56 protein-coding genes (1 of these 56 running past the window's edge) are annotated in these 56,060 nt (G+C 65.6%); 44 read left to right on the forward strand and 12 right to left on the reverse strand.

Annotation, left to right across the window (positions count from 1 at the left end; translation table 11 throughout):
- Positions 1 to 154, forward strand: a 154-nt coding sequence (locus AAHM38_RS04900) for a DUF736 family protein (RefSeq protein ID WP_342234281.1), incomplete at its 5' end; no start/stop codon positions are given.
- Positions 155 to 217: 63 nt separating this feature from the next.
- On the opposite strand, the gene AAHM38_RS04905 is transcribed toward AAHM38_RS04900, so the two are convergent.
- Entirely contained in the window at positions 218 to 523 is a 306-nt protein-coding gene (locus tag AAHM38_RS04905) for a helix-turn-helix domain-containing protein (RefSeq protein WP_023103963.1), read from the reverse strand.
- Between the two features lie 240 nt (positions 524 to 763).
- Between AAHM38_RS04905 and AAHM38_RS04910 the strand changes: the two genes are divergently transcribed.
- The 9 genes from AAHM38_RS04910 to AAHM38_RS04950 all read left to right on the forward strand — a co-directional run bounded on the left by AAHM38_RS04910 (position 764) and on the right by AAHM38_RS04950 (position 8,176).
- Entirely contained in the window at positions 764 to 1,114 is a 351-nt protein-coding gene (locus AAHM38_RS04910; protein WP_023103962.1) for a DUF2958 domain-containing protein, read from the forward strand.
- 309 nt (positions 1,115 to 1,423) lie between these two features.
- A complete protein-coding gene (locus AAHM38_RS04915) occupies positions 1,424 to 2,194 on the forward strand; it encodes a DUF2285 domain-containing protein (RefSeq protein ID WP_033878703.1) in 771 nt (256 codons plus the stop codon).
- Between the two features lie 83 nt (positions 2,195 to 2,277).
- Positions 2,278 to 2,559, forward strand: coding sequence for a helix-turn-helix transcriptional regulator (locus AAHM38_RS04920; RefSeq protein ID WP_003107109.1), 282 nt, complete (start codon positions 2,278 to 2,280; stop codon positions 2,557 to 2,559).
- A gap of 26 nt (positions 2,560 to 2,585) precedes the next feature.
- On the forward strand, positions 2,586 to 3,443 hold the full coding sequence (locus AAHM38_RS04925; RefSeq protein ID WP_023103960.1) for a replication initiator protein A: 858 nt from the start codon (positions 2,586 to 2,588) through the stop codon (positions 3,441 to 3,443).
- A gap of 253 nt (positions 3,444 to 3,696) precedes the next feature.
- Complete coding sequence (gene parA / locus AAHM38_RS04930; protein WP_031636931.1) at positions 3,697 to 4,335, forward strand: ParA family partition ATPase; 639 nt, start codon at positions 3,697 to 3,699, stop codon at positions 4,333 to 4,335.
- Complete coding sequence (locus tag AAHM38_RS04935) at positions 4,332 to 4,616, forward strand: hypothetical protein (protein ID WP_023114175.1); 285 nt, start codon at positions 4,332 to 4,334, stop codon at positions 4,614 to 4,616. The genes parA and AAHM38_RS04935 overlap by 4 nt, the downstream gene beginning before the upstream one ends.
- The gene (locus tag AAHM38_RS04940) at positions 4,613 to 5,137 is read left to right on the forward strand and encodes a DUF2840 domain-containing protein (protein WP_023103957.1); all 525 of its coding nucleotides are present in this window, start codon (positions 4,613 to 4,615) and stop codon (positions 5,135 to 5,137) included. The genes AAHM38_RS04935 and AAHM38_RS04940 overlap by 4 nt, the downstream gene beginning before the upstream one ends.
- A complete protein-coding gene (locus AAHM38_RS04945) occupies positions 5,134 to 5,733 on the forward strand; it encodes a S26 family signal peptidase (RefSeq protein WP_023114176.1) in 600 nt (199 codons plus the stop codon). The genes AAHM38_RS04940 and AAHM38_RS04945 overlap by 4 nt, the downstream gene beginning before the upstream one ends.
- A 448-nt stretch (positions 5,734 to 6,181) precedes the next feature.
- A complete protein-coding gene (locus AAHM38_RS04950; RefSeq protein WP_146049736.1) occupies positions 6,182 to 8,176 on the forward strand; it encodes a relaxase/mobilization nuclease domain-containing protein in 1,995 nt (664 codons plus the stop codon).
- On the opposite strand, the gene cadR is transcribed toward AAHM38_RS04950, so the two are convergent.
- Positions 8,177 to 8,632 carry a Cd(II)/Pb(II)-responsive transcriptional regulator gene (gene cadR / locus AAHM38_RS04955; protein ID WP_103519493.1) on the reverse strand — a complete coding sequence of 152 codons (456 nt, stop codon included), beginning with the start codon at positions 8,630 to 8,632 and terminating at the stop codon, positions 8,177 to 8,179.
- Between the two features lie 103 nt (positions 8,633 to 8,735).
- Between cadR and AAHM38_RS04960 the strand changes: the two genes are divergently transcribed.
- From AAHM38_RS04960 to AAHM38_RS05065, 22 genes are all read left to right on the forward strand, one after another.
- Positions 8,736 to 11,174 (forward strand): heavy metal translocating P-type ATPase, encoded by a 2,439-nt coding sequence (locus AAHM38_RS04960; protein ID WP_027477924.1) that lies wholly within the window; start codon positions 8,736 to 8,738, stop codon positions 11,172 to 11,174.
- A 22-nt stretch (positions 11,175 to 11,196) separates the two neighbouring features.
- Positions 11,197 to 11,499 (forward strand): double zinc ribbon domain-containing protein, encoded by a 303-nt coding sequence (locus AAHM38_RS04965; protein ID WP_082136747.1) that lies wholly within the window; start codon positions 11,197 to 11,199, stop codon positions 11,497 to 11,499.
- A gap of 3 nt (positions 11,500 to 11,502) precedes the next feature.
- On the forward strand, positions 11,503 to 12,195 hold the full coding sequence (locus AAHM38_RS04970) for a ZIP family metal transporter (RefSeq protein ID WP_103519353.1): 693 nt from the start codon (positions 11,503 to 11,505) through the stop codon (positions 12,193 to 12,195).
- 59 nt (positions 12,196 to 12,254) lie between these two features.
- Positions 12,255 to 12,593 (forward strand): hypothetical protein, encoded by a 339-nt coding sequence (locus tag AAHM38_RS04975; RefSeq protein ID WP_103519352.1) that lies wholly within the window; start codon positions 12,255 to 12,257, stop codon positions 12,591 to 12,593.
- 181 nt (positions 12,594 to 12,774) lie between these two features.
- A complete protein-coding gene (locus AAHM38_RS04980; protein ID WP_103519351.1) occupies positions 12,775 to 14,091 on the forward strand; it encodes a TolC family protein in 1,317 nt (438 codons plus the stop codon).
- 2 nt (positions 14,092 to 14,093) lie between these two features.
- On the forward strand, positions 14,094 to 15,686 hold the full coding sequence (locus AAHM38_RS04985; protein ID WP_103519492.1) for an efflux RND transporter periplasmic adaptor subunit: 1,593 nt from the start codon (positions 14,094 to 14,096) through the stop codon (positions 15,684 to 15,686).
- A 16-nt stretch (positions 15,687 to 15,702) separates the two neighbouring features.
- Positions 15,703 to 18,891: a CusA/CzcA family heavy metal efflux RND transporter gene (locus tag AAHM38_RS04990; protein WP_103519350.1), complete on the forward strand. Its 3,189-nt coding sequence runs from the start codon at positions 15,703 to 15,705 to the stop codon at positions 18,889 to 18,891.
- A gap of 69 nt (positions 18,892 to 18,960) precedes the next feature.
- Positions 18,961 to 19,854, forward strand: coding sequence for a LysR substrate-binding domain-containing protein (locus AAHM38_RS04995; protein ID WP_009523286.1), 894 nt, complete (start codon positions 18,961 to 18,963; stop codon positions 19,852 to 19,854).
- Positions 19,855 to 19,889: 35 nt separating this feature from the next.
- On the forward strand, positions 19,890 to 20,162 hold the full coding sequence (locus AAHM38_RS05000; protein WP_009523287.1) for an EexN family lipoprotein: 273 nt from the start codon (positions 19,890 to 19,892) through the stop codon (positions 20,160 to 20,162).
- Positions 20,163 to 20,380: 218 nt separating this feature from the next.
- On the forward strand, positions 20,381 to 22,378 hold the full coding sequence (locus tag AAHM38_RS05005) for a conjugal transfer protein TraG (protein ID WP_024537622.1): 1,998 nt from the start codon (positions 20,381 to 20,383) through the stop codon (positions 22,376 to 22,378).
- Complete coding sequence (locus tag AAHM38_RS05010) at positions 22,375 to 22,821, forward strand: ribbon-helix-helix protein, CopG family (RefSeq protein WP_009523289.1); 447 nt, start codon at positions 22,375 to 22,377, stop codon at positions 22,819 to 22,821. The genes AAHM38_RS05005 and AAHM38_RS05010 overlap by 4 nt, the downstream gene beginning before the upstream one ends.
- Positions 22,818 to 23,852, forward strand: coding sequence for a P-type conjugative transfer ATPase TrbB (trbB, locus tag AAHM38_RS05015; protein WP_103519349.1), 1,035 nt, complete (start codon positions 22,818 to 22,820; stop codon positions 23,850 to 23,852). The genes AAHM38_RS05010 and trbB overlap by 4 nt, the downstream gene beginning before the upstream one ends.
- Positions 23,849 to 24,226: a TrbC/VirB2 family protein gene (locus AAHM38_RS05020; protein ID WP_009523291.1), complete on the forward strand. Its 378-nt coding sequence runs from the start codon at positions 23,849 to 23,851 to the stop codon at positions 24,224 to 24,226. Before trbB ends, AAHM38_RS05020 begins: the two co-directional genes overlap by 4 nt.
- Positions 24,223 to 24,495, forward strand: a complete 273-nt coding sequence (locus AAHM38_RS05025; RefSeq protein ID WP_009523292.1) for a VirB3 family type IV secretion system protein — start codon at positions 24,223 to 24,225, stop codon at positions 24,493 to 24,495. Before AAHM38_RS05020 ends, AAHM38_RS05025 begins: the two co-directional genes overlap by 4 nt.
- Before the next feature lie 10 nt (positions 24,496 to 24,505).
- Positions 24,506 to 26,959: a conjugal transfer protein TrbE gene (trbE, locus tag AAHM38_RS05030; protein WP_009523293.1), complete on the forward strand. Its 2,454-nt coding sequence runs from the start codon at positions 24,506 to 24,508 to the stop codon at positions 26,957 to 26,959.
- On the forward strand, positions 26,956 to 27,681 hold the full coding sequence (gene trbJ / locus AAHM38_RS05035) for a P-type conjugative transfer protein TrbJ (RefSeq protein WP_009523294.1): 726 nt from the start codon (positions 26,956 to 26,958) through the stop codon (positions 27,679 to 27,681). The genes trbE and trbJ overlap by 4 nt, the downstream gene beginning before the upstream one ends.
- 11 nt (positions 27,682 to 27,692) lie before the next feature.
- Complete coding sequence (locus tag AAHM38_RS05040) at positions 27,693 to 28,016, forward strand: EexN family lipoprotein (RefSeq protein ID WP_009523295.1); 324 nt, start codon at positions 27,693 to 27,695, stop codon at positions 28,014 to 28,016.
- A complete protein-coding gene (gene trbL, locus AAHM38_RS05045; protein WP_024537619.1) occupies positions 28,013 to 29,377 on the forward strand; it encodes a P-type conjugative transfer protein TrbL in 1,365 nt (454 codons plus the stop codon). The genes AAHM38_RS05040 and trbL overlap by 4 nt, the downstream gene beginning before the upstream one ends.
- 18 nt (positions 29,378 to 29,395) lie before the next feature.
- The gene (gene trbF / locus AAHM38_RS05050; protein ID WP_024537618.1) at positions 29,396 to 30,100 is read left to right on the forward strand and encodes a conjugal transfer protein TrbF; all 705 of its coding nucleotides are present in this window, start codon (positions 29,396 to 29,398) and stop codon (positions 30,098 to 30,100) included.
- On the forward strand, positions 30,097 to 31,077 hold the full coding sequence (gene trbG, locus AAHM38_RS05055) for a P-type conjugative transfer protein TrbG (RefSeq protein ID WP_103519348.1): 981 nt from the start codon (positions 30,097 to 30,099) through the stop codon (positions 31,075 to 31,077). The genes trbF and trbG overlap by 4 nt, the downstream gene beginning before the upstream one ends.
- A 2-nt stretch (positions 31,078 to 31,079) precedes the next feature.
- Positions 31,080 to 32,339 carry a TrbI/VirB10 family protein gene (locus AAHM38_RS05060; protein WP_038212420.1) on the forward strand — a complete coding sequence of 420 codons (1,260 nt, stop codon included), beginning with the start codon at positions 31,080 to 31,082 and terminating at the stop codon, positions 32,337 to 32,339.
- The gene (locus AAHM38_RS05065) at positions 32,336 to 32,581 is read left to right on the forward strand and encodes a DUF2274 domain-containing protein (protein WP_038212423.1); all 246 of its coding nucleotides are present in this window, start codon (positions 32,336 to 32,338) and stop codon (positions 32,579 to 32,581) included. Before AAHM38_RS05060 ends, AAHM38_RS05065 begins: the two co-directional genes overlap by 4 nt.
- Positions 32,582 to 32,902: 321 nt before the next feature.
- On the opposite strand, the gene araH (AAHM38_RS05070) is transcribed toward AAHM38_RS05065, so the two are convergent.
- The 6 genes from araH (AAHM38_RS05070) to AAHM38_RS05095 all read right to left on the reverse strand — a co-directional run bounded on the left by araH (AAHM38_RS05070) (position 32,903) and on the right by AAHM38_RS05095 (position 40,332).
- On the reverse strand, positions 32,903 to 33,913 hold the full coding sequence (gene araH / locus AAHM38_RS05070; RefSeq protein ID WP_012762914.1) for an L-arabinose ABC transporter permease AraH: 1,011 nt from the start codon (positions 33,911 to 33,913) through the stop codon (positions 32,903 to 32,905).
- Between the two features lie 33 nt (positions 33,914 to 33,946).
- Positions 33,947 to 35,476 carry an L-arabinose ABC transporter ATP-binding protein AraG gene (gene araG / locus AAHM38_RS05075; protein WP_012762913.1) on the reverse strand — a complete coding sequence of 510 codons (1,530 nt, stop codon included), beginning with the start codon at positions 35,474 to 35,476 and terminating at the stop codon, positions 33,947 to 33,949.
- 152 nt (positions 35,477 to 35,628) lie between these two features.
- Positions 35,629 to 36,633 carry an arabinose ABC transporter substrate-binding protein gene (locus AAHM38_RS05080; protein WP_012762912.1) on the reverse strand — a complete coding sequence of 335 codons (1,005 nt, stop codon included), beginning with the start codon at positions 36,631 to 36,633 and terminating at the stop codon, positions 35,629 to 35,631.
- A gap of 53 nt (positions 36,634 to 36,686) precedes the next feature.
- Positions 36,687 to 37,625: a Gfo/Idh/MocA family protein gene (locus AAHM38_RS05085; protein WP_012762911.1), complete on the reverse strand. Its 939-nt coding sequence runs from the start codon at positions 37,623 to 37,625 to the stop codon at positions 36,687 to 36,689.
- Positions 37,626 to 37,627: 2 nt separating this feature from the next.
- On the reverse strand, positions 37,628 to 38,569 hold the full coding sequence (locus AAHM38_RS05090; protein WP_012762910.1) for a dihydrodipicolinate synthase family protein: 942 nt from the start codon (positions 38,567 to 38,569) through the stop codon (positions 37,628 to 37,630).
- Between the two features lie 26 nt (positions 38,570 to 38,595).
- The gene (locus tag AAHM38_RS05095; RefSeq protein ID WP_012762909.1) at positions 38,596 to 40,332 is read right to left on the reverse strand and encodes an IlvD/Edd family dehydratase; all 1,737 of its coding nucleotides are present in this window, start codon (positions 40,330 to 40,332) and stop codon (positions 38,596 to 38,598) included.
- Positions 40,333 to 40,532: 200 nt separating this feature from the next.
- Between AAHM38_RS05095 and AAHM38_RS05100 the strand changes: the two genes are divergently transcribed.
- Complete coding sequence (locus AAHM38_RS05100) at positions 40,533 to 41,477, forward strand: LysR family transcriptional regulator (RefSeq protein ID WP_012762908.1); 945 nt, start codon at positions 40,533 to 40,535, stop codon at positions 41,475 to 41,477.
- A 55-nt stretch (positions 41,478 to 41,532) separates the two neighbouring features.
- Here the strand turns inward: AAHM38_RS05100 and AAHM38_RS05105 are convergent, their stop codons facing one another.
- The 4 genes from AAHM38_RS05105 to gcvA form a co-directional block, all read right to left on the reverse strand.
- The gene (locus AAHM38_RS05105; protein WP_012762907.1) at positions 41,533 to 42,132 is read right to left on the reverse strand and encodes a YidB family protein; all 600 of its coding nucleotides are present in this window, start codon (positions 42,130 to 42,132) and stop codon (positions 41,533 to 41,535) included.
- Positions 42,133 to 42,225: 93 nt separating this feature from the next.
- Positions 42,226 to 42,975, reverse strand: a complete 750-nt coding sequence (locus AAHM38_RS05110) for a 16S rRNA (uracil(1498)-N(3))-methyltransferase (protein ID WP_012762906.1) — start codon at positions 42,973 to 42,975, stop codon at positions 42,226 to 42,228.
- A 50-nt stretch (positions 42,976 to 43,025) separates the two neighbouring features.
- Positions 43,026 to 43,445, reverse strand: coding sequence for a VOC family protein (locus tag AAHM38_RS05115; RefSeq protein WP_012762905.1), 420 nt, complete (start codon positions 43,443 to 43,445; stop codon positions 43,026 to 43,028).
- 77 nt (positions 43,446 to 43,522) lie between these two features.
- Positions 43,523 to 44,449 (reverse strand): transcriptional regulator GcvA, encoded by a 927-nt coding sequence (gene gcvA, locus AAHM38_RS05120; protein ID WP_009241523.1) that lies wholly within the window; start codon positions 44,447 to 44,449, stop codon positions 43,523 to 43,525.
- Positions 44,450 to 44,624: 175 nt separating this feature from the next.
- Here gcvA and AAHM38_RS05125 point away from each other — a divergent pair, with 175 nt between their 5' ends.
- From AAHM38_RS05125 to tkt, 11 genes are all read left to right on the forward strand, one after another.
- On the forward strand, positions 44,625 to 45,701 hold the full coding sequence (locus AAHM38_RS05125; protein WP_012762904.1) for a porin: 1,077 nt from the start codon (positions 44,625 to 44,627) through the stop codon (positions 45,699 to 45,701).
- Positions 45,702 to 45,875: 174 nt separating this feature from the next.
- Positions 45,876 to 46,889 (forward strand): 2-dehydro-3-deoxygalactonokinase, encoded by a 1,014-nt coding sequence (locus tag AAHM38_RS05130; protein ID WP_012762903.1) that lies wholly within the window; start codon positions 45,876 to 45,878, stop codon positions 46,887 to 46,889.
- Between the two features lie 76 nt (positions 46,890 to 46,965).
- Positions 46,966 to 47,970 (forward strand): arabinose ABC transporter substrate-binding protein, encoded by a 1,005-nt coding sequence (locus AAHM38_RS05135; protein WP_012762902.1) that lies wholly within the window; start codon positions 46,966 to 46,968, stop codon positions 47,968 to 47,970.
- Between the two features lie 33 nt (positions 47,971 to 48,003).
- Positions 48,004 to 49,539, forward strand: coding sequence for an L-arabinose ABC transporter ATP-binding protein AraG (gene araG, locus AAHM38_RS05140; RefSeq protein WP_012762901.1), 1,536 nt, complete (start codon positions 48,004 to 48,006; stop codon positions 49,537 to 49,539).
- Between the two features lie 17 nt (positions 49,540 to 49,556).
- Positions 49,557 to 50,564, forward strand: a complete 1,008-nt coding sequence (araH, locus tag AAHM38_RS05145; RefSeq protein WP_012762900.1) for an L-arabinose ABC transporter permease AraH — start codon at positions 49,557 to 49,559, stop codon at positions 50,562 to 50,564.
- An 11-nt stretch (positions 50,565 to 50,575) separates the two neighbouring features.
- A complete protein-coding gene (locus AAHM38_RS05150; RefSeq protein ID WP_012762899.1) occupies positions 50,576 to 51,490 on the forward strand; it encodes an SMP-30/gluconolactonase/LRE family protein in 915 nt (304 codons plus the stop codon).
- Positions 51,471 to 52,355 (forward strand): aldose 1-epimerase, encoded by an 885-nt coding sequence (locus tag AAHM38_RS05155; RefSeq protein WP_012762898.1) that lies wholly within the window; start codon positions 51,471 to 51,473, stop codon positions 52,353 to 52,355. The genes AAHM38_RS05150 and AAHM38_RS05155 overlap by 20 nt, the downstream gene beginning before the upstream one ends.
- Positions 52,352 to 53,161, forward strand: a complete 810-nt coding sequence (locus tag AAHM38_RS05160) for an SDR family oxidoreductase (protein ID WP_012762897.1) — start codon at positions 52,352 to 52,354, stop codon at positions 53,159 to 53,161. Before AAHM38_RS05155 ends, AAHM38_RS05160 begins: the two co-directional genes overlap by 4 nt.
- Positions 53,158 to 53,784, forward strand: a complete 627-nt coding sequence (locus AAHM38_RS05165) for a 2-dehydro-3-deoxy-6-phosphogalactonate aldolase (RefSeq protein WP_012762896.1) — start codon at positions 53,158 to 53,160, stop codon at positions 53,782 to 53,784. Before AAHM38_RS05160 ends, AAHM38_RS05165 begins: the two co-directional genes overlap by 4 nt.
- Positions 53,785 to 53,804: 20 nt before the next feature.
- Entirely contained in the window at positions 53,805 to 54,953 is a 1,149-nt protein-coding gene (gene dgoD, locus AAHM38_RS05170) for a galactonate dehydratase (protein WP_012762895.1), read from the forward strand.
- A gap of 115 nt (positions 54,954 to 55,068) precedes the next feature.
- Positions 55,069 to 56,060: the start of a transketolase gene (tkt, locus tag AAHM38_RS05175; RefSeq protein WP_012762894.1), read on the forward strand. It continues 1,024 nt past the right edge of the window; 992 of the gene's 2,016 nt are visible here — the first part of the coding sequence; its start codon is at positions 55,069 to 55,071; its stop codon lies off the right edge, out of view.

Here is a 56,060-nt window from a genome sequence, read left to right on the forward strand (position 1 = left end):
GGCGTGGAACAAGACCAGCGAGGCCGGGCGGGAATACAAGTCCGTGACCCTCGACGATCCTTCGTTCCCGGCTCCGGTCTATGCCCGCCTGATCGAAGGCGAGGACGGTACGCACGACCTGATCTGGTCGCGCAGCAAGCCCCAGGCGGCGTGACCGCCGCAGCGCCCCGCCCATCGCGGCGGGGCGCTGTGCTGCTGTTCGCAGCACATCACCACGTCACGCGCGCGGCTTCGCCGCGCCGCGCTCCTTCAGCACCGCCTCCAGCTCCCGGCGCACCTGCGCCAGCAGCTCGTCGGCCTTGTGCGGGCTGTCGCCCGCGTAGGCCAGCGTCAGCAGCGTGAGCGGGTGGATCTCCATCACCTCGCACAGCTCGGCCAGCTTATGCAGGGTCGGGCTTTTCAGGTCGCGTTCGAGGGTGCTCATATAGGTGCGGCTGGACACGTCAGAGAAGGCTTCCTGGCTCAAGCCACGCGCCTTCCTGACTGTCTTCAACGCCTTCGCCAATGAGTTCCCAGCCGCCACCTATGGTTTCCCTCGAAAAACCAAGATGACAGCCCATTGCGCCCTATAGGGCTACAATCTATAGTGTTCATTTGGTGTTCTACGTTTTCGTGCCTTTACGGAAATCCGCATTTGCTGGTTCCAGCAAAGCCACGCAAGCGCATCCGTGCTTGCACACGAAGGCGTAAATCCGGTTTGGCGGTTCTGCGCTTGGGCGTGAAACCGCATCCGTGCATCATTGGATTTGTGGGATTGCCAACCATGCCCCAGCCACTCGCCACCGTCCCGGAGCGCGCGCAACTGCTCGCCAACGGCGAGGCTCGTGCCGCTGGCCAGGCCATCGACCCGGTGCCCGTGGTGCGGCTGTTCACGCCGGACGCGCATGTGACCTGGCTGCTGGCCGCACTCGATCCCGCCGATGGCGACACCGCCTGGGGCCTCATCGACCTGGGAATCGGAATGCCGGCGCAAGGAACCGTCAAGCTGTCCGAGCTGGCTGGCATCGTCGGGCCGCATCAGCAGCCCGTGATGCGCGACCGCTACTTCCGGCCCACGCGCACGCTGTCGGAATACACCCGGCTGGCCGAGCGCGACGGGGCTATCCCGGACTGAACACAGCCTACTGTGACTTTTTCAGTCTGGTGTCATACCGGGCAGGTCTCAATCGAGATTCTTGCGGCGTAGCCGCGCCAGTCTGATCCAAACGGACATGATGCCTGACGCGGACTGCGGCAGGCTGGCCTGTACGGCGTCCCACGGGAGGGACGCTGCCGCCGCAGCATTGAGACGAATACCGCAACGCATCGGAGCCAGTCGGACTTGACAGCCCAACTATTCCCTTAACCCATTTCGTTCTGATGACACCGATGTAGCACGTAGTTCTTCTGTCGCGGCCAGTCCTGTTCGCAGGGAGGTTGCGTCATGGTCGATCGCAGCGCCGAGCACTGGTATCCGACTGCCGCGTATCTGTACGTGCTGCACTTGGACGACCTTGGGACGGCCTGGGAATATCTGCGCAGAAACCCCGATTACCGGCTCGACTGGCTGCGCCATCATCGCCGGCCGAAAGCCGCGCAGCAGGCGGCGCATCGCTGGGGCTTGCGCCTGCTGGAAGATCCGGCGTTGGATGCGCGCGACGCTCATCCAGCCTGGTTGCCCGGCCATGTGGCCGTGGTGCAGCTCTATCCCGACGCCGATCCGCCGCAGTATGCTCCCGCGTTCACGTTTTGGCGCATTGCCGGGCACAAGCAACTGCTCCATGACGGCAAAGGGCTGGCGCTGATGGCGCACAGCCCAGGTCATTGCCTGCGCTTCGCGCTGGCGCCCGGCCTGGAAGACGGGATGGCTGTCGCCTATGCCCGCCGCGGCGGCGCCGCCGCACCTGCGCGCAACCGTGCGCTCGGCGCGGCCCTGGCTTCTGCGAAGCCCAGGCCGGCACCCGCCGCGCTGCTTGAGCTACACACCTTGCAGGCGCTCGACGCAACCCTAGCGGGTGCGTCCTTGCGCGAGGTGGCCGAAGGCTTGTTCGGCGGCGATGCCGCAGCCGATTGGTACAGCGACGGCGGCCTGCGCTCCAAGGTACGCCGCTTGGTACGGCGCGGCGATGCGCTGATGCGCGGCGGCTATCGCCGCCTAGCACAGCTTCCGCCGCTTGAGAAGGGTCGTTTTGAGGACGACGCAAAACGGCCCTGAGCAGGACAGCTTGGTTTTCTGAGACTGCCTCCATCCGGTTGCGCTGTGTGGCCGGAGCTTTGAAAGCTATGGAGGTTCACACCATGCGTCCCGCTCCTTTGCGGCCTGCCGCCACTGTCTCGACCGCTGCCGCGCAGCCCCAACGCTATCTCACCAACGACGAAGCCGCCGAGTACCTGCGGCTGTCGCCGCGCACGCTGGAAAAGCAGCGCGTGATCGGTGGTGGTCCGCGCTTTCGCAAGTTCGGCCGGCGCGTCATGTACGCCGTGGCCGACCTCGATGCCTGGGCCGCCGACCGCAGCTTCGAGACGACTTCCGATCCCGAGTACGCCGAGCACCACTCGGCCGACAGCCGTGCGCGCTGATCGGCGGCGCGCGGCAGGCCATCACCATGTCCAGCTCCGCGCTGCCGTTCCGGCAGCGGTCGTTGCAGGAGCGCGAACAGCTCGACCTGTTCCGCGCCTTGCCCGGCGACATGGCGCCGCGCGACAGCCAGGACTTGATGGCCTATCCGTTCTTCTCGCTCGGCAAGTCCAAGCGGGTCAAACCCATCGACTTCCGCGCGGGCAACGTGACGATCCGCGTAGAGGGCACGCAGGAGCACGGCATCGCCACGATTTGGGATGCGGACGTGCTGATATGGGCGGCCTCGCAGATCGTGGAAGCGAAGGACGCGGGCCTGCGCCCGTCGCGGCTGATGCGCGCGACGCCCTACGAGATCCTGCGCTTCATCGGACGCGGCAAGTCGCTGCGCGACTACCAGCGCCTCAAGGCCGCGCTGGATCGCCTGCAATCGACCACGGTGGCCACGTCCATCCGCGAGACAACAGGCCGGCGCCTGCACCGCTTTTCGTGGATCAACGAATGGAAGGAACTGGCCGATGCCAGCGGCACGCCGCTGGGCATCGAGCTGATCCTGCCGGACTGGTTCTTTGCCGGCGTGCTCGACGCTGCGCTGGTGCTGACCATCGACCCGGCGTATTTCCGGCTCACCGGCGGCATCGAGCGGTGGCTGTACCGCCTGGTGCGCAAGCACGGCGGCAAGCAGGCATACGGCTGGCAGTTCGACTTTCGCTATCTGCACCAGAAGTCCGGCAGCACCGCGAAGCCCTACGACTTCGCCTGCGATCTGCGCGCGCTCGTCGCGCGGCAGTCGCTGCCCGGTTACGTCCTGGGCATCGAGCGGATGCCCGACAACGGCATGGAACTGCTGACGTTCCGGCCCGTGCCGCAGACGGCACGGGGATAACTCCGGGAAAGCCTGTGAATGGTGTCGTGCTATCAGGCGTGCGGGGTATCGTGCTATCAGGCGTGGGACTATCGTGCTATCAGGCGTGCCGATCGGCCGCAAACCCGCGCCAGCACTGGGCTTGCGCGTCCTCTAACTTCCCTAACTTAGTTTCTCTAACTTTTAGTAGGGAAACGCCGCTGCGGTGGACAACCACCCCGCGGCCACAAACGCAGCAGCAAAAGCCCGGCTTTCCAGCATGGAGGGCCAGGCCATGATCGTCGCACTGCTCAACCAGAAAGGCGGCGTCGGCAAGACCACGCTCGCCACGCACATCGCCGGCGAGTTGGCGATGCGCGGCCAGCACGTCGTCCTGCTGGACGCTGACCCGCAGGGCTCATCGCTGGACTGGACGCAGCGCAGAAGCCAGCAAGGCTTGCCACGGCTGTTCAGCGCCGTGGGCCTCGCACGCGAAACGCTGCACCAAGAGGCGCCGGAACTCGCCAGGCGGGCCGATCACGTCATCATCGACGGCCCGCCGCGCATCGCCGCCTTGGCGCGCTCCGCGCTGCTGGCGGCCGAGCGCGTGCTGATCCCGGTGCAGCCCAGCCCCTACGACTTGTGGGCCAGCGCCGAGATGGTGGCGGTGATCCGCGAGGCGCAGGTATTTCGGCCTGCGCTGCGCGCGGCCTTCGTCATCAATCGGCGCGTCAGTACCACCGTGATCGGGCGCGAAGCACGCCAGGCACTCGCCGACCAGCCGCTTCCTGCGCTGCGCGCGGAAGTGCATCAGCGCATCGTGTTCGCCGATAGCGTGGCCGCTGGCCGGCTTGCACGCGAGACGGCACCCGACAGCGCCGCCGCACGCGAAATCACTGCGCTGGTGGACGAATTGCTGCGGTGGCCGACATGACCGCGAAGCCGCCATCGAACAGCAAGCGCACGGCAAAGCGCGTCGGCATCGGCGCGCGTCCGCCCGCGAATCCGCACGCCGAGGCGTGGATTCGCCAGGGCGACGCCGATGCGCTGGGCAAGGGCGACCTCTACACCGCCCGTCTGACTCTCGACATCACGCCCGCGATGCGGGCACGCATCAAGGTGTCGGCCTTCACGCAAGGCGTGACCGTGGCCGACCTGCTGCGTGGCCTGTTGGAGCGGGAGTTTCCAGAGCACCGCAGGGAGAACGCACCATGACTGCATCCGCTTCGCCTGCCGCTGGCGCGGCTACGGCTGCACTTGCCGGCCAGCCTGCCAGCGCGCCGCTGACGCGCGTGGCGCTGGCCTACATCGAACCACGCTTCAAGCTCTACCTGCGCTTCGGCGAACCTGCGCGCACGCACCAGCTCGACCGCTGGCGCCGTTGCGCGGTGTTCCTGCCGGGCGCCATGTTGTGCCGTATCCGCTGGCAGGCCAACGACTACGGCACTGTGCGTTGGCAGCTCATGGTGATGCAGGCTTGCACGCCGCTGGATGCCGCGCAGCGCATCCCCGGCGTGCAGCCGGGGGCGCGCTTGCTGCTCCACGCCGAAGGGGAGAACCAGGTGCGCGCGGTGCTGGAGTGCATCGACGCCATCGAGGCGCTGGGCATCGCGCCCGCCGCTGTCTCGCCCGCGTACTGGCGCACGCTCGCCAACCGGCTCGCTGCACGCCTGCCGCTGCCCGAATACACCGCCGAGCGGCACGCTGCCTGGCTAACCGGGAGGACGCTGCCATGACGCTTCCATCCGCCGTTGCCAGCGCAACCGGCATCCCGCCGCATCCTCGCTCGCGCCTGCGCGCTCGCCTCGTGTTGGCGGGCCTGTCCGCCTGCGGCCTCGCTGCGCTCGCCTGGGCGTCCTTCGTGCATCCGCTGCCGCGCCTGATCTACAACCCGTCCGACAGCGTGGCGGTCGGCTGGTATCGCGTCGATCCGCAAGGCCACGGCACCGACTCGCCGCCACGTCCCTTGTCCGTGGGCAGCATCGTCCTGACCACGCTGCCGCCAGACGCCGCCGCGCTGGCCGCGCAGCGCGGCTACCTGCCGGCGCGCGTGCCGCTGCTCAAGCGCGTGGGCGCCGTCGCGCCGCAGGAGGTGTGCAGCACTGGCCGCGTCGTCCGCATCGACGGCGTGCCTTCGGCCGCCGTGCTGCCTGCCGACCGCTGGGGCCGGCCGCTGCCATCCTGGCAGCAATGCCGCCGCCTCGAATCCGGCGAACTGTTCCTCTTGAGTGTGACCAACCCGGCGTCGTTCGACAGCCGGTATTTCGGGCCGGTCAGCGCATCCGCCGTGATCGGGGTCGCGCATCCAGTCTGGCTGGAATCCCGCCCATGATGGCCGCCGACTCGCTGCACGTTGCCGTGCATCTTGTCGTGCCATCGGGCGTGTCGCTCTGCTGGCCGTCGCCGTGTCGTCGCGCGTGCAGTGCGGGTGCATTCGCACCGCACTTCGCGCTGCCTTCGGCGCAGCCGTCCAACGTGCAGGCGTCTTGCCTCGAACGCGCCCGGCCTATGGCCGTCGCCGCGTTCGCCGGCGCGCTGGCTGCTCGCGCAGCAGCACCGCCGGGCCGCCGCTGCCCGGAGCGCCAGCGAGGGGCAAAGGCGGAAGGCAAGACAAAAGGGGGCGGCACCTGTCGGCCCGCAAAGCCAGTCTGCACGTGGGGGTGGCGCGGCACGGCGCGGCTTCGCCTCCGTGCCGCGTGGGGCGCGAGGCCCGCGCCGATGCGGGCATGTCCGCGTGCTTCGCACGACCGGACACGCCAGAGCTTGCAGGGAGCGCGGCCATGACCGACCGCCGCGACGATGATTTCCGCATCCGTCCCAGCGCTCCGAAGAACCGGGGCAAGAGCCAGGGCCAGAGCTTCGTTTCCAAGGTGCTCAAGCAGGCGGGCAAAGCCAGCAGCGGCAAGTCCTCGGTGCGCCGTCCGGCATCGACTGGTGGCAGCAAGACCACTGGCCAGCGACCCGGCTCGCGCCTGGGGCGTGGGCATACGGCGGCGCGCTTCGCGGGGGCGAAGCTCACGCCCATGTCGCGGCGCGTGACCATCAAGACCTTGCTGGTGAACCAGCAGCGGGCCAGTCCGCAGTCGCTCGCCAAGCACCTGCGCTACATCGAGCGCGACGGCGTGGGCCGGGACGGTGAACCGGGCCGGGCTTACGGGCCGCAGACCGACGAAGCCGATCTTGATGCCTTCAAGGAACGCTGTGCCGATGATCGGCACCACTTCCGCTTCATCGTTTCGCCAGAGGATGGCACGGAACTGGAAGACCTGCGCACCTACACGCGGCATCTGATGGGCCGCATGGAAGCCGACCTGGGCACGCGGCTGGAATGGGTGGCGGTCGATCACTGGAACACCGACAACCCGCACACCCATCTGATCGTGCGCGGACGCGACGACACGGGCAAAGACCTCATCATCGCGGGCGACTACATCGCCGATGGCTTCCGCCATCGAGCATCCGAGCTGGCAACCGAATGGCTGGGGCCACGCACCGAATTGGAGATCCAGCAGACCTTGCAGCGCGAGGTGGAGCAGGAGCGGTGGACGAGTCTGGATCGGACGCTGCAACGAGAGGCCGGCGAAGACGGCAGAGTGCAGATCGAACGCTTCAACGAACCGAAGCTGCAACGCCAACGCCTGCTGTTGATCGGCCGACTGCAACGCTTGCAGCGCCTGGGCCTGGCCGACGAGATGCAGCCGGGCACCTGGGCCGTCCATGCCGACGCGGAAAAGACCCTGTGCGCCCTGGGCGAGCGTGGCGACATCATCCGCACCATGCGGCGGGCCATGCGCGGCGAGCCGCGCGAGCTGGCGGTGTTCGAGCCGGGAGACGATGGCCGAACCATTCTCGGCCGCGTGGCAGCGAAGGGGCTGGCCGACGAGCTGCGCGACCGGGGCTATCTGGTCATCGACGGCGTGGACGGCAAGGCCCACTACGTCGCGCTCAACGCACACGATGAACTGGCGAACTATCCGGCCGGCGCCGTAGTGGAGGTGAAGGGATCGGCCGACGTGCGCGCAGCCGACAAGAACATCACCGCACTGGCGAGCGGCGGCCTATACCGCACCGACCATCACCTGGCCGTCGCGCAGGGTCAGGCCGTGCCGGGCCGTGATCCGCAGGAAGTCGTCGCGGCCCACATCCGCCGACTCGAAGCCCTGCGCCGCGCCGGCATCGTGGAGCGCGTGGCCGAAGGGCTATGGAAGGTGCCGGACGATCTGCCCGAGCGTGGCCATCAGTACGACGCGCAGCGCCTGGGCGGCGTGGCCGTGGAACTGAAATCGCACCTGCCCATCGAGCGGCAGGCCCGCGTCATCGGGGCTACCTGGCTCGAACAGCAACTGATCGGCGGCGGCTCGGGCCTGGGCGACCTCGGCTTTGGCGGCGAGGCCAAGCAGGCGATGCAGCAGCGCGCCGACTTCCTGGCCGAACAGGGACTGGCCGAGCGGCGCGGGCAGCGCGTGATCCTCGCCCGAAACCTGCTGGGCACGCTGCGCAGCCGCGAGCTGGCGCAGGCCGCCAAGGACATCGCCGCCGAAACCGGCCTGGAGCACCGCCCGGTGGCCGACGGCCAGCGCGTGGCCGGCATCTACCGCCGCAGCCTCATGCTCGCCAGCGGTCGGTATGCGATGCTGGACGACGGCATGGGCTTCAGCCTGGTACCGTGGAGGCCAGTGATCGAGCAGCGGTTGGGGCAGCCGCTTGCGGCGACAGTGCGTGGCGGAACGACCTCATGGGAAATCGGGCGTCGGCTTGGGGTTTCTTTGGGCTAGTCACTTGAGGCTATGTGCCCCATGAACATGGCCCCTGCGCGTTGCTGGCTCGTGCACCTGGCGCGATGCTGAGGACAGCTCGGTCAAGATGCCGCACTGGCTGGCCTGCTGGGATTCACGGCAGCGTTCCCGCAAGGTCTTGAGCTGTCGTTCCAACGCTTTCAATTCCTTGATGCGGGTAGCCACATGGTCGATGTGCTCGTCGAGCAGGTCGTTCACCTGGGCGCAGTTCTCGTGCGGTGCATCCTTGAAGCGCAACAGAACCCGGATTTCATCCAGCGTCATGTCCAACCCCCGGCAGTGCCGGATGAAGGACAGCCGGTCAACGTGTTCTTCTGCGTACATGCGGTAGTTGCCATCCGTACGGGCCGTTTCGGGTAGCAAGCCTTCACGCTCGTAGTACCGGATCGTCTCTACCTGGGTATGTGCGGCCTTAGCCAGTTCGCCGATTTTCATGAGTTCATCTTCAGCGGTCGCGGGTTTTTCTCCAAGGCTCATTGTAGGCGCTTGACTCTGTAGTGGGTACAGGGTTTCCAATCTGACTGAAAAGGAGAATTTCATGAACTCTGCCCACCAACGCCAACACGCCGACGCTGCCTGCTGCGGGAGTGGCTGTGCAACAGTGCCTGTGGCGCCCGAGCCAACAGCGTCTGATGCAACGACTATTGGGCCGCAACGCTTTCGCATAGAAAACATGGACTGTGCCTCAGAGGAGTCGGAAATCCGCCGGGCGCTGGAAGGCATGGCGGGGATTCGCAGCCTGCGATTCAACCTGGGGGATCGAGAGCTTGCCATTGCCGCCGATGACCACGCGCTGCCCGAGGCCCTAGAAGCGATCCGCAAAGCGGGTTTCAAGCCAGAACCCCTCGGCGCGAAGAATGTCCAGCGCTTCCGCATTGCGAATATGGACTGTGCCTCGGAGGAGTCGGAAATCCGCCGGGCGTTGGACGGCATGGCGGGAATTCGTAGCCTGCAATTCAATCTGGGCGAACGCGAGTTGGCCATTGCCGCCGATGATCCTGTCTTGCAGCAGGCGCTAGACGCAATCCGCAAGGCAGGCTTCAAGCCGGAACCTCTTGGCGACACAGGCTCGTCGGCTGCTGCGGTTGCCTCGCCAACGGGCTTCTGGACGACATGGGGCAAGTCGCTGGGCGCCCTGGGGTTGGCTGTGGCGGCCGAGGGCTTGGCATTCGCCTTTCCAGACAGCGTACCTGTCAAGGCGCTGGGAATGGCGCTGGCCGCGGCGGCCATCGCGCTGTCGGGTTTCTCGGTTTACGGCAAGGGGCTGGCTGCACTGCGGCAGGGCCGCTTGAACATCAATGCCCTGATGACCGTGGCCGTGACCGGCGCTTTCCTGATCGGCCAGTGGCCCGAAGCGGCGATGGTGATGGCCCTATATGCGATTGCGGAAGCCATCGAGGCCCGCGCCGTGGATCGGGCGCGCGGCGCCATCAAGAGCCTGCTGGCGCTCGCGCCGGAGCAAGCTGAAGTGCGTCAAGACGATGGCAATTGGGTGCGCATGGGAGTCAAGGAAGTCACTGTGGGCATGACCGTGCGTATTCGCCCTGGCGAGCGCGTTCCGCTGGATGGCATCGTGAGCCTAGGTCAGAGCGCTATTGACCAGTCCCCCGTGACCGGCGAAAGCTTGCCGGTGGACAAGAGCCCCGGCGATGAAGTCTTCGCCGGCACCATCAATCAGGCTGCGGCGTTGGAAATCCGTGTCACGGCCCCCGCGTCCGACAGCACGCTGGCGCGCATCATCCACGCCGTTGAGCAGGCCCAGTCTTCCCGTGCGCCCACGCAGCGTTTCGTGGATCGCTTTGCCGCCGTCTACACGCCTGCGGTGTTCGTCCTGGCCGTTGCCGTTGCGTTGTTGGCGCCCTGGCTCATGGGGCTGACCTGGATGCAGGCCGCCTACAAGGCCCTGGTGCTGCTGGTCATCGCCTGCCCTTGCGCCTTGGTGATTTCCACGCCCGTCACCGTCGTCAGCGGTTTGGCCGCTGGGGCGCGGCGAGGCATCCTGATCAAAGGTGGTGTGTACCTGGAAGAGGCGCGCAAGATCAAGGCCGTGGCGCTGGACAAGACCGGCACCATCACCGAAGGCAAGCCCAAGCTGGTGGCCTTCGAGCCCGTGGACACAGGACTCGGCCAACAAGCCCTGGAGGGGCTGGCCAAGAGCCTCGCAGCGCGGTCGGATCATCCAGTGTCCAAGGCCATCGCAGATGGCGTGTCGTCCGCCACGCAAGAAGTGGATGAGTTTCAGGCTGTTGCCGGGCGCGGCGTGCAGGGGGTGATCGACGGCCATACCTATGTGCTGGCTAACCACCGCTGGATTGAAGAGCGCGGGCAGTGTTCGGCTGACCTCGAAGCCCGCCTTGCAGTGCATGAGCAAGCTGGCCGCACCGTCACGTTGTTGGCCAGCAGCGAACGGGTCATGGCCATCTGTGCAGTAGCCGACACCATCAAATCCTCATCCGCGCAGGCCGTGGCCGACCTGAAGGCATTGGGCGTGACGCCGGTGATGTTGACGGGCGATAACCTGGCGACGGCGCAAACCGTCGGCACCCAGGCGGGCATCGCCGAGGTGCGTGGCAACCTGCTGCCCGAGGACAAGTTGCAGGCCATCGGCGAGCTTCAGCAGCGCATGGGCGTCACGGCGATGACCGGCGACGGCATCAACGACGCCCCCGCGCTGGCGAAGGCTGACATCGGCTTCGCTATGGGCGGCGCGGGCACCCACACCGCGATGGAGGCCGCCGACGTGGTGGTCATGAACGACGACCTACGCCGCCTGCCCGAAACGATCCGGCTGTCCAGGCGCACCCACGCCGTGCTATGGCAGAACATCGCGCTCGCGCTGGGCATCAAGCTAGTGTTCCTGCTGCTGGCGATCTTCGACGATGCCTCCATGTGGATGGCCGTGTTCGCCGACATGGGGGCGAGCTTGCTGGTGGTCTTCAACGGGCTGAGGCTGCTCAGGCAGCAGGCGGGTCAGTAAAACCGAATATGGAGTGTTGAAAATGGGAATCCTGGATCGAATTTTTGGTGGGCATGGCGGCGGCCACGGCGGGGGGCATGGCGGCTCCCACGGGCATGGCAGTAGCCATGGCCACGGTGGCCCCAGCAGTCACGACTGGGGGCGCAATCCGGCGCCTTCGGCCAGCGGCATCACTTGCCCGCAATGCAAAGCGATCAATCCGAACGGCGCTCGCTTTTGCGGCCAGTGCGGGACATCGCTGGTGCCAGCGTCGTGCACGAAGTGCAGTAGCGTCATTCCGATCGGCGCGAAATTCTGTGCTCAGTGCGGCAACGCGGTAACTTAAGTCATGGTGATCTCGGCCTGGATCTACACCTTGATCCCGGCAGCGGCCGCCATCATCGGAGCTGCGGTCGCGGTGAACGTGCGGCCGGGGCCAACACTGGTCAGCGCGATTCAGCATTTCGCCGCTGGCGTCGTGTTCGCGGCGGCGGCCGGCGAAATCCTGCCCGACATCATGCATCGGGGCTCGCCTTGGGCAACGTTGATCGGCGGCGGAATCGGCGTCGCCACCATGCTGCTGGTAAAGCACTTGGAGGCATTGGCGAAAGGGCCAGCCGGTCTATTGACAGTGATCGGCATCGACATCCTGATTGACGGCCTGGTGCTCGGCATCGGGTTTGCGGTCGGCCCGAAGGTCGGCCTGCTGCTGACCATCGCCCTAACCATCGAGGTGCTGTTTCTTGGCTTGACGGTGGCGACGGAACTCGGCGAGAGCGTTCGCTCCCGTGCCAGGGTCGTCTGGATCACGGCTGCGCTCGTGCTTTTACTGCCAATCGGAGCTTTACTCGGAGCGCCGGTGGCGTTGTTACCCAGCCCCATCGTGACCGGCTTCTTCGCCTTTGGTCTGATTGCGCTGCTCTACCTTGTGACCGAAGAATTGTTGGTTGAAGCGCACGAAACACCGGATCGTCCCTGGGTAACGGCCATGTTCTTTGCCGGCTTTCTGGCCCTGCTTCTGCTTGAGGAAGGCATCGGCTAGTCGTCCAAGTGCCTGTAAAACTGTGAATTCAAGTCTGTAGCTGCTACACTGTTGACCTTATGCGCAAATGGCTGGCCATCGTTCTGTTGGTGCTCATGCCGCTCCAATTCAGTTGGGCGGCAGCGGCCAGCTATTGCCAGCATGAAACCGGGGCTGCGGCCAAGCACTTCGGCCACCACGCGCATCAGCACAAGGCCGCCGACGGCAAGGACGCATCGTCCGATCCGGCCAAGACTCTGAGCGGCGATCCTGATTGCGCGTCCTGTCATGCCGGGTGCTTCTCGGTCTTGTCTGGGGAGGTCAAGCAGGCGTCGCCGATCAGTCCGTCCCCGGATACGGCGTACCACCCGGAGCGCCTTGCCGCGCCTCCACCCGACCGTTTAGAGCGCCCTCAGTAGCGTGTCCTCGCCTGATCGGCGGGGAGCGCACTCCTTTCCCTTCGTCCTCACCCCTGCCGTCGTGCATGGCGCACGGCGGTATGCAGTCGGCTTCGTGCGGCTGATGTGACGACGTTGCTGGCGATCATCTGGATCGCCCCCCGCCGATTTCCTCGTGTGTTTCAAGTCACTGGAGAATCGGATGTCGAAGGGTATTCACAATCACAATGCAAGGGCAACGGCGGCAGGCTTTCTCCTTGCGTTCACGGCAGGGCTGGCTTTCGCCCAGCCGCTGCCAGCGCCGCCGGGCTATTCCCCAAGCGGTGCGCAAACTGAAGCAACGGCGTCCCTGAGCTTGTCAAAAGCCATCGCGCTGGCTTTGGAGGCCAATCTTGACCTGACCGTCGCCCAGCGGGAAGTCGAGGCCGTGCAAGGCCAGGTGCTTCAGGCGCAAACGCGCCGCAACCCCGAGTTGGCGTATTTGCTCGAAGACCAGCGCACGCCGACCCGCACCCAAAGCGCGCAGATCAACCTGCCCATTGAGCTGGGAGGCAAGCGCGCCGCCCGCATCGCGGCGGCAGAGCGAGGGCGTGATGTTGCGGTCGAGGAGTTGAATGCGCGTCGCGTCGAGATTCGCGCTGCCGTGGTGGCCGCCTTCTTCGATGCGCTGGCCGCCCAGGATCGCACGGCCCTGGCCCAGGACAGCGTTGACCTGGCCAGGAAAGCGACGGACGCCGTTGCCAAGCGCGTGACGGCGGGCAAGGTTTCCCCGGTCGAAGAAACCAAGGCGCGGGTGGCCGAAGCCGGCGTGCGGGTTGAACTGGTGCAGGCCCAAAGCGAACAGCGCAGCGCCCGCGCACGGCTGGCCAGTTTGCTGGGGGCCAGCCCGCTGCAATTCACTCAGGTGGCGGGCAATGTGGACGATCTTCCCAACGTCCCTTCGCTGGATGACCTCCAGCAGCGCCTGTCTGCCTCGTCGGCACTGCGCCGGGCGCAGTTGGAGGTCGAACGCCGCCAATCGCTGGCCGACGTGGAGCGCAGCAAGCAGACGCCCGACGTCACGGTCAGCCTGGGCGTGAAGCGCCCGTACGAGCTTGCACGCAATCAGTTGATGCTTGGTGTTTCCGTGCCGCTGCCTTTGTTCGACCGCAATCAGGGCAACTTGCTGGAAGCGTTGAAGCGCGAAGACAAGGCGCGGGACGAACTCCAGGCGCTGAACGTGCGCCTGAGCACGGAGGTGCTGCAAGCCCGCGAACGGCTGGCGTCGGTTCGCGGCGAGATCGACATATTGCAGCGAGAGGTGCTGCCAGGGGCCAAGAGCGCCTATGACGCGGCCACCGTGGGCTTTGGTTACGGCAAGTTCAACTACCTGGAAGTGCTGGACGCGCAACGCACCTACTTTGCCGCCAAGTCCCAGTACCTCAAGGCGCTCGCCGATGCGCACCGCGCGGCGGCGGACATGGATCGCGTGATCGGCGCATCCGAATCCACGACCACCCTGCCTGCAAACAAGGAATGAACATGAAACCCGAAACGAACAAACTGAACGTCGGCAAGAAGCAGTGGTTTGCCATCGCCGTGATCGCCGCAGTGGGCATAGGACTGGGCAGCGCCATTCTCGGCGGCAAGACGGATAAGAGCGCCGAGGGCGAGGGTCACGGCAGCCACGTTGAAGCCAAGGCCCACAGTGATGGTGAGCATCACGACAAGGCAAGTGGTGACCAGCACGACCACGACAAGGGCCATGCGGACGGTGAGCACCACGAAGGGCCGAGCAAGGGGGTGCATGGCGGCAAACTGTTCAATGAAGGGGATTTCGGATTGGAGGCGTTGCTCGCGGAGGAAGGCGGTGAGCCTCGTTTGCGAATCTGGCTCTATGACAAGGGCAAACCACTTGCCAGCAACACTGCAAAGGTCAGCGCCACCGTCACGCGCTTGACCGGCGAGAAGCAGGCGCTCAACTTCGCGCCTGACAAGGACAGCCTGCTGAGCCGCGAGGTCGTGCCGGAGCCGCACGCGTTCGAGATCAGCATCGTTGCCCAGACAGCCAACGAACCCTTCATGTTCGTCCTCAACCAAGAGGAGGGGAAAGTCGAACTCAGTGATGCACAAATCAAAGCGGCATCCATTAGCATCGACACGGCTGGCGCGGCACGAATCAAGTCAGCCTTGCAATTGCCCGGGGAAATTCGCTTGAACGAAGACCGGACTTCGCACGTTGTCCCACGCATTGCAGGAGTGGTCGAGAGCGTTCAGGCCAGTCTGGGTCAAGCAGTCAAGAAGGGACAGGTTCTCGCAGTCATTGCCAGCCCGGCTGCGTCTGAGCAGCGCAGCGAGTTGCAGACAGCACAAAAGCGTCTGGCCTTGGCCAAGACCACGTTCGAGCGTGAAAAGCGGCTCTGGGAGCAGAAAATTTCCGCCGAGCAGGACTACCTACAAGCAGGGCAGGCGTTAAACGAGGCGCAAGTCGCTGTGGCCAATGCTCAGCAGAAGCTGTCGGCCTTGGGGTTGAGCGCGGGATCTTCGGGAGGGCTGAATCGCTTTGAGTTGCGCGCCCCGTTCGATGGCCTGGTGATTGAAAAGCATCTCAGCCTGGGTGAGGCCGTCAAGGAAGACGCCGCCGTGTTCACCGTGTCCGATCTGGGACAGGTCTGGGCTGAAATCAACATACCTGCCAAGGACTTGCCACTGGTCAGGGTCGGCGAAAAGGTCACCATCAAGGCAACGGCATTCGATGCCAGCGCGCAAGGCACCATCACCTTTGTTGGCGCGCTGATTGGCGAACAAACCCGCATGGCCAAGGCCCGCGTGGTCTTGTCCAACCCCCAAGGCGCTTGGCGTCCCGGACTGTTTGTCAACGTGGAAGTGACCTCATCTGAGGCCGACGTGCCCGTGACGGTGGCCGGTGATGCCATTCAGACCGTGGGCGACAAGCCCGTCGTGTTTTTGAAAGTGAATGGTGGCTTCATTGCCCAGCCCGTGCAGTTGGGCCGTAGTGATGGCAAGCGCGTCGAGGTGGTTCAAGGGCTGAAGGCGGGGGCTCCGTATGCGTCGGCTGGCAGTTTTGTCGTGAAGTCAGAGCTTGGCAAAGCCTCTGCCGAACACACCCATTGATGCCGGAGCAACGCACATGTTTGAAAAACTCATTCGCGCAGCCATCGAGCACCGATGGTTGGTGTTGCTGGCAGTCATCGGTATGGCTGCCGTCGGCGTGTTCAACTACCAAAAGCTCCCCATCGATGCCGTACCGGACATCACCAACGTCCAGGTACAGATCAATACCCAAGCGCCAGGATATTCACCGCTGGAGACCGAGCAACGGGTGACCTACCCGATTGAAACCGTGATGGCGGGCCTGCCCAACCTGGAGCAGACCCGTTCCCTGTCGCGCTATGGACTGTCGCAAGTGACCGTGATCTTCAAGGACGGCACCGACATCTACTTCGCGCGCCAGTTGGTCAATGAACGCATCCAGGAGGCGCGGGAAAAACTGCCTTCCGGCATCACGCCTGCGCTGGGGCCAATCTCCACCGGCCTGGGCGAGATTTACCTGTGGACGGTCGAGGCCAAGGACGGCGCCAAGAAACCTGATGGCATGCCCTACACGGCCACCGACCTGCGCGAGATTCAGGACTGGATCATCAAGCCGCAGTTGCGCAACGTGCCCGGCGTGACGGAGATCAACTCGATTGGCGGCTATGCCAAGGAATACCAAATCTCGCCGATACCCGAGCGACTGGCCTCGCTGGGCGTCACCCTGCAAGACATCATGACGGCGCTGGATCGAAACAACGGCAACGTGGGTGCGGGTTACATCGAAAAGCGCGGCGAACAGTACCTGGTCCGGGCACCTGGGCAAGTCAAGACGCTGGAGGACATTGGCAATGTCATCCTCAGCAGCGCGGGCGGCGTGCCAATCCGGGTGCGCGACGTGGCGGACGTGGGGCTGGGGCGCGAACTGCGCACCGGCGCAGCCACAGACAACGGCCGCGAAGTGGTGCTGGGCACGGTCTTCATGCTGATTGGCCAAAACAGCCGAACGGTTTCGCAAGCCGTCGACAAGAAGATGGTGGAGATCAACCGCAGCCTGCCTGAGGGGGTCCATGCGGTGACCGTCTACGACCGTACTGTTTTGGTGGACAAAGCCATCAGCACGGTCAAGAAGAACCTGCTGGAAGGCGCGATTCTGGTGATCGTGATCCTGTTCCTGTTCCTGGGCAACATCCGAGCGGCCATCATCACGGCGACGGTGATTCCCTTGTCGATGCTGTTCACCTTCACGGGCATGGTGCACTACAAGGTGAGCGCCAATCTGATGAGTCTGGGGGCGCTGGACTTCGGCATCATCATCGACGGGGCGGTGGTGATCGTCGAGAACTGCGTGCGCCGACTGGCCCATGCGCAGGCGCACCAGGGCAGGCCCTTGACGCGGGCGGAGCGCTTTCACGAGGTGTTCCTGGCATCCAAGGAATCACGCCGTGCGCTGCTGTTCGGGCAGCTCATCATCATGGTGGTGTACCTGCCCATCTTCGCCCTGACCGGCGTCGAGGGGAAGATGTTCCACCCGATGGCGTTCACGGTGGTAGCCGCGCTCGTGGGGGCCATGATCCTGTCGGTGACTTTCATCCCGGCAGCGGTCGCCCTGTTCATCGGCCAGCGGGTCAGCGAGACGGAAAACTTCCTGGTCGTGCAGGCCAAGCGTTGGTACGGTCCCTTGCTGGATCGCGTGATGGCGGCCAAGGCCGTCGTGCTGACGGCCGCCGGCGTGGCGGTGGTGCTGTGCGGCCTGATCGCCACTCGCATGGGCAGCGAGTTCGTGCCCAGCCTGAACGAAGGCGATTTCGCCATCCAGGCGCTGCGCATTCCGGGCACCAGCCTGTCGCAATCGGTGGCGATGCAGCAGCAACTGGAGGCAACGCTGAAGGCCCAGTTCCCCGAGATCGACCGTGTTTTCGCACGCACCGGCACGGCCGAGATTGCCTCCGACCCCATGCCGCCGAACGCTTCCGACGGCTACGTCATGCTCAAACCCATGTCTGATTGGCCCGAGCCGCGCAAGTCACGCGATGAACTGCTGGCCGCCGTGCAGAAGGCCGTGGACAAGGTGCCGGGCAACAACTACGAGTTCTCGCAGCCGATTCAGATGCGCTTCAACGAACTCATTTCGGGGGTACGCAGTGATGTGGCGGTGAAGATTTTTGGCGACGACATGGATGTCTTGAACAAGACGGGTGAGGAAGTCTCTTCCATGTTGCAGAAGATTCCCGGCGCCTCCGAGGTCAAGGTGGAGCAGACCACCGGCTTGCCGATGCTGACCGTGAACATCGACCGCCAGAAAGCCGCGCGCTATGGACTGAACGTGGCCGACATCCAGGACACCGTGGCCACCGCCATCGGCGGGCGTGAGGCCGGCACGCTGTTCGAGGGCGACCGCCGCTTCGACATCCTGGTTCGCCTGCCGGAGTCCTTGCGCAACGACATGGAAAGCATGAAGCGCCTGCCGATTCCGCTGCCGCGCGCAACGGGCAGCACGGGCGGCGCCGAGGGGCGAACCAACTTCATCCAACTGGCCGAGGTGGCGAGCTTCGAGCTGGCGCCCGGCCCCAACCAAGTCAGCCGCGAGAACGGCAAGCGCCGCATCGTGGTGAGCGCCAACGTGCGCGGCCGTGACGTGGGTTCCTTCGTGGCCGACGCCGAGGCCGCGCTGGCGCAGGTCAAGATTCCCACGGGCTACTGGACGAGCTGGGGCGGCACATTCGAGAACCTTCAATCGGCCACGCAGCGTTTGCAGATCGTCGTGCCGGTGTCGCTGCTGCTGGTCTTCGTGCTGCTGTTCGCCATGTTCGGCAACGTCAAGGACGGCTTGCTGGTCTTCACCGGGATTCCGTTCGCGCTGACCGGCGGCATCCTGGCGCTGTGGCTGCGCGACATTCCTCTGTCGATTTCCGCTGCCGTGGGCTTCATCGCGCTGTCAGGTGTGGCCGTGCTCAATGGCCTGGTGATGATTTCCTACATCCGCAGCCTGCGAGAGGGCGGAACGCCGCTGGACGCAGCCATCCGCGAGGGCGCGCTGACCCGCTTGCGCCCCGTGTTGATGACGGCCTTGGTGGCGTCGCTGGGCTTCATCCCGATGGCCATCGCCACGGGAACGGGCGCGGAAGTCCAACGGCCTCTGGCCACCGTGGTTATCGGCGGCATCTTGTCGTCCACCGTACTGACGCTGCTCGTGTTGCCAATTCTGTATCGGCTGGCTCATCGCCCGGACGAGCAAGAAGAGGATGTCACGGCAGAGCCCGCACATGAGGGCGTAACCGCTTGAAAGGAACAACGATGAACGCCGTTACGGCACCACGACAGACTCCTTCGAGCTTTACAGGGACATCGACTCATGGAATTTCGTCACCTTCGGTACTTTCTGGCCGTTGCCGAGGAGCTGCACTTCGCCCGCGCTGCGGAGCGGCTGCATATCGAACAGTCACCACTGTCGCGCGCCATCAGGGAATTGGAAGAAGAGTTGGGCGCACAACTGTTCGTGCGTACCAGCCGCAGCACGCGCCTGACGCTTGCGGGCAAGCTGCTGATGGAGAACGCGCCTCGCGTGCTGTTGGCGCTGGACCAGGCGCGTGAGAGCGTGAAGGCAGCGGCCAATGGCTTTCACGGCCGGTTGCGCGTGGCGCTGTCCGACGGCATCACCCCCTCGCGCTTGCCGGCGCTGCTGGCGCGCTGCCGCGAGGAAGACCCGGAGATCGAGATCCGCCTGTTCGAGGTGCCGCTGGCCCAGCAGCTCAGCGGCCTGCGTGACGATCTATACGACGTGGGCTTCTCGATGGCCGACGAGGTGGGCGACGGCATCATCATCGAACCCGCCTGGGAGGATGAGCTGATGGTCGCCATGCCCGCGCGCCATGAACTACTGGCCCACAAGCGGGTACCGCTGGATGAAGTGCTGCAACATCCCCTGGTGCTGGGCGACCCGGCAGTTTGCGAAGGCCATGCCAAGCAGATCGACCGCATCCTGCGCAAGCAGGACCGGGAGCCCTTGATCGAACAGTACGTCGCCACGTTCGACGTGATGATGACTTTCGTGTCGGCCGGCTTGGCGCTAGGGCTCGCAGGCGCCGCGCACATCGCTTCCAGCCGCGAGCCGGGCGTGGTGGGCCGACCGCTCGCGGGAAAGTCGCCCATGCTCACTACCTATCTGCTGCGCCGCGACGCCGAGCCGTCGCAGGCGCTAGCCCGCTTTATCGAGCGGGTCGAAGCCCTGGGACCGGGAGACGCTTAGCCATTGGCCCCGTTTCACTTCGGAGGATTCAAGCCATGAACCTATCCAAGATCATCGCTATGTCGTCGCTAGCAGTTCTGCTGGTCGCCTGCGGCAAGTCTGAGCCGTCCAAGCCCGCTGCCGTGCCCAGCGTGGAGGAACTGGCTGCTGACCCCGTGCGTTTGCGAGAACTGCGCCAGCAGTGCAAGACGGATCGTCCGACGATGGGCGACGTGCTGTGCAACCGAGTGGCCGAGGCGACGAACCGACGTTTCCTGGGCGACGGCAAGGTGCCTTATACGCCACCGAAGGAACCGCCGAAGTTCTGATGGTCGGCTTGCCGCAACGCACCTGCGCGTGCCTGCGCCTTTTTGCGCGCTGCGCAGCAGCGCGCTCATTGTGGCGGTCTTTCGCCCCAGTTCTTCCCTGCCGGAAACCATGTTTTTTGCGGCATCAACCTGCCGATAACGGTCTTTGACCGGCACGCCCAGCGGCACTGATCCTCACGAGGGCGGCACATGCCTGTGCTGCGATCGGAGGCTGGATGATGCAGGGAACGAACGTGCTGTTCGGTCAGATTGCCGTGGTGTTCGGCATCGTGATCGCTGGGGTGTGGAGCGCCACGCAATGGACAGCGGCGGCCCTGGGCTACCAACTACGCCTGGGCTCGCCGTGGTTCGATTTCCTGGACACACCGGTCTATCACCCGTGGCGGTTGTTCGAGTGGTGGTTCTTCTTCGATGCCTACGCGCCGCGCGTGTTCGATACCGGCGGCGCCATCGCGGGCGGCAGTGGCCTACTGGCGGTTGTGGTCGCCATCGGCATGTCGATCTGGCGCTCGCGCCAGTCGCGCCTGGTCACGACCTATGGCTCGGCCCGCTGGGCCAATGTGGAGGACATTCACAAGGCGGGCCTTGACCACCCTGCGGGCGTGTTCCTCGGCCTGCATCGCCAACAGTACCTGCGGCATGAAGGCCCGGAACACGTCCTGACCTTCGCGCCTACGCGCTCGGGCAAGGGCGTGGGCCTCGTGGTGCCGACGCTGCTTTCCTGGCCTGCATCCGCCGTCATCCACGACATCAAAGGCGAGAACTGGCAGATCACCGCCGGTTGGCGCTCGCGCTTCTCGCATTGCCTGCTGTTCAACCCCACCGATGCGAAGTCAGCGGCCTACAACCCGCTGCTGGAGGTACGACACGGCGCGCATGAGGTGCGCGACGTGCAGAACATCGCGGACATTCTGGTTGATCCCGAAGGTGCGCTGGAGAAGCGCAATCACTGGGAAAAGACTTCGCACGCGCTGCTGGTCGGGGCCATCCTGCATGTGCTCTACGCGGGCGAAGACAAGACGCTGCGCGGCGTCGCCAACTTCCTCTCCGACCCGGCCAGCCCCTTCGAGTTGACGCTGCACCGGATGATGACCACGCCGCACCTCGGCGATGGGCCTCATCCGGTGGTGGCCTCGGCTGCGCGCGAAGTGCTCAACAAATCGGACAACGAGCGTTCCGGCGTGTTGAGCACCGCCATGTCGTTCCTCGGCCTGTACCGCGATCCCACGGTGGCCCAAGTCACGTCGCGGTGCGATTGGCGCATCGCCGACCTGATCGCGGCCGAGCATCCGGTATCGCTGTATCTGGTGGTGCCGCCTTCGGACATATCGCGGACGAAGCCGCTCATTCGCCTGATCCTCAACCAGATCGGGCGGCGCCTCACCGAGTCGCTCGATGGCTCCGATGGCATCGAGCGCCGCCACAAGCTGCTGCTGATGCTCGATGAGTTCCCTGCGCTGGGGCGCCTGGACTTCTTCGAGACGGCGCTGGCCTTCATGGCGGGCTATGGCATCCGCAGCTTCCTCATCGCGCAGTCGCTCAACCAGATCGACAAGGCGTATGGGCAAAACCACTCCATCCTCGACAACTGCCATGTGCGCGTGACGTTCGCCACGAACGACGAGCGCACCGCCAAACGGATCTCCGAGACGCTGGGCACCGCCACCGAGCTGCGCGCGCAGCGCAACTACGCGGGCCACCGGCTCGCGCCGTGGCTGGGCCACCTCATGGTGTCGCGCCAGGAAACCGCGCGTCCGCTGCTGACGCCGGGCGAAGTCATGCAGCTTCCGCCTGATGAGGCCGTGGTAATGGTGTCCAGCGTGGCGCCCATCAAGGCGAAGAAGCTGCGCTACTACGCGGACGCCAATTTCAAGCGCCGCGTGCTGCCGCCGCCCACGCTGGCGGACGGGCAGTACGCCGACGCGCCGCCGGCCCGCGCCGATGACTGGAGCGGGCTGGCAATTCCTGCGGTGCCGGCACCTCTCGTCGCGGAGACCGTTGGCGACCTTGGCAGCGCCGATGACGGCGGCCCGCGTCGCCAGCCCGAACTCTCCGAAATCGCCGCCTACGACCCCGAGCTGGCCGCGCCTGCGGCCGACCTTGGGTTGCTCGATGACGACGACCTGCCGCTTCCCCTTCCTCGCCAGCTCGACCCTGCCCTGCAACGCACGGCCCGGCTGGCATCCCTCGACCCTGATGACGGAATCGACCTATGACCCAACACCGCCTCAACGTGTTCATCCAGCCGGAGCACGCCAAGCGGCTCGATGAGCTGGCCGCCAAGAAGGGCGTGTCCAAGTCGTCCATCGTCGCGGCGGCGCTCGCATCGTGGCTGTCGCCCGATGCCGCCGACCAGCGCGAGGCGGCCATTGCCAAGCGGCTGGATCGCCTGTCGCGGCAGGCCGAACGCATGGAGCGCGACCAGAACATCCAGATCGAGACGCTGGCACTGTTCATCCGCTACTTCCTCACGGTGAGCACGCCCGTGCCCGAAGCGCATCAGGACGCAGCGCGCGCCCAGGGCAAGGCGCGCTTCGAGCAGTTCGTCGAACAACTCGGGCGGCATTTGCTGCGCGGTCGCAGTCTGGTGCGAGACGTGGTGGAAGAACTGCATCCAGACCCGGCACGCATGGACGACGCGCAGGAGCGCGCGTCATGAGCGCCGTTCCTTCCTTCACCGCCGTTTCACTGGATCGCCGCATCCTGATGCTGCGCACGGCGATGGGGCCGCTGATCGCCGCCGCGCTGGAAGACCCGGACGTGGTGGAAATCATGCTCAACCCGGATCGCACCTTGTGGATCGACCGGCTTTCGTCGGGCCGCGCGCCGATGGGTGTGGAGCTGTCCGAGGCCGACGGCGAACGAATCATCCGGCTGGTCGCGGCCCACGTCGGCGCCGAGGTGCATCGCGGCCAGCCGCTCCTGACGGCGGAGCTGCCCGAGACGGGCGAGCGCTTCGAGGGCATCCTGCCGCCCGCTGCGCCGGGGCCGGCCTTTGCGTTGCGCAAGCGCGCCTTTGGCGTGATCCCGCTGTCGCGCTACATCGAGGACGAAATGATGACCGCCGCGCAGGCGGGCTTGCTGGTGCGCGCCGTGCGCGAACGCCAGAACATCCTGATCGCCGGCGGGACGAGTACCGGCAAGACCACCTTGGCCAATGCGCTATTGGCCGAGATCGCCGCCACGGGCGACCGCGTATTGGTGCTCGAAGACACGGTGGAGCTGCAATGCGCGGCCCGCGACCACGTGCCGCTGCGCACACGCCAGGGCGTGGTGTCCATGACCGAGCTGGTGCGATCTTCGATGCGCCTGCGCCCGGATCGTGTCGTCGTCGGCGAGGTGCGTGGCGCCGAGGCATTGGATCTCATCAAAGTCTGGGGCACTGGCCATCCGGGCGGCATCGCCACCATCCATGCCGGCTCCGCGCTGGGCGCGCTGCTGCGTTTGGAGCAACTGATCCTCGAAGTGGCGGTGAACCCGCCCCGTGCGCTGATCGCGGAAGCGGTCAATGTGGTCATCCACATCGCTGGGCGCGGGCGCAAGCGCCGCATCGAGAGCATCGTCCGCGTCATCGGCTTCGATGGCGTGGGCTACCACCTGGCGGATGCGCTGGAGGCTCCATTCCCGGAGCTGCTGTCGCAGTCCGACCTTTCCTCCCCGTCCCCTGACCACTCTGGAGAACTTCCATGACGCACGCTGATGCTTTCCGTATTTCCGCAAATCCGCTTCCTCGGCCCGCACGGCTGGATGGCCTGGCTCGCCCGGCCATGCAGGGCTTGATGCTCGCTGCCTTCATGCTGCTGCTCGCAGGTACTGCGCAGGCCGCCGGTTCCTCGATGCCCTGGGAAGGGCCGCTGCAATCCATCCTCGAATCCATCCAGGGGCCGGTGGCGCGCATCGTCGCGGTCATCATCATCATCGCTACGGGCTTGGCGCTGGCCTTCGGTGATACCTCGGGCGGGTTCCGCAAGCTGATCCAGATCGTGTTTGGCCTGTCCATCGCGTTCGCCGCTTCGAGCTTCTTCCTGTCGTTCTTCAGCTTCTCCGGTGGGGCCGTCGTATGAACGGCCCACACGATGGAATACCCGGCTTCGAGGTGCCGCTGCATCGGTCGTTGACCGAGCCGATCCTGATGGGCGGTGCGCCGCGCACCGTGGCCATCACTAACGGCACCTTGGCCGCTGCTGTCGGGCTGGGCTTACAGATGTGGATTCCAGGCGTGGTGCTCTGGATCGTCGGCCATTCGCTGGCGGTCTGGGGTGCGCGTGTCGATCCGCAGTTCATGGCCGTGTTCGCGCGCCATATCAAGCACCGGCCGCTGCTGGACGTGTGAGGGGAATGCCATGCTGAACCTTGCCGAATATCGCCAGCGCCCGGCCTTGCTGGCTGACTGGTTGCCCTGGGCCGGGCTGATCGCACCGGGCGTCGTCTTGAACAAGGACGGCAGTTTCCAGCGCACGGCCCGGTTTCGCGGGCCTGACCTCGACAGCGCGACGCAAGGCGAGTTGATCGCCACGTCGGCGCGCTTGAACAACGCGCTGCGCCGCCTGGGTTCGGGCTGGGCACTGTTCATCGAGGCCGAGCGCCGCGCCGCCGCCGACTATCCGCACTCGGCGTTCCCCGAGCCGCTGTCGTGGCTGGTGGACGAGGAACGCCGGGCCACATTCGAGGACTCGGGCAATCACTTCGAGAGCGGCTATCACCTGACGCTGGTGTACCTGCCGCCCGAGGAATCGCACGCCCGCGCGGCGGGGATGCTGTACGAGAACCGGCCTACCGACGGCGTGGACTGGCGCGAGCGGCTGCAAGCTTTCGCCGCAGAAACGGATCGCATCTTTGACCTGCTCGACGGCGTGATGCCGGAAATCGCCTGGCTGGATGACAGCCAGACGCTGACCTACCTGCACGCCACCATTTCGACGCGGCGCTACCGCGTCGGCGTGCCCGAAGTGCCGTTCCACATCGACGCGCTGCTGACCGACTCCGCACTTGTCGGTGGCTTGGCGCCCATGCTGGGCGACCGGCACCTGCGCGTGGTGTCGGTGCGGGGATTTCCGCCCTCGACCTGGCCGGGGATTCTGGACGACCTCAACCGGCTTGGATTTGCCTATCGCTGGTCAACCCGGTTCCTGTGCCTCGACAAAGCCGAAGCGGAAAAGGAACTCGTCCGCCTGCGTCGCCAGTGGTTTGCGAAAAGGAAGAACGTCATCGCGCTGCTGCGCGAAACGATCTTACAGCAAGAAAGCCCGCTGGTCGATACCGACGCGAGCAACAAGGCCACCGACGCCGATGCCGCCTTGCAGGAGCTGGGCAGCGATCAAGTCGCCTTCGGCTATCTCACCGCCACGGTTACAGTGCTCGATGCCGACCCGGCCGTGGCCGACGAGAAGTTGCGGATGGTGGAGCGGGCCATCCAAGGGCGCGGGTTCGTGACGATCCCTGAAACCTTGAACGCCGTGGATGCGTGGCTGTCCTCGCTCCCCGGCAATGCCTACGCCAATGTGCGCCAGCCCATCGTCTCGACGCTGAACCTGGCGCACATGATGCCGGTGTCGGCGGTATGGGCCGGCCCCGAACGCAATGCCCATCTTGACGGCCCGCCGCTGATCGTCACGCGCACCGATGGCGCCACGCCGTTCCGGCTGGTGACGCACATCGGCGACGTGGGCCACACGTTGGTCGCAGGCCCGACCGGCATGGGCAAGTCGGTCTTGCTCGCCACCCTGGCGATGCAATTCCGTCGCTATCGCGGCTCGCGCATCTTCGCCTTCGACATGGGCCGCTCGATGCGCGCCACCATCCTGGGCCTGGGCGGCGAGCACTACGACCTCGGGATGGATGGCGAAATCGCTTTCCAGCCCTTGGCTCGTATCGACCGCGAGGGCTACCGCACCTGGGTGGCAGAGTGGATCGAAGGCCGCTTGCGGCATGAGGGCGTGGTCGTCGGCCCCGAAGAGAAGGCCGCCATCTGGTCGGCGCTCGGCAGCCTCGCCGGTGCGCCGGTGGAGCAGCGCACGATGACGGGGCTGTCCGTGCTGCTGCAATCGAACACGCTGCGGCAGGCGTTGTCGCCTTATGTGCTGGGCGGTGCCCACGGCAAGCTGCTGGACGCCGACCATGACCGGCTCGGCATGGCCGACGTGCAGTGCTTCGAGATGGAGGAGCTGATGCACAGCAAGGCCGCCGTCATGGCGGTGCTGCATTACCTCTTTGCGCGCTTCGATGAACGCTTCGACGGGGCGCCCACGCTGCTGATCCTCGATGAAGCGTGGCTGTTCCTCGATGACCCGGTGTTTGCCGCGCGTATCCGCCAGTGGCTCAAGACGCTCAGGAAAAAGAACGTCAGCGTCATCTTCGCCACGCAGAGCCTTGCCGACATCAAGGATTCGAGCATCGCGCCCGCGATCATCGAGAGCTGCGCGAGTCGCATCTTCCTGCCGAACCCGCAGGCCACCGAGCCGCAGATTCGCACGATCTACGAGGGCTTCGGCCTCAACAGGCGGCAGATCGAGATCGTCGCCACCGCGCAGCCCAAGCGCGACTACTACTACCAATCGCGCCTCGGCAATCGCCTGTTCGACCTCGACCTGGGGCCGGCGGCGCTGGCCTTCGCGGGCGCGTCCACGCCGCAAGACCAGCGCGACATGGACGCGGTGCTGGCCGACGCCGGCGTGCCCGGCTTCGCGGGCGCCTGGCTGCGCCATCGCGGCCTCGATTGGGCGGCCGACCTGCTGCCCTCGTTCCCCGGCCTCGCGCCGGGTTCCCTCGCTGACCAACCCCTGGAGAACCAGCCATGAAGAAACGTCTCATCGCCGCCGCCATCGCGGCCATGCTTTGCACCGCCACCGCCCATGCGCAATGGGTCGTGATCGACCCCACGAACCTCGTGCAGAACACGCTGACCGCGATCCGCACGCTGGAGCAGATCAACAACCAGATCCAGCAGCTCCAGAACGAAGCGCAGATGCTGATGAACCAGGCGCGCAACCTCGCCAGCCTGCCGTCCAGCGTGGTCGGCCAGTTGCGCGCCAATCTGGCGACCACACAGCGGCTGATCGCCCAGGCCAGAGGACTGGCCTACGACGTGACGAATCTGGATCGGGAGTTCCAGCGCCTGTATCCCGAGCAATATGCCGCTACCGTCAGCGGCAACCAGATGTACCGCGACGCGCAGGAGCGCTGGAAGAACACGCTCAACGGCTTGCAGACCACCATGCAGATGCAGGCCCAGGCGTCGCAGAACCTGAGCGACGACGAAGGCGTGCTGGCCGACCTCGTGGGCAAGAGCCAATCGGCCGTGGGCGCCTTGCAGGCCATGCAAGCCACCAATCAGCTTCTGGCTTTGCAGGCCAAGCAGTCCATCCAAACGCAACGCCTGAGCATCACCCAGGATCGCGCCGCGTCGCTGGAGTTGGCGCGGCAGGCTGCCGCCGTGGAGCGAGGCCGCGAGGTGAACCGGCGTTTCCTGGGTGAAGGTACGCCGTACACGCCGCAGACCGTCGATTTCTACGGCCGGTGACAGGTGTTGCCATGACCCGCGCGCCTGCTTTCTGCGGTCTCGTGCTCTTGCTGGCCGGTTGCGGCCAGCAGGAGGTGCCTTCGGTCGATGCACTCTCGGCCCATCCGGCGCGGCTGCGCTTGCTCAAGGAGCAATGCCGCGCGGGTCAGCTCGACGGCGCGTTATGCGCGCAGGTGGTCAAGGCCGACCTGCGCCGCTTTTTCTCCGGCAAGGCCGGGCCTGATGAGTACCGGACGCTGGCCGAATTGCCGCCGATTCCGGCCAGCTTCGATGAACCCACCGAAGACGGCGAGGCGGTGGCAGCGGCCTTGCCGGGGCAGGAGGACTCGCCATGAATGACATTTCGATCATTGATCGCTTCCTCGATGTGTTCTCGCGCTACATCGACTCGGGCTTCGGCCTGCTGCACGGGGAGGTGGCGTTCCTCACAGCCACGCTGATCGTCATCGACATGACGCTCGCCGGGCTGTTCTGGGCCATGAGCCATGCCAGCGGCCAGGGCGAGGACGTGATCGCCAAGCTGATCCGCAAGGTGCTGTACGTCGGTGCCTTCGCCTACATCATCGGCAACTTCAACACCTTGGCGAGCATCGTGTTCCGCTCGTTCGCCGGGCTGGGCCTGACGGCCAGCGGCTCGACCCTGAGCATGGGTAACTTCTTGCAGCCGGGACGGCTCGCCAAAGTGGGCATCGACGCCGGGGCGCCCATTCTTGAGCAGATCAAGGAGATGGCGGGCTTCCCCGAGGTGTTCATTCACATCATGCCCATCGTCGTGCTGTTCTTCGCATGGATGGTGGTCATCGTCAGCTTCTTCGTGCTGGCGGTGCAGCTTTTCGTGACGCTGATCGAGTTCAAGCTGACCACGCTGGCGGGCTTCGTGCTGGTGCCGTTCGCCCTCTGGAACAAGACGGCATTCCTGGCCGAGAAGGTCTTGGGCAACGTGGTGTCGTCGGGCATCAAGGTGCTGGTACTGGCCGTCATCGTCGGTATCGGCTCGGGGCTGTTCTCCGAGTTCAACATCCCGGCAGGTTCGGAGCCTTCGATCGACCGGGCGCTGGTCATCATGCTGGTCTCGCTGTCCATGCTGGCCCTGGGCATCTTCGGGCCGGGCATTGCGACCGGGCTGGTGTCCGGCGGCCCGCAGCTTGGCGCGGGCGCGATGGCCGGTGCTGCCATCGGCGCAGCCGGAACCGCCGTTGCGGTCGGCGCTGCTGCTACGGGTGTCGGCGGCGCCGTGGCGGCCGGAGCGCGTATGGCGCCCGCAGCCGCCAAAGCAGGGGTCAGTGGCGCCCGTTCGATGGCATCGACCGCCAGCAGCGCCAAGTCGGCCTATCAGGCGGGCTCCGCTTCGGCCGGTGGCGGCCTCCAGGGCGCCGCCGCCGGTGTGGGCAATGTCGCCAAGACTGGCGCGCAGGCAGCCGGGCAGAAGGTGGCCCAAGGCGCACGCTCGATGAAGGAGCGCGTCGCCGCCGCCTTCCGGCCTGATGACGCCGGATCGGCGTCGGGGGACAGTGCCGCACGGGCTGCGAGCGAATCTCCCGTCACAGCCCCATCCACCGCACAACCCGCTTGGGCCAAGCGCCTGCACCGCAGGCAGCAGCTCACCCATGCCGCCACGACCGCCGCCCACACGCTGCGCGGCGGCGACGGCGGCAGCTCCAGCCAGGGGCCAAGCCTGCGTGATTCCGATTCCTGATCTTCAAGGAGAACCCTCATGCGATTCAAAAGACCGCAGGTGCGCTACGCCGATACGCCGCAGCCTGCCACCCCCTACCAATCCGCCGCGCAGGTCTGGGACGACCGTATCGGCTCGGCCCGCGTGCAGGCCAAGAACTGGCGCTTCATGGCCTTTGGCTGCCTCACGTTGGCCGTGCTGATGGCGGGCGGGCTGGTCTGGCGCTCGGCGCAGTCCATCGTCACGCCCTACGTTATCGAGGTGGACAACGCGGGCCAGGTGCGCGCGGTCGGTGAAGCCGCTACGCCGTATCGGCCCAGCGATGCCCAGGTGGCCTATCACCTGGGCCGCTTCATCGGCCTGGTGCGCTCGCTGTCCATCGACCCCATCGTGGTGCGGCAGAACTGGCTGGATGCCTACGACTACACCACTGACAAGGGCGCCGTGGTGCTCAACGAGTACGCCCGCGTGAACGATCCGTTCGCGCGCATCGGCAAGGAGTCGGTGACGGTGCAGATCACCAGCGTGACCCGCGCCAGCGACACGTCTTTCAACGTGCGCTGGACGGAGACGCGCTTTGTCAATGGCGCGCTGGATCGCACCGAACGCTGGAACGCCGTGGTTTCCATCGTGCAGCAGACGCCGCGCACCGAGCAGCGCGTGCGCAAGAACCCTCTGGGTATCTACGTCAACGGGCTGTCGTGGAGCCGCGAACTGGAAGGAAACGAAGGAGCAAAGCCATGAATGATCTTTTCCGTAAATCCGCCTTGCCGATCATGTTGCTTGCCCTCGCGGGCTGCGCCACGCAGGGCAAGCCGCCGCCGTCCATTTCGCTCGATGAGCCGGCGCAGGCGCAGCCGCTGCCGGAGCCGCCTGCGCCTGTGGAAGTGGTGGCCGTGCCGCAGGTGCTGCCGATGCCGGCGCAGATGAAACCTGTGCCGGATGCCAAGCCCACGCCGGAACCCGCCGATGAAACCGTGCGTGTGTCCCGCGCCAACGCCGAGGCGCGCATTGCGCCCACGCGCGAGGGCTACGTCAACGCGATCCAGGTCTGGCCCTTCACCGATGGCGCGCTGTATCAGGTCTATGCGGCCGTGGGCCGCGTGACGGTGATCGCGCTCCAGCCCGGCGAGGAACTGGTGACGGTGGCCGCTGGCGATACCGTGCGCTGGATCGTCGGGGACACATCGAGCGGCAGCGCTGACGCGCTGCGCGTCAATGTGATGGTCAAACCGATCCGCTCGGGCCTGAAGACCAATCTCGTCATCACGACCAGCCGGCGCACCTATCTGCTGGAGCTGACCTCTACCGAAAAGACGTGGATGGCGTCGGTGTCCTGGGAGTACCCGAAGGACAAGATGCTGGCCTTGCAGCGCCAGGCGCAGGCGGCCAGCGCCGCCGCGCCGGTCGATGCCGGGCTGTCGTTGGAGAAGATCCGGTTCCGCTATGCGGTCAGCGGCAGCAATCCGCCTTGGAAGCCGCTGCGCGCCTTCGATGACGGCGAGAAGGTCTATATCCAGTTTCCGCCGGGCATCGCCCAAGGCGAACTGCCGCCGCTGTTCGTCATCGGCGCCCAGGGCGATGGGCAACTGGTGAATTACCGCTTCCGCTCGCCGTACTACATCGTGGATCGCCTGTTCGGCGCGGCCGAGTTGCGCCTGGGCGGTGACAAGGGCGATGTGGTTCGGATCGAGCGCACGGACGGAACGCGGAGGAACTGACCATGAGCCAGGACGACTCCCCTGATCTTGCGGCGCAGGCGGGCAAGGTCGCGCCCGAGGCGGTGGCGCTGCGCGCCCAGCCGCGCCCGGTAACGCGCCTGAACCGGCGCACCTTGGCCATGCTCACCGGCGGCCTGTCGGTCGCCGTGCTGGGAGCCACGATCTGGTCATTGCAGTCACATCGGCGCGGCGCAGGCGAGCGGACCGAGCTGTACAACGTCGATCGCGTGTCGAAGTCTGAAGGGCTGGATGGCTTGCCCTCCGACTACTCCAAGCTGCCGAAGGTGCCGGAGCTGGGGCCGCCGCTGCCCGGCGACCTTGGCCCGGCCATCGTGAAGTCGCAGCAGCCGGTGACGCCGACCTATGCGCCACCGGGTCATGACCCGGAGGATGCGCGGCGCAAGGAGGCCGAAGCAGCCGCAGCCTCGTCGGTGTTTTTCCGCTCAGGCACTCCCGGCAAGACCGCAGCGCCAGCGACCGCGCAAGCAGCTGGCCCGGCATCGGCCTTGGCGGGCTTCGACCCGCTGGCCGCTGGCCCGGCCTCGACGGCGGCCCAGCCTGCCGACCCAACCGCCGTGCAGAACCGGCAAAACCAGAAAGAGGCTTTCCTGAAAGGCGCCTCTACGGAAACCCGTAATTCCACCAGTCTGCAAATGCCGTCCTCGCCGTATCAGGTCATGGCGGGAACGGTGATCGCCGGTGCGCTGGTGACGGGCATCAAGTCTGATTTGCCGGGCGACGTGATCGCCACGGTGACGGAGCCGGTCTACGACACGGCGACGGGCAAGTTCCTGCTGATCCCGCAGGGATCGCGCATCCTGGGCAAGTACAACAGCCAGGTGAGCTACGGGCAAAGCCGCGTGCAGGTGGTGTGGAACCGAATCATCCTGCCGGACACGTCTTCGCTGAAGCTCGACAACCTCGCGGGCACCGATCCGGCCGGCTATGCCGGCCTGGAGGATGGTGTCGATTGGCACTGGGATCGCGTCTTTGCCGGTGCGGCGCTGACCACATTGCTGGGCGTGGGTGCCGAGCTGGCCGCGCCGGAGAACCGGCAGAACGGCAACCGCATCGTGATCGCTGGGCGCGACAGCGCACAAGACAGCATCAACCAGGTGGGCCAGGAGATGACCAGGCGCAACATGAACATCCAGCCGACTTTGACGGAGCGGCCGGGCCTGCCGGTGCGGATCATCGTCAACCGCGATCTGGTGCTGCGACCGTACCAGCCAATGTTCTTCAACCGGGGAGCAATGCGATGAACACCACCAAGAAGCTGCGGCTCGGGCCGCTTCCCAAGACTGAGAGCACGAAGCTCACGTTCTCGTGCCCGGCCAGCCTCAAGGCCGACCTCGACTGCTACGCCGCGCTGCACGCTCAAGCGTATGGCGAGGTGGTCGATGCCATGACGCTGATTCCGTACATGCTGGAAGCCTTCATGGCGGGGGACAGGGGATTCAGGAAGGGCTCGGCGATACGGAGCGCGCCAACGAAACCGGCCTGATGGCGTCGCGTGCCATCCAACGGCATTCATCGAACGCGCAGCCTTCGGCTGCGCGTTCTTCGTTCTGGATGCTGCGAAGCCACTTGGGCTATCATGGTGCGACAAGCCCGCCGCCTCCCGGCAATCCAGCACGACCAAGTGCGATCCGGCTTTCTCTCCCGACGCTCTTATGTGGCACCTAGCCCACGACGCAGCAGTCACTTCAAGTGGCCCAAAACAGAGCTAACCTATTGCCCTGCTTATGATTTCAAACCCTGGAAATTCCGGGCCAGGGCTTGACATGAGCAATTTTTTGTTGCCGTGTAAAAGCCGAGTGGCGTGTCAGCTTGCCCGCTTGTTGCGGCGAATCCGGTCAAACCACACCGCCAGCAGAAGAATGCCGCCGCGGATCAGGTACTGATAGAACGTCGGCACGTTCATCAGGCTCATTGCGTTCTGCACCGAGCCCATGATGAGAACGCCGACCAGCACACCGGATACGGTCGCCACCCCGCCCGTGAGCGACACCCCGCCCAGCACGCAGGCCGAGATCACGCCCAGCTCAAGCCCGACCGACGTTTTGGGATCGCCCAGGCTCATGCGTGAGGCCAGCATCACGCCGGCAAAGCCCGTCACCAGGCCCTGCAGGACGAACACGGCGATCTTGATGCGCGTGACGGGCAGGCCGGCAAGCAGCGCGGCCTCTTCATTGCCCCCGACGGCGAGCACGTTCTTGCCGAATACCGTCTTCTTGAGCAGGAAACCGAACGCCGCGAAGCCGACGATGTTGCTCCAGATCGGGTACGAGATGCCGAGGAATGACCCGCCGCCCAGGTCGAAGAAGCGCTCTTCGGAAATCATCACCGCGTCGCCGTTGGAGGTGATGAAGGCGAGGCCGCGTACGACTTCCATCATGGCCAGCGTGACGATCAGCGAGTTGATCTGGTAGCGCGCCACCAGCACGCCGTTGACGAGCCCGACCAGGCCGCCCGCCAATACGCCGGCTCCGACGCCAAGCACCACGCTATGGGTTGCGGTGATGAGGGTCGACGCCACCACGCCGGCGAACGCGACGATGGAGGCGACGGACAAGTCCACTTCGCCGAGTGCGAGCACGAACATCATCGTGACCGAGATGGAGCCGATCAAGGTGACGGAGAGCAGCAGGCCCTGGATGTTGCGGCTGCTGATGAAGCCCGGCACCGTGAACGCCAGCGCGGTGAACAGCAGGACGAACACCATGACGATGCCAGATCGGTTGACCAGTTCCCACGTGAGGGCGGCGCGGCTGGGGATGCCCGGGGCCGCCATTGGGGGGCCGCCCGGCACGGATTCGGTGGATGGCGTTTGCATAGGATCGGTTTCCATGAGGGCGTGATGCGCACGCTAGCGTGGCAGCGCGAGTTTGATGAGGGTGTCGGGCGAGGCGTGCTCTCTGGGCAGGTCGCCGACGATGCGGCCCTGCTTCATGACGAGCACGCGGTCGGAAATGCCGATGACTTCCGCCAGATCGCTCGACACCACGATGACAGTGCGACCGGCCTGGGCGAGCCCATAAAGCAGGCTGTAGATTTCGCTGCGGGCGCCGACGTCGATGCCGCGCGTGGGTTCGTCCATCAGGAAGACGTCGATGTCATCCGCCAGCCAGCGCGAGAGGATCACCTTCTGCTGATTGCCGCCCGAGAGCTTGCCGATCGGCGTTTCACCATTGCGTGTCTTGATGGCAAGCTTGTCGATGAAAGACTGGGTGGTCTGCGTTTCCTGCCGGTTGTTCAACACGCTGAAGCGGCTGAAGTGGCGCCGGCAACTGATATTCAGGTTATCCGAGACCGAGGCGATGGCGACGATGCCTTCCTGCTTGCGGTCTTCCGGGCAGAGCGCGACACCCGCGCGCACCGCATCGCGCGGCGTGTTGAACTGGACGCGCTTGCCGTTGAGGCGAATCTCGCCTGCTGTGGGTTTGATCGCGCCATAGAGCAGCTTCATCAGCTCCGAGCGCCCCGCGCCCACCAGCCCGAAGAAGCCGACGATTTCGCCTGCATGCGCGCGGAACGATGCGGGTTCGCTCAAGCCGGGTCCCATCAGGCCGCGCACGTCGACCTTCACGCTGCCGAGCGGGCGCGGCTTGTAGCCGTACACGTCCTGGATCGAGCGGCCGACCATGCAGCGGATCAGCCGTTCGCGGTCGAGGTTGGCGCCGGCGTTGAACGTGTCGATGTGCCGGCCGTCGCGGAATACGGTTACGCGGTCGCACAGCTCGTACACCTCTTCCATGCGGTGCGTGACGTAGATGACCGCGCGGCCCTCGGCCTTGAGTGCGCGAATGATGCGGAACAACTGCGTCGTCTCGCGCGAGGAGAGCGAACTCGTGGGTTCGTCGAACGCGATCACGCGCGCGTCGCGCATCAGCGCCTTGCCGATCTCGATCATCTGGCGCTGGCCGATCGACAGATGCTTGACGGGCTGGGCCGGATCGAGCCTTTCGCCCAGCCGTTCGAGTTCACGCAGCGCGCGGGCGATCAGCGTCTTCTCGTCGAGCACACCAAAGCGGTTGGGCAGCGCGCCGAGCATCAGGTTTTCTGCCACCGTCAGTTCCGGCACGAGGTGCAGTTCCTGATAGATGATCGCGATGCCCGCCGCAATGGCCGCGCGCGTGTTCGTGAACTGCTGCGGCAAGCCGTCCAGCGACAGCGTGCCGGCCTCCGGCTGGTTGACGCCCGACAACACCTTGAGCAGCGTCGACTTGCCTGCGCCGTTCTCGCCCATCAGGCCGTGAACCTCGCCGCGGCGGATGTCGAGCGATACATGGTCGAGCGCCAGCACGCCAGGAAAGCGCACGGTGATGCCGTCGAGCTTCAGATAGGCGGCAGCGGAAGCGTCGGGCGGACCGCTCGCATCAAGTGATTGGACTGTCATCGATTGCCTTTTTTTCGCTGGCCTTGGCGCTGAACCGGTTCACGGTCCGTAGCGAGCGGCCCGAGGTTGGCCTGAGAAGCGCAGTCGTACATGGGTACGGCGAGCATCGCAAGGTCAAGTTCGAGCCGCGCAGTAGGATCGTGAGCCGGTTCTCAAATGCCCAGTTCCTTGCGCACCTCTTGCCAATTGCCGCGCACCATCAGCTTGCCGGTGGTTTGCGTATCGGCCGGCGGCTGCTTGCCGGTCTTGATCCAATCGACGAGGTTTGCAGCGCTCTCCTTGCCGTGGTTGGTCGAGCTGACGGCAATCGTGCCGAAGAAGCCGGTCTGCTCCTTCTTCTGGAATTCGGCAAACGCCTCGCCGGCACCGTTGATGCCGACGCCGATCACATCGGCTGCCGGAATGTGCAGCTGCTCGGTGGCGCGCACGCCGCCCAGCACGCTCTCTTCATTGAGCGCGAAGATCACCCACTTCTTGATGCCTGCATGCTGTGCCAGCACCGGCGACGCGGCATTGAAGCCACCTGCGTCGTCGGTGGTCTTTTGCGGCGCGTCGAAGATGTTTTCTTTCTTGAAGCCGCCGGCCAGCAGTGTCTGCGTCGCGCCGTCGGTACGCAGCTTGGCGGTCGGCAACTCATAGTTGGTGATGCGCAGCGCGCCCACTTCCTCGGGCTTCCAGCCGCGGCGCTTCATCTCGTCGGAAATCGCCTGGCCGACTTGGTTGCCGATCTTGAAGGCCGACATGCCCAGGTGCGGCACGTTGGCCAGCGGCTTGCCGGACGAGTCGACGAGCTGATCGTCGACCGTGACGAACTTCATGTTGTAGTGCTTGGCGCGTGCCGAGATGGCCGGGCCCAGGCGCACGTCGGGTGCGCAGATAACGAAGCCCTTGGCACCCTGCGCGCCCAGGTTGTCGATGGCGGACAGCACCTTTTCACCGTCGGGCGTGCCGATGTTCACCACCGAAAAGCCGTTCTTCTGACCAAGCTCGGTGGCGGCTTTCTGCTCGTTGATGAACCACGCCTGCTCGGGCATCTTGACCAGGAAGCCGATCTTGAGCGGCTCGTCGGCGTGGGCGGGCAGGCTGGCGGCCAGCGGCGCCAGGCACAGGGTGGCTGCCAGGGCGGACAGGGTCAGCCGGCGAAGTTTGCGTTGCATGGTTGTCTCCTCGTTGGAATGGCTCTTATGGCACTACGTGAGTCGGGCGTGCCTCATGGCACGAAGGGGTCAATCAGATGGCGCCGGCCGAGCAGCATGGCGTCGGCGACGTGCTGCAGCGGGCGGACATCGACATCGCTTCCGCCGCTTGCGATCAGCTCGAGAAAGCGCGCGTAGAGACTCGGGTATTCGCGTTCGGGGCCGACGTCGATCTCCGCGCCGTCGATGGCCAATTGCTTGCCGCCTTGGGCGAGCCGCAGCGTGCCGTCGCGCGTGGTCACGTCGATTTGCCAGAGCTCGCCTGCGTCATGGCGCCAGTCGAATTCAGCGTGGATCGGCGTGCCGGCCGCATCGGTGAATGCCAGGTGGGCGGCAATCGGCGTCTGCTGATTGGCGGGCACCCACAGGTCGGCCCCCGTCAGAAAGAACGCATGCGGCAGGACGCGCGTCAGGATCGACAGCGCGTTGATGCCGGGGTCGAACACGCCCAGGCCGCCCGGTTCCCAGATCCATGCCTGGTTGGGGTGCCAGCGGCGCACATCTTCTTTCCATTGCACGTTGACGGAGACGATGGCCCGGCGTGCAAGCCACTCGCGGGCGGCTTCGACACCGGGCGCGTGGCGCGAATGCCAGGACGCGAACAACGTGCAGCGATGCTCCCGTGCCAGTTCGGCAAGGAGCGCCACTTCCGACACGCTCGCGCCGGGAGGCTTCTCGAGCATCACGTGCTTGCCTGCCGCGAGGGCCGCGCGGGCCTGTGCAAACCGCACCTGTGGCGGCGTGCACAGCGAGACCGCCTGCAGCGCGGGTTCGTCTGCGAGCATGGCGTCGAGCGTCGTGTAGTGCGGCAGGCCGTCGACGCGTGAATGCGGGCTGGCGCAAGCCGCGAGCCTGAACCCGGGCTGTGCGGCAAGCGCCGGCAGATGCTGATCGCGCGCGATCTTGCCAACGCCGACGATCCCGATCGAAACCGGATGGAGTTCACCGTGCATGGCTATCGCCCCCAACGCAAGACGAGCGGGTCAAGCCGCCGGGCAATGTCGACGAGGCCCCGGCGCGTGTCCGGATGCATCGGCGGCAACGGATGGCGCGGCGCCTCGCAGGCGATCACGCCGCCTTCCTTCATCAACGCCTTGGCGGCCAGGATGCCGGCCTGCCGGTTCTCGTGATTGATGAGTGGCAGCCAACGTTGATACAGATCGAACGCGAGATCGTGCTGCCCTTTGGCGTGCGCCTCGATGATCGGCCGGATGCCGTCGGGATACGCGCCGCCGGTCATGCTGCCCGTGGCGCCGGCATCGAGATCCGCCAGCAGCGTGATGGCTTCTTCGCCGTCCCACGGGCCTTCGATGGCGTCGCCCCCAAGGCGGATCAGTTCCCGCAGCTTGGCCGCCGCACCCGGCGTTTCGATCTTGAAGTAGGCCACCTGCTCGATCTCGCGGGCCATGCGCGCGAGAAACGCCGCAGACAGCACCGTGCCGCTGGCCGGCGCATCCTGGATCATGATCGGAATACCGACGGCATCGGACACGCGCGCAAAGAACTCGTAGATCTGCGTTTCGGGCACGCGGAAGGTGGCGCCGTGGTAGGGCGGCATCACCATCAGCATGGCGGCGCCCATGTCCTGCGCACGGCGGCTGCGTTGCGCGCAGACCTGGGTGCTGTAGTGCGATGTGGTGACGATCACCGGCACGCGGCCTGCCACGTGTTCCAGCGCGGTGCGGGTGAGCACTTCGCGCTCGTCGTCGGACAGCGAGAACTGCTCGGAGAAATTCGCCAGGATGCACAGGCCATCGGAGCCTGCATCGATCATGAAATCGATCGCACGCTTCTGGCTGGCAAGGTCGAGTTCGCCAGTTTCCGTGAACGTGGTGGGCACCACCGGGAAGATGCCGCGATAGCGCGGTGCGTGCGCGGTGGGTTGATCAATCGGCAAAGCCAGTCTCCTACGCGTGTGTCGATTCAGTGCGAATGGCGCGGCACGGCGGCGCCACGGCAGCCGACCAGGAAATCGAGGTCGCAGCCCTCGTCCGCCTGCAATACGTGGTTGACGTACAGGCGCTGGTAGCCACCGCCTTCACCATGGGAGCGCGGCGCCTGATAGGCGGCCATGCGGCGCGCAAGTTCGGCGTCGTCGATGTCCAGGTGCAGCGTGCCGGCTTCGCAGTCGAGTTCGATCCAGTCGCCGTCCTGCACCGCGGCCAGCGGGCCGCCGGCCGCCGCTTCGGGCGCGACGTGCAGCACGACTGTTCCGTAGGCCGTGCCGCTCATGCGTGCGTCGGAAATGCGGACCATATCCTTCACGCCCTGGCGCAGCAGCTTGGGCGGCAGGCCCATGTTGCCCACCTCGGCCATGCCCGGGTAGCCCTTCGGCCCGCAGTTCTTCATCACCAGCACGGAGCTCGCATCCACGTCCAGCGCTTCATCGACGATGCGTTCCTTGTAGTGTTCGAGGTTTTCGAACACCACCGCTCGGCCGCGATGACGCAGCAATTCCGGACTGGCGGCCGATGGCTTGAGCACCGCACCGCGCGGCGCGAGGTTGCCGCGCAGCACGCGAATGCCGCCGTCGTTGATCAGCGGTTTGTTGAGCGGGCGGATGACTTCGTCGTCGGTGATAGGCGCGCCTTTGACGTTCTCCCACAGCGTCTTGCCGTTGACCGTCAACGCATCGGGGTGCGGCAGAAGCTTGGCCTCGCCAAGGCGGCGCAGCACGGCGGGCAGGCCGCCGGCGTAATAGAACTCCTCCATCAGGAAGCGTCCCGAGGGCATCAGGTCGACGATGGTCGGGGTGTCCCGGCCGATGCGCGACCAGTCTTCCAGCTCGAGCGGCACGCCGATGCGCCCCGCAATCGCCTTGAGGTGGATCACCGCGTTGGTGGAGCCGCCAATGGCCGCGTTGACGCGGATGGCGTTCTCGAACGCAGCGCGCGTGAGGATCTTGGACAGCGTCAGCCCTTGCAGCGCCATCTCGACGATGCGGATGCCTGACATGTGCGCAAGCACGTAGCGCCGCGCATCCACCGCCGGAATGGCCGCGTTGTGCGGCAGCGAGGTGCCGAGCGCTTCGGCCATGCATGCCATGGTGGACGCCGTGCCCATCGTGTTGCACGTGCCGGCCGAGCGCGACATCCCCGCCTCGGCGGACAGGAAGTGATGCAGGTCGATCTCACCCGCCTTGAGCGATTCGTGCAACTGCCACACCGCCGTGCCCGAGCCGATGTTCTTGCCGTCGAGCTTGCCGTTGAGCATCGGCCCGCCCGTCACGACGATGGCCGGCACGTCGCAGCTGGCCGCGCCCATCAGCAGGGCGGGTGTGGTCTTGTCGCAGCCGGTGAGCAGCACCACCGCGTCGATCGGGTTGCCGCGAATCGCCTCTTCCACATCCATGGCGGCGAGGTTGCGCGTGAGCATGGCGGTCGGGCGCAGGTTCGATTCGCCGTTGGAGAACACCGGAAACTCCACCGGAAAGCCGCCCGCCTCGTAAATGCCGCGCTTGACGTGCTCGGCCAGCTTGCGGAAATGCGCGTTGCACGGCGTCAGTTCCGACCAGGTATTGCAGATGCCGATGATCGGGCGGCCGTCGAATTCGTGGTCGGGGATGCCCTGGTTCTTCATCCAGCTTCGGTACATGAAGCCGTTCTTATCGGCGGTGCCGAACCATTGGGCCGAGCGCAGCTTGGGTTTCGATTCCGACATGGGTGCGTGTGTCACGGACGTGGTTGTCGATGCGCGCGCGTCAACCGGCAGCGCAGCACTTGCAGGGCGCGCGGCACGTCCGTTGTCTCCGGTGTGGTTGTGGTTTTTTGATCGGACCGAGTGTACGGAGCGCCCTGATATCCTTCCAATGAAATATTGGCCGTGACCGATATCCGATTTGATATCTCGAGGAAGACCCGATGTCGAACAGCCCCTGGTATGTCCGTGCGCGCCTGAAGACGCGACAACTGTTGTTGCTGATCGCCCTGGCCGAGGAGGGCAACATCCATCGGGCGGCCGCTGCGCTCAACATGACGCAGCCCGCCGCGTCCAAGCTGCTGCGCGAGCTGGAAGCCATGCTGGATGTGCAGCTGTTCGAACGCATGCCGCGCGGCATGCGGCCCACGCGCTATGGCGATGCGCTGATCCGGCACGCGCGCGCAGTCGTCGGCAGCCTGGATCAGGCGCAGGAGGAAGTACTCGGCCTCAAGGCCGGCCACCTGGGGCACGTGGCGGTGGGCACCATCACCTCGCCGGGCGTGCGGCTGTTGCCGCCGGTGGTGGCGCAGATCACGCGCGAGCATCCGGGGTTGCGGGTATCGCTCGAAATCGAAAGCAGCAACGTGCTGCTCGAACGCCTGGCGCAGGACAAGCTCGACCTGGTGGTCGGCAGGCTGTTTGCCGAGCACGACAAACTGCACCTGCGCTACGAGCCGCTGGCCGACGAGCCGGTGGTTGCGGTGGCGCGGCCGGGGCATCCGCTGCTGTCAGAACCGTCGCTGACGCTGGCCGATGTGCAGACAGCCACCTGGGTGGTGCCGCCTATCGGCAGTGTGCTGCGTCACCGGTTCGATCTGATGTTTCAACGGGAGAGCCTGACAGCGCCGTCCAGCGTGGTGGAAACTTCCGCGTTGCTCTTCCTGACGCGCATCCTGGAGCAGAGCGACATGTTGGCCGTGATCGGCACCGATGTCGCGCAGTACTACGCGTCGTACCGCATGCTGGCGATGCTTCCGTTGCCGATGCCATGCCAGATGGACGATTTTGGCATCATCACGCGCACCGACCGGTTGCTGTCTCCGGCTGCGCTGCATGTGGTGCAGGCCCTGCGCGACGCGGGTCGAACAGCCTACGGCGCGGCTTGATGGCCCTCGTAAAAAAGCCCGCAATTGCGGGCTTTTCTCTGTGCAGCGATGGCGTTCAGGCCGCCGGCACTGCGCCCTGCGGCGTGAGGTGGTTGACCGCTTCGGGCAGGCCTTCAGCGAGGTGGTTGGCGAGGTCGCCTTCGCTGATACCCAGGTGGGCGGCCAGTTTCGACACCTCCTCCAACGCACCTGTGCCGCTCAGTGCCTGCGTGATCTGCTCGCCCGACACCGGCAAGTTCTGACCATTGCCGATCCACGATTTCACCTGTTCGCCCAGACCGGCTTGTTCCAGGATCTGCTGCAGCGGCCCAATGCCACCCACCGCTGCCTGATCTGCATTACCGCTGCCGCCGCCCAGCAAGCCGCCGAGCAGACCGCCAAGGCCACCCGCTCCGCCAGCGCCGCCGAGCAAGCCGCCCAGCGCGCCGGCACCCCCTGCCGCACCCAGCAGGCCACCGAGCGAACCGAACAGGCCGCCGCCCTGTTCTTCCTGCCCCTGGGGCGCGGCCGCATCGCCCGCGCCTTGCGACTTGTGCTTCATCGCCAGATAGGCCAGCACGCCCACGGCCAGCAGCACCTTCTTGTTGCCCAGCAAGGACGATTGCGCGCCGCTGGCGTCGTTGCCGCCGCCGAGAATCGAATCGAGTAGACCCATGATGAAGCTCCTTTGGTCAATGGCGGGTATGGAGGGAAGGGCCCGCCGGTGGGATCAAACGGCCAGTAACGGTCAGTGTTTCGTCGTCAGAACTTAGAACTCGCCGAGCACGGCATGCAGCGCGGAGACGGCCACAAGCGCCGCCGATTCCGTTCTCAGAATACGTCGCCCGAGTGTCAGTGGTAAGAAACCCGCAGATTCGGCAAGCGCTTCTTCGTCGGGCGAAAGACCGCCTTCGGGGCCGATCAGCAGGACGATGCCGCTGCCTTCGATGCGCGTGCGCGACTGCACCGCCCACTGCGTAAGCGATTGCGTGCCACGCGGCGACAGCAACACGCGCGGCGCGTCGGTGGATCGGGCGGCGGCAAGCCATTCGCGCAGCGTGCTCACCGGTGCGACCGCCGGCACGCGGGCGCGGCCGCATTGCTCGCAGGCGGCTTGCACCAGTGCCTGCCAGTGCTGCACGCGCTTGGCGGCGCGCTCGCCAGAGAGGCGCACCACGGCGCGTTCGGTCTGTAGCGGGGTGACGGCATGCACGCCCAGCTCGACGGCCTTCTCGATCAACCAATCCATCTTGTCGCCACCGGCAATGCCTTGTGCCAACGTGATGGCGTAGCGCGCTTCGGTGTCGGGCTGCGTGGCGTCGGCAAGGCTGGCAGTGGCATCGCGCTTGTTGATGGCATCGAGCCGCGCGCGGAATTCGTGGCCCGAGCCATCGAACAGGCAGACGTCATCGCCAACGGCCAAGCGCAGCACGTGGATGTGGCGCGTGACAGCCTCGGGCAGTGTGACAGTGGTGTTGGGAGCGAGCGGCGTATCGACGAAAAAACGGGGAAGCCCCATTACAGCAATCCTTGTGGTGAATCGGGTAAGGCGATCAGGCGATGGCGCGATCAGGCCGCTGCGGGCCGGCAGGCGAGGCCCCAGCGATAGCCGTCGGGATCGCGCACGGCGGCATAGCGCTCGCCCCAGAAGGCATCGTGCGGCGCCATGATCGACGTGGCGCCCTGATCGAGCGCGTGCTGGTACGCGGTGTCGACGTCGTCGCAATACAGATGGAAGCTCTGCGGGCATTCGAAGCCCGCGCCGGCCGGGGCTTTTGCGGTGGAGCCGAAGACACCTTCGGGTGCAAACATCAGCATGAGTTGGCCCTGGTAGGTCATCTCGACGTGGATGGGGCGGCCATGGTCGTGCACCTCATCCTGCACGCCAAAGCCGAACGCGTTGCGATAGAAGGCGATGGCGGCCGATGCGTCACGCACGGTCAGGTACGGGACGAGCCACGGCGTGTTGGCGGGGCGGGGAAAGCTCATGGCGGGCTCCTTCTTCGGCGCAAGGCAACCAGGGACGGGTAGTGTAGAGCGCCGGCCGCACCACAATCAAAAAGAAATCAAAACACCTCGCCTGCCGCCGACTGGTTGCGCGGCCGCCCGCCGCTACGTGCCACTTCATCGACGAGCCATTGGCGGAACGGTGCAAAGCCTGCGTGCTCGGCCGCCTGGTGCGGGTGGATCAGGTAGTACGACAGGCGCAGCGAGGCTTCAGTCGCCAGCGGCCGCATCAGGCGTCCGGCGGCGATGTCGTATTCGACGAGGATGCCCTGGCCGAGCGCCACGCCCTGGCCGTCAATGGCGGCCTGCAGGGCCATCAGCGCCTCGGAAAACGCTGGGCCGCGCGTGGCGTCGATGTGCGCGACGCCGACTTCATCCAGCCATTGCCGCCACGTCGGATGGTGCGCGAGGTGCCGTCCGCCGCGCTCGTGTAGCAGCGTCTGTGCGGCGAGGTCCTGCGGCATCCGAATCGCGGCCTGCAGCGTGGCGTTGCATACCGGAAAGAAATCGGTGGAGGTGAACCACTCGACGCGCAGGTTCGGCGCGTTGACTTGGCGGTCGTCGATGCACAGATCGAACTGGCCGTGGTCCTGCACATCGGCGGTCGATACCTCCACGCGTACGTGGGGGTGCTGGTTGAAGAAGCGATACAGGCGCGGCACCAGCCACTTGGCGCCAAAGGTTGGCGGCACAGCCACGCGCAGGGGCGCATCGGCGGTGTCCATCAACAGGTCGGTGGCTTGTTCGAGCGCACGCAGGGCGTCCCGCACGCGGGGCAGGTAGTTGTCGCCCGCGTCCGTGAGCGTGAGCTGGTTGTTGCGGCGTGCGAAGAGCTTCTTGCCCAGATGGTCTTCGAGCTGCTTGATCTGGTGGCTGACGGCGGCGTTCGTTACGCAAAGCTCGTCTGCGGCCCGGCTGAAGCTCAGGTGTCGGCCCGCGACTTCAAAGACGCGCAATGCATTAAGGGGAGGGAGGCGCCGCGGCATGCGTTCTCGTTAAGAAAAATTTAACGTCCAACGAAGAATTTGTAGTTTGCCACGTTAAGGCGGCCCCGACTACAAATGCGCCTGGGGACGGTGACGATGCCTGGTGTGTGCCTCCAGCGATCTCAAACCGCGCGGCGCACCGGACCCCGCCTACAAAAACATTTCAGGAGACGTCATGAATCGAACCACCGCTGTTCGCGGGATGTCGGCGTGCGCGCTTGGGCTCACCTTCGCGCTCGCTGGCTGGACCGCTCCCGCCCTCGCACAAACCAGCGTCACGCTGTACGGCCGCGTCGCCAGCGGCATCGACTACCAGAACAACGTCGCCCCCACCGCGACCGCGCCGGGCGGCAGCCTCTGGCGCGCCGCCGACAACCAGTGGGGGACCAGCATGTTCGGGTTCATGGGCAAGGAGGATCTGGGCGGTGGTCTGCAGGCAGTATTCCGGCTCGAATCCGGCTTCGGCGCAGCCCAGGGCAAAACCAACGGCGATGCGCTGTTCAACCGCCGTTCGTACGTCGGCCTCTCAAGCCCCACCTGGGGCACGTTGACGGCCGGCAAGAACCTCTTCATCAGCAACGACGTCTGGTTCCTCGACCCGACCGGCCAGCAGTTCATCGGCTCGGCCACGCTCGTGCGCGGGCGCAACTGGCCGGGTGCCAACAACATCGTCGAATATCAAAGCCCGACCTGGGGCGGCTTCCAGATCGGTCTGCAGACCGGGCTGGGCGAGCAGCCGGGCTCCTTCACGAACAGCCGGCGCGATGGCGTATCCGCCGTCTACTCCGCCGGTCCGCTGGAAGTGCGCGCGATTTACGACGTGATCCGCGACGGCAACGGCAAGTTCAGCGACATCTTCAACTTCTCGAAGGAAGCGACCTTCGGCGGTACGTACACGATCGGCAAGGCGAAGCTGTTTGCGGTGTATGAAAACCTGTCGGCCCCCGACGCGGCAGCGGGCGCCCCGACCAAGGCCAACCATTATTGGCTGGGCATCAATTACGAACTCACGCCGGCGTTGACGCTCATCGGCGCGGCCTATCGCGTGAACGTGAACCACGGCGGCGGCAACGCCAACCTGTTCATGGCCGGCGCGAACTACAACCTGTCCAAGCGCACGATGCTGTACGCGAGCGTGGGCACCGTGCAGAACAGCGCCACCGCCAACTTCTCGGTGGAAGCGACCAACAACAACCCGGCCCCGGGCAAGAACCAGCTGGGTGCCTATACGGGTATCGTTCACTCGTTCTAAAAAACCGCTCATGATCGTGGTACGCACCCCCAGCTTGACCCCGCGACGCTGCTGTTTCCGGACGACGTCCTCATGAGCGGCGGCAGTGATCAAGTCAACCTGGGGCCGCCCGCTGCGGCTCATGGATGGTTTTAACCCGGGCCGTGTCCCAAGTCACACCAAGCAATGCCACGCATGAACATCCTCACCATCGATACCGGTACCACCAACACACGCGTCACGGTCTGGCGCGATGACGTTGCGCTCTGCCAGGCTGCGCGCCAGGTTGGCGTGCGCGATACCGCCATCACGGGCAACCGGACGACGCTGCAGCGCGGCGTGCAGGACACCATTGACGCTGCACTGCAGAAGGCCGGGTTCGGCATGGGCCAGGTCGACCTGGTGCTGGCGTCCGGCATGATCACCTCCAACGTCGGCCTGCATGAGGTCCCGCACCTGATGGCGCCGGCCGGCCTGCGCGACCTGGCTGCCGGGATGGTGCAGGCGAGCATCCCCGAGGTGTGCGCCCAGCCGATCTGGTTTGTGCCGGGCGTGCGCAATCCGGTGGACAACCTCGGCCTGCACAACATCGAGTCGATGGACATGATGCGCGGCGAAGAGGTCGAGACCATGGGTTTGGTCTCGCGCCTTGGCATCACGGAGCCGGCGGTGATCGTGCTGCCCGGGTCGCACTCGAAGTTCGTGCATCTGGACGCCGACCAGCGCATCACCGGCTGTGTGACCACGCTGGCCGGCGAGCTGCTCCACGTGATCACGCACAACACCATCCTGGCCGACGCGCTCGACTCGGACTTTGCCACCGAGGTCGATCCGGAAATGTTGCTGTCCGGCGCGCGCAGCGCCAGCAGCATCGGGCTGGGGCGCGCCTGCTTCATGGTGCGCACGCTGGGCCAGTTCACGATCTACGAGCGCAATGCGCGGGCCAACTTCCTGCTGGGCGCGGTGCTGGGCGCGGATCTGCTCACGCTGAAAAACAGCAGCGCGATCCGCATGAATCCGGGCACGCAGTTCGTCATCACGGGCAAGCCGCTGCTGCGCGAAGCGCTGGCCGTGCTGGTGTCGGACGACGATTTCTTCTCGGGCAAGGTCACCGTCACCAGCAGTGAACAGCAGGAGCACCTGGCCGGCAGCGGCGCGATCGCCATCGCACGCGAGCGCGGCCTGGTCAAAACCTTAAAGGTGGCGTGAGCCCGGCGCACACGTCATCCCTCTTTCATCCAACGCAGAACAGATGCCGCAATGACGGCATCGCAAGGAGACAAACATGCAACAACAACGACGCGGAACATTCAAGGCCATTGCGGCCGCCACGCTCTTCGCCATGGCCGGCGGCCTTACAGTGTTTGCCCATGCAGCCGATGACGTGAAGATCGGTTTCCTGGTCAAGCAGCCCGAAGAGCCGTGGTTCCAGGACGAATGGAAGTTCGCAGACCAGGCCGCCAAGGAGAAGGGCTTCAAGCTGGTGAAGATCGGCGTGCCCAGCGGCGGCGAAGTGCTGACGGCCATCGACAACCTGGGCGCGCAGCACGCGCAGGGTTTCGTGATCTGCGTGCCCGACGTGAAGCTCGGACCTGCAGTCGTGGCCAAGGCCAAGCAGAACAACCTCAAGCTGATGACGGTGGATGACCGTTTGGTGGATGGCGGCGGCAAGCCCATCGAAGCCGTGCCGCACATGGGCATCTCGGCCACGAAGATCGGCGAGCAGGTGGGCGATGCCATCGCGCAAGAGATGAAGAAGCGCGGCTGGAACCTGTCGGAGGTCGGCGCCATCCGCATCGCCTACGACCAGCTGCCGACCGCCAAGGAGCGTACCGACGGCGCCGTCGCCGCGCTCACCAAGGCGGGCTTCCCGGCCGCCAACGTGCTGACCAGCCCGCAGGCCAAGACGGATACCGAAGCCGCCTTCAACGCCGCCAACATCACCCTGACCAAGAACCCGAAGTTCAAGCACTGGATCGCCTTCGGCCTGAATGACGAAGCTGTGCTCGGTGCCGTGCGCGCAGCGGAAGGCCACGGCGTGAAGCCGGCGGACATCATCGGGGTGGGGATCGGCGGCAGCCAGTCGGCGCTCAACGAGTTCGCCAAGCCCGAGAAGACCGGCTTCTTCGGCACCGTGCTGATCAGCCCGAAGCGCCACGGCTATGAAACCTCGCTCAACATGTACGAGTGGATCAAGAACAACAAGGCGCCGGACCCGCTCATCCTGACCAGCGGCCGCCTGATGACGCGCGACAACGAAAAGGCCGTCCGCCAAGAGATGGGTCTGTGATCTTGCGGATGACGTTGTTGAAGGAGACTTGCCATGTCGGCGTTTCTTGAGTTTCGTGGCATCAGCAAGGTGTTTCCGGGTGTGCGGGCGCTGTCCGATGTGTCGTTCAGCATCGAATGCGGTCGCGTGCACGGGTTGCTGGGCGAGAACGGCGCGGGCAAGTCGACGCTGTTGAAGATCCTGGGCGGCGACTACCAGCCCGATGGCGGGCAGATCGTCGTCGAGGGAAAGCCGACGGCGTTCCCGACCACGCGGGCGGCGCTGGATGCCGGCATTGCCGTCATCCACCAGGAGCTGCAGACGGTGCCCGAGCTGACGGTGATGGACAACCTGCTGCTGGGCCACCTGCCGGCCAGCGGCGGGTTCATCCGTCAGCGCGAGGCGATGGCCTGGACGCGCGAGCAGCTTGGCCGCATCGGCGTCGACCTGGACCCGCGCGCCAAGCTGAAGCACCTGTCGATCGGCCAGCGCCAGATGGTCGAGATCTGCAAGGCGATCCTGCGCGATGCGCGTGTGATTGCCCTGGACGAGCCGACGAGTTCGCTGTCGATCCGCGAGACCGACATCCTGTTCCGCCTAGTGAAAGACCTGCGCGCGCAGGGGCGTGCGCTGATCTACATCTCGCACCGGCTCGATGAGATTTTCGAGCTGTGCGATGGCTGCACGATCTTCCGCGACGGCCGCAAGGTGGCGGATTTGCCGTCGATGGCCAACGTCACGCGCGACGAACTGGTCGCGCAGATGGTCGGCCGCCAGATCGACGACATCTTCGATTACCGCGCACGGCCGCTGGGCGACGTGCGCCTGCAGGTGGATGGCCTGATGGGCCCGAAGCTGGCCGAGCCGGCAAGCCTGTCCGTACGCCGTGGCGAGATCGTCGGCCTGTTCGGGCTGGTGGGCGCGGGGCGTTCGGAACTCGCGCGATTGATTTACGGCGCTGATCGCAAGACGGGGGGCAGTCTTACGCTTGACGGCGCGCCAATCCGCATCCGCGACGTTGCCGATGCCATCCGCCAGGGCATCGTGCTGTGCCCGGAAGACCGCAAGGAAGAAGGCATCATCGGCTGCCGCTCGGTGTCGGAAAACATCAACATCAGCTGCCGGCGCAACCAGCGTCGCTTCCGCCTGTTCGTCAACGACCGGCAGGAAGCCAAGACGGCCGATCACTACATCACGCGCCTGCGCATCAAGACACCCAACCGCGAGCAGCCGATCCGCCTGCTGTCGGGCGGCAACCAGCAGAAGGCGATCCTGGCGCGTTGGCTGGCGGAAGACGATATGCGCGTGCTCATCATCGACGAGCCGACGCGCGGAATCGACGTCGGCGCCAAGAACGAGATCTACCAGGTGCTGTATGAGCTGGCCGAACGCGGCGTGGCCGTGCTGATGATTTCCAGCGAGCTGCCGGAAATCCTCGGTGTGGCTGACCGCGTGCTGGTGATGAGCGAAGGCCGCATCGCCGGCGAATTGCCGCGCGAACAGGCGAACGAGCAAGCCGTGCTCAAGCTTGCGCTGCGGCCTGAATCTGCGCCGCTGCCGTCCGCACCTTTGCCGCCGCTGGCGGCATGAGAACCCCGGAGTCCAAGATGTCCCAGTCTCAACCCCTGCAACATTCCGATGCGCTCGCCGCATCGGCAGGCTCTGCCATGAACAAGACGCGCCTGCTTCGCCTGCTGGACGATTTCAGCCTGCCGCTGATCTTCGCCATCCTCTTTGCCGCGCTGTCGTTCTCGGTCGAGTATTTCTTCTCGTGGCAGAACATGGTCGGCCTTGCGCTGTCGGTCTCGCAGATCGGCATGGTCGCCTGCACGATGATGTTCTGTCTGGCGTCGCGTGATTTCGATTTGTCGATCGGCTCCACGGTGGCGTTTGCCGGCGTGCTCTGCGCGATGATCATCAACGCCACCGGCAGCATTGCACTCGGCATTGGCGCCAGCCTGGTGGCAGGCGCGATCATCGGCGGCATCAATGGCTTCGTGATCGCCAAGCTGAAGATCAATGCGCTGATCACCACGCTGGCCACAATGGAAATCGTGCGCGGCCTCGCCTTCATCGCCTCGCATGGGCAGGCGGTGGGCGTGTCCGACATGGATTTCTTCGACCTCGGCAACACCATCTTTTTTGGTGTGCCGACGCCGGTGTGGGTCGCGGCGCTGTGCTTCGTGGTGTTTGGTGTGCTGCTCAACAAGACGATCTACGGCCGGAATACGCTGGCGATCGGCGGCAACCCGGAGGCGGCGCGGCTGGCCGGCGTGAACGTCAACATGACGCGCATCGTCATCTTCCTGATCCAAGGCGTGATTGCCGCGCTGGCCGGCGTGATTCTGGCGGCGCGCATCACCAGCGGCCAGCCGAATGCGGCGCAAGGCTTTGAGTTGAACGTGATCTCGGCCTGTGTGCTGGGCGGCGTGTCGCTGCTCGGCGGCCGCGCGACCATCAGCGGGGTCCTGGTCGGCGTCTTGATCATGGGCACCGTGCAGAACGCGATGAACCTGCTGAATATCGACGCGTTCTATCAGTACCTGGTGCGCGGCGCGATTCTGCTGGCGGCGGTGCTGGTGGACCAGTTGAAGAACCGCGGCGGTCGCGAGTGAGGCGGGTGCAGATGACAACCGCAACCACGCTGTCCGATCTGCGCTGTACGCTGGGCGAAGGCATTGTCTGGGACAACGCCCAACGCGTGCTCTGGTGGACCGACATCCAGGAATCGCTGCTGTGGCAGCACGATCCGGCGACGGGGCAGGAGCGTCAATGGCCGCTGCCACAACGCGTGGGCTCTTTCGTGCTGACGGACGAGCCCGGCGTGCTGATCCTGGGCCTTGCCAAAAACATCGCCCGCTTCGACACGCGTACCGGCGCGCTCACGCTGCTGGCCGACGTCGAGCCCGACAACCCGACCATGCGCGTCAATGACGGCCGTGCCGACCGCTCCGGAAACTACGTCTTCGGTACCATGCACGAAGGCGGCCCGGAACCGACCGGCAGCTTCTATCGGTTCACCCCCGTGGGCACGCTGCAACGCCTTGCGCTGCCCCACATCGCCATTGCCAACAGCATCGCCTTCAGCCCGGACGGTGCGACCCTGTATTGGTGCGATACGAGGAGCCGGCGCATCCACGCGTGCGATTACGACGGGCAGACCGGCCAAGTCGCCAATATTCGCGTCTTCGCCGATCTGCGCGACCAGGATGCCGATGGCGCCCACAAAGGCTCGCCCGATGGCTCGACTGTCGACGCAGACGGCTGTCTGTGGAACGCAGAGTGGGGCGGCAACCGACTGACGCGGTACGCACCTGATGGGCGCGTGCTGGCGCGCATGTCCGTGCCGGCATCGCAGCCCACGTGCCCGGCATTTGGCGGCGAGGCGCTCGACACGCTGTATCTGACGACGGCGCGCGATGGTTTGCCTCTGCATCGCCTCGCAGAAGACGTGAATGCAGGCGCGACCTTGCAGCTTGCCGTGCCCAACGTACGCGGATTGCCGGAGGGCCGGTTCGGCCATGCCTACGTTGCAGCTTGAAAACGGCACGCTACGCGCCGAGGTATTGCCCGAAGCCGGTGGCGGCTTGCTGCGTTTCGATCTGCTGCGTGACGGCGATGTCGCGCCGATCTTCCGGCCGGGGACAGCAGAAGCCGCGCTGCACGATCCGAGAGCGCTCGCCTGTTTTCCGCTGGTGCCGTGGTCCAACCGCATCGGCGGCGGGCGGTTCCCGTTCCGGGGGCGGACCATCGAAGTGCCGCGCACGCGTGGCGACGAGCCGTTTCCGCTGCATGGTCACGGCTGGCTGATGCCGTGGCACCCAGTCTCGCAGACAGCCACGTCGGTTGAACTCGCTGCGATGGTCGATCACGGCCGCCCGTTCCGCTATCTCGCGTTGCAGCGCTACGCGCTGGCAGGCAACACGCTGAATATCGCGCTGACGGTACGCAACGAGGGCTCACCGCTGCCATTCGGGCTGGGCGTGCATCCGTTTTTCCCCCGCACGCCCGATGTCCAGTTGCGCGCGGGAGCCACGGCCATGTGGCAATCCGCGCCGGACAATCTGCCGACGGTCCTGAATGCGCCATCTGCAGATGCAGACTTTCGCAAGCTGCGGAAGCTGGACGCCAGCGCCGCCATCAATCACAGCTTTGAAGGCTGGGATGGCCGCGCCGAGATCGTCTGGCCGAGCCGCCGCGTGTCTGTGAGCATCACCGCTGATACGTCGCGCTATGTGTTGTACACGCCGGTTGCGTACGACTTCTTCTGCTTCGAGCCGGTTGACCACGCCATCAATGCGCACAACCTGCCGGGCTTGCCGCAAGACCACGGCCTGACCATTCTCGGCACCGGGCAGAGCCTGCAGCGCAGCTATCAATTCACCGTGAATCGACCCGACGCATGACTGCTTTTCCGACGTCTTTTCCGCCACGCCTCGCGGGCAAGGTCGCGCTGGTAACCGGTGCCACGCAAGGCATTGGCGGCGCGATCGCCAAGCTGTTCGCCCAGCACGGCGCGCGCGTGATCGTCAACGCGCTGGTGCGTGACGCGCGCGCCGAAGCCTTTGCCGCCGAAATTGGCAGCAGCGCTGGCAACGGCGACAACATCCTCCTTGTGCAAGCCGACGTACGCGATCGCGCGCAGATTGACGCGATGGTCGCTGCCGGCGTCGAGCGCTTTGGCGGCATCGACGTGCTGGTCAACAACGCCGGCATCAACGTATTTTCCGATCCGCTCAAGTTGAGCGAGGACGACTGGGCGCGCTGCCTTTCCGTCGATCTGGAAGGCGCGTGGCACTGCGCGCGCGCCGTGCTGCCGCATATGCTGGCGCGCGGGGCGGGCAGCATCGTGAACATTGCCTCGGTGCATGGGCACAAGATCATTCCCGGCGCGTTTCCGTATCCGGTGGCCAAGCATGGGCTGATCGGCCTCACGCGGGCGCTAGGCATCGAATATGCGGCGCGCGGAATCCGCGTCAATTCGATTTCCCCAGGATTGATCCTCACGCCGATTGCCGAGGCCGGTTTTGCCGCCGCGCCTGACCCCGAAGCCGAACGCCGCCGCCAGGCCGAGCTGCTGCCGTGCAAGCGCATCGGCGAGCCCGAAGAGGTGGCCTACACCGCGCTGTTCCTCGCCTCCGACGAGGCGCGCTTCATCAACGCGACCGACATCCTCATCGATGGCGGGCGCTCGCAGCTCTATCACGAATGACCTGGACAACCCACCTTCCGCTGATCGCCATCCTGCGCGGCATCCGGCCTGACGAGGTGCTCGCGCACACGCAGGCGCTGGTCGATGCGGGTTTCGATGCCATCGAGATTCCGCTCAACTCGCCCGACTGGGCGCAGAGCGTGCAACTTGCCGCGCGCGCCTTCGGTGACCGCGCCTTGATCGGCGCAGGCACCGTGCTGCGCCCGCAAGACGTTGACCAGATGGTCGCGGCGGGCGGCAAGCTGGTCGTCACGCCCAACACGCATGCGCCTGTGATCCGCGCCGCCGCACAGGCCGGGCTCGTCTCCTGCATCGGCTGCATGACCGCCACCGAGGCTTTTGCCGCGCTCGACGCGGGCGCGCAGGCGCTGAAGATCTTCCCGGCGGGCGCGCTCGGCCCGGGCTACGTGCGCGCGCTCAAGGCCGTGCTGCCCGCCGAGGTGCCGGTGTTTGCCGTCGGTGGCATCACGCCGGAGAACCTCGTCGATTACCTTGCCGCCGGCTGCATCGGCGCCGGGCTTGGCAGCGACCTGTATCGCCCGGGCCAGCCCGTCGAGCGCACCGCCGAACGCGCGCGCGCCTTCGTCACCGCGTACCGCAGCGCCCAATCCGACCGCACCTGAACGCACCATCGATTCCATCCATGAAAATCACCCGCCTGACCACTTACCGCCTGCCGCCGCGCTGGATGTTCCTGAAAGTCGAGACCGACGAAGGCGTCACCGGCTGGGGCGAACCCGTCATCGAAGGCCGCGCGCGCACGGTGGAAGCGGCGGTGCACGAGCTGTCCGACTACCTCATCGGCCAAGACCCGAGCCGCATCAACGACCTCTGGCAGACCATGTACCGCGCGGGTTTCTACCGCGGCGGGCCGATCCTGATGAGCGCCATCGCCGGCATCGACCAGGCGCTGTGGGACATCAAGGGCAAGGTGCTGGGCGTGCCGGTGTACGAACTGCTTGGCGGCCTCGTGCGCGACAAGATGCGCACCTACAGCTGGGTGGGCGGCGATCGCCCGGCCGACGTGATTGCCGGCATGAAGGCGCTGCAGGCCGGCGGCTTCGACCACTTCAAGCTCAACGGCTGCGAAGAGATGGGCATCATCGACACCTCGCGCGCCGTGGATGCCGCGGTGGCGAAGGTGGCAGAGATTCGCTCGGCTTTCGGCAACACCGTCGAATTCGGGCTCGATTTTCACGGTCGCGTGTCTGCGCCGATGGCCAAGGTGCTGATCAAGGAGCTGGAGCCGTATCGCCCGCTGTTTATCGAAGAACCGGTGCTTGCCGAGCAGGCTGAAACCTACGCCCGGCTGGCCGCACACACGCATCTGCCCATCGCCGCGGGAGAGCGCATGTTCTCGCGCTTCGACTTCAAGCGCGTGCTGGAAGCGGGCGGGGTATCGATCCTGCAGCCGGACCTGTCTCACGCCGGCGGCATTACTGAATGCGTGAAGATCGCCGCAATGGCCGAGGCCTATGATGTGGCGCTGGCGCCGCATTGCCCGCTCGGCCCCATCGCGCTGGCCGCCTGCCTGCACGTGGATTTCGTCAGCTGGAACGCCACGTTGCAGGAGCAGAGCATGGGCATCCATTACAACAAGGGCGCCGAACTGCTCGATTACGTGCGAAACAAGGCCGATTTCGCTCTGGAAGGCGGCTACATCCGCCCGCCGCGCCTGCCCGGCCTGGGCGTGGACATCGACGAGGCGCTGGTCATCGAACGCAGCAAGGAAGCCCCCGATTGGCGCAACCCCGTGTGGCGCCACGCCGACGGTTCCGTGGCGGAGTGGTAAGCCGGGCGGGGGAGGGGACGTCGTAGCACGTTTTACTGACCGCGATCACCCCAGCCGGGTCATCCCCGTCTGGTAAAATCGCGGTTTTCCCGCCTATCTCCTGCCGCAGGTTCGCATGACCGCCCCCGCCCTCCACTCGAACACCACCCAGCCTACCCAGTTGATGGCCAACGCCATTCGCGTGCTCGCCATGGACGCCGTCCAGCAAGCCAATTCGGGCCACCCTGGCGCGCCGATGGGCATGGCGGATATTGCCGTGGCACTGTGGAGCCGCCACCTGCGCCACAACCCGCTGAACCCGCGCTGGCCTGATCGTGACCGTTTCGTGCTGTCCAACGGCCACGGCTCGATGCTGATCTACGCGCTGCTGCACCTCACCGGCTACGACCTGCCGATGTCGGAACTGAAGAATTTCCGCCAGCTGCACAGCAAGACCGCCGGCCACCCGGAATACGGCATCACCCCGGGCGTGGAAACCACCACCGGCCCCCTCGGCCAAGGCATCACCAACGCCGTCGGCATGGCCCTTGCTGAACGTCTGCTGGGTCAGGAATTCAATCGCCCGGGCTTTGACATCGTCAATCATCACACCTACGTCTTCCTGGGCGACGGCTGCCTGATGGAAGGCATCAGCCACGAAGCGTGCTCGCTGGCCGGCACGCTCAAGCTGAACAAGCTGATCGCGCTGTGGGACGACAACGGCATCTCGATCGATGGCGACGTCGTCCACTGGTTCAACGACGACACCCCGAAGCGCTTCGAAGCCTACGGCTGGAACGTGATCCGCGCCGTGGACGGCCACAACGTCGACGCCGTGGACGCCGCCATTGCCGAGGCCAAGAAGTCCGACAAGCCGACCCTGATCTGCTGCCGCACGCTCATCGGCAAGGGTGCGCCCAACAAGGAAGGCGGCCACGACGTGCATGGCGCCCCCCTGGGCGGCGTTGAAATCGCCGCGGCGCGCGAGGCGCTGGCTTGGCCGCACGCCCCGTTCGAAGTCCCGCAAGCCGTGTACGACGCCTGGGATGCCAAGGGACAGGGCCAGGCGCTCGAAAAGGCCTGGAACGCGCTGTTCGATGCATATTCCGACCGCTACCCCGCCGAAGC

Source organism: Ralstonia sp. OTU4908 (assembly GCF_038440115.1).
GTDB lineage: Bacteria > Pseudomonadota > Gammaproteobacteria > Burkholderiales > Burkholderiaceae > Ralstonia > Ralstonia pickettii.

Coding starts and splice junctions, on each gene's coding strand:
- AAHM38_RS04910 (WP_023103962.1), top strand. CDS start 764: ATGCCCCAGCCACTCGCCACCGTCCCGGAGCGCGCGCAACTGCTCGCC.
- AAHM38_RS04915 (WP_033878703.1), top strand. CDS start 1,424: ATGGTCGATCGCAGCGCCGAGCACTGGTATCCGACTGCCGCGTATCTG.
- AAHM38_RS04920 (WP_003107109.1), top strand. CDS start 2,278: ATGCGTCCCGCTCCTTTGCGGCCTGCCGCCACTGTCTCGACCGCTGCC.
- AAHM38_RS04925 (WP_023103960.1), top strand. CDS start 2,586: ATGTCCAGCTCCGCGCTGCCGTTCCGGCAGCGGTCGTTGCAGGAGCGC.
- parA (WP_031636931.1), top strand. CDS start 3,697: ATGATCGTCGCACTGCTCAACCAGAAAGGCGGCGTCGGCAAGACCACG.
- AAHM38_RS04935 (WP_023114175.1), top strand. CDS start 4,332: ATGACCGCGAAGCCGCCATCGAACAGCAAGCGCACGGCAAAGCGCGTC.
- AAHM38_RS04940 (WP_023103957.1), top strand. CDS start 4,613: ATGACTGCATCCGCTTCGCCTGCCGCTGGCGCGGCTACGGCTGCACTT.
- AAHM38_RS04945 (WP_023114176.1), top strand. CDS start 5,134: ATGACGCTTCCATCCGCCGTTGCCAGCGCAACCGGCATCCCGCCGCAT.
- AAHM38_RS04950 (WP_146049736.1), top strand. CDS start 6,182: ATGACCGACCGCCGCGACGATGATTTCCGCATCCGTCCCAGCGCTCCG.
- cadR (WP_103519493.1), bottom strand. CDS start 8,632: ATGAAAATCGGCGAACTGGCTAAGGCCGCACATACCCAGGTAGAGACG.
- AAHM38_RS04960 (WP_027477924.1), top strand. CDS start 8,736: ATGAACTCTGCCCACCAACGCCAACACGCCGACGCTGCCTGCTGCGGG.
- AAHM38_RS04965 (WP_082136747.1), top strand. CDS start 11,197: ATGGGAATCCTGGATCGAATTTTTGGTGGGCATGGCGGCGGCCACGGC.
- AAHM38_RS04970 (WP_103519353.1), top strand. CDS start 11,503: ATGGTGATCTCGGCCTGGATCTACACCTTGATCCCGGCAGCGGCCGCC.
- AAHM38_RS04975 (WP_103519352.1), top strand. CDS start 12,255: ATGCGCAAATGGCTGGCCATCGTTCTGTTGGTGCTCATGCCGCTCCAA.
- AAHM38_RS04980 (WP_103519351.1), top strand. CDS start 12,775: ATGTCGAAGGGTATTCACAATCACAATGCAAGGGCAACGGCGGCAGGC.
- AAHM38_RS04985 (WP_103519492.1), top strand. CDS start 14,094: ATGAAACCCGAAACGAACAAACTGAACGTCGGCAAGAAGCAGTGGTTT.
- AAHM38_RS04990 (WP_103519350.1), top strand. CDS start 15,703: ATGTTTGAAAAACTCATTCGCGCAGCCATCGAGCACCGATGGTTGGTG.
- AAHM38_RS04995 (WP_009523286.1), top strand. CDS start 18,961: ATGGAATTTCGTCACCTTCGGTACTTTCTGGCCGTTGCCGAGGAGCTG.
- AAHM38_RS05000 (WP_009523287.1), top strand. CDS start 19,890: ATGAACCTATCCAAGATCATCGCTATGTCGTCGCTAGCAGTTCTGCTG.
- AAHM38_RS05005 (WP_024537622.1), top strand. CDS start 20,381: ATGCAGGGAACGAACGTGCTGTTCGGTCAGATTGCCGTGGTGTTCGGC.
- AAHM38_RS05010 (WP_009523289.1), top strand. CDS start 22,375: ATGACCCAACACCGCCTCAACGTGTTCATCCAGCCGGAGCACGCCAAG.
- trbB (WP_103519349.1), top strand. CDS start 22,818: ATGAGCGCCGTTCCTTCCTTCACCGCCGTTTCACTGGATCGCCGCATC.
- AAHM38_RS05020 (WP_009523291.1), top strand. CDS start 23,849: ATGACGCACGCTGATGCTTTCCGTATTTCCGCAAATCCGCTTCCTCGG.
- AAHM38_RS05025 (WP_009523292.1), top strand. CDS start 24,223: ATGAACGGCCCACACGATGGAATACCCGGCTTCGAGGTGCCGCTGCAT.
- trbE (WP_009523293.1), top strand. CDS start 24,506: ATGCTGAACCTTGCCGAATATCGCCAGCGCCCGGCCTTGCTGGCTGAC.
- trbJ (WP_009523294.1), top strand. CDS start 26,956: ATGAAGAAACGTCTCATCGCCGCCGCCATCGCGGCCATGCTTTGCACC.
- AAHM38_RS05040 (WP_009523295.1), top strand. CDS start 27,693: ATGACCCGCGCGCCTGCTTTCTGCGGTCTCGTGCTCTTGCTGGCCGGT.
- trbL (WP_024537619.1), top strand. CDS start 28,013: ATGAATGACATTTCGATCATTGATCGCTTCCTCGATGTGTTCTCGCGC.
- trbF (WP_024537618.1), top strand. CDS start 29,396: ATGCGATTCAAAAGACCGCAGGTGCGCTACGCCGATACGCCGCAGCCT.
- trbG (WP_103519348.1), top strand. CDS start 30,097: ATGAATGATCTTTTCCGTAAATCCGCCTTGCCGATCATGTTGCTTGCC.
- AAHM38_RS05060 (WP_038212420.1), top strand. CDS start 31,080: ATGAGCCAGGACGACTCCCCTGATCTTGCGGCGCAGGCGGGCAAGGTC.
- AAHM38_RS05065 (WP_038212423.1), top strand. CDS start 32,336: ATGAACACCACCAAGAAGCTGCGGCTCGGGCCGCTTCCCAAGACTGAG.
- araH (WP_012762914.1), bottom strand. CDS start 33,913: ATGCAAACGCCATCCACCGAATCCGTGCCGGGCGGCCCCCCAATGGCG.
- araG (WP_012762913.1), bottom strand. CDS start 35,476: ATGACAGTCCAATCACTTGATGCGAGCGGTCCGCCCGACGCTTCCGCT.
- AAHM38_RS05080 (WP_012762912.1), bottom strand. CDS start 36,633: ATGCAACGCAAACTTCGCCGGCTGACCCTGTCCGCCCTGGCAGCCACC.
- AAHM38_RS05085 (WP_012762911.1), bottom strand. CDS start 37,625: ATGCACGGTGAACTCCATCCGGTTTCGATCGGGATCGTCGGCGTTGGC.
- AAHM38_RS05095 (WP_012762909.1), bottom strand. CDS start 40,332: ATGTCGGAATCGAAACCCAAGCTGCGCTCGGCCCAATGGTTCGGCACC.
- AAHM38_RS05100 (WP_012762908.1), top strand. CDS start 40,533: ATGTCGAACAGCCCCTGGTATGTCCGTGCGCGCCTGAAGACGCGACAA.
- AAHM38_RS05105 (WP_012762907.1), bottom strand. CDS start 42,132: ATGGGTCTACTCGATTCGATTCTCGGCGGCGGCAACGACGCCAGCGGC.
- AAHM38_RS05110 (WP_012762906.1), bottom strand. CDS start 42,975: ATGGGGCTTCCCCGTTTTTTCGTCGATACGCCGCTCGCTCCCAACACC.
- AAHM38_RS05115 (WP_012762905.1), bottom strand. CDS start 43,445: ATGAGCTTTCCCCGCCCCGCCAACACGCCGTGGCTCGTCCCGTACCTG.
- gcvA (WP_009241523.1), bottom strand. CDS start 44,449: ATGCCGCGGCGCCTCCCTCCCCTTAATGCATTGCGCGTCTTTGAAGTC.
- AAHM38_RS05125 (WP_012762904.1), top strand. CDS start 44,625: ATGAATCGAACCACCGCTGTTCGCGGGATGTCGGCGTGCGCGCTTGGG.
- AAHM38_RS05130 (WP_012762903.1), top strand. CDS start 45,876: ATGAACATCCTCACCATCGATACCGGTACCACCAACACACGCGTCACG.
- AAHM38_RS05135 (WP_012762902.1), top strand. CDS start 46,966: ATGCAACAACAACGACGCGGAACATTCAAGGCCATTGCGGCCGCCACG.
- araG (WP_012762901.1), top strand. CDS start 48,004: ATGTCGGCGTTTCTTGAGTTTCGTGGCATCAGCAAGGTGTTTCCGGGT.
- araH (WP_012762900.1), top strand. CDS start 49,557: ATGTCCCAGTCTCAACCCCTGCAACATTCCGATGCGCTCGCCGCATCG.
- AAHM38_RS05150 (WP_012762899.1), top strand. CDS start 50,576: ATGACAACCGCAACCACGCTGTCCGATCTGCGCTGTACGCTGGGCGAA.
- AAHM38_RS05155 (WP_012762898.1), top strand. CDS start 51,471: ATGCCTACGTTGCAGCTTGAAAACGGCACGCTACGCGCCGAGGTATTG.
- AAHM38_RS05160 (WP_012762897.1), top strand. CDS start 52,352: ATGACTGCTTTTCCGACGTCTTTTCCGCCACGCCTCGCGGGCAAGGTC.
- AAHM38_RS05165 (WP_012762896.1), top strand. CDS start 53,158: ATGACCTGGACAACCCACCTTCCGCTGATCGCCATCCTGCGCGGCATC.
- dgoD (WP_012762895.1), top strand. CDS start 53,805: ATGAAAATCACCCGCCTGACCACTTACCGCCTGCCGCCGCGCTGGATG.